At 63.8% G+C, this 55,194-nt stretch carries 60 protein-coding genes (2 of these 60 cut by a window edge); 37 read left to right on the forward strand and 23 right to left on the reverse strand.

Annotated features, from left to right (window positions below):
- Both V5735_RS17165 and V5735_RS17170 read left to right on the forward strand, forming a co-directional pair.
- Positions 1-562, forward strand: the 3' portion of a protein-coding gene (locus V5735_RS17165; RefSeq protein ID WP_423746325.1) for an alpha/beta fold hydrolase. The gene continues 1,226 nt to the left of window position 1, outside the view; only the last 562 of its 1,788 coding nucleotides appear in the window; its start codon lies off the left edge, out of view; the stop codon is at positions 560-562.
- A gap of 305 nt (positions 563-867) precedes the next feature.
- Positions 868-1,605 (forward strand): lysostaphin resistance A-like protein, encoded by a 738-nt coding sequence (locus tag V5735_RS17170; protein WP_423746326.1) that lies wholly within the window; start codon positions 868-870, stop codon positions 1,603-1,605.
- Positions 1,606-1,609: 4 nt separating this feature from the next.
- On the opposite strand, the gene V5735_RS17175 is transcribed toward V5735_RS17170, so the two are convergent.
- Positions 1,610-1,891, reverse strand: coding sequence for a hypothetical protein (locus V5735_RS17175; protein ID WP_423746327.1), 282 nt, complete (start codon positions 1,889-1,891; stop codon positions 1,610-1,612).
- Positions 1,892-1,921: 30 nt separating this feature from the next.
- Between V5735_RS17175 and V5735_RS17180 the strand changes: the two genes are divergently transcribed.
- Positions 1,922-2,200, forward strand: a complete 279-nt coding sequence (locus V5735_RS17180; RefSeq protein WP_007980596.1) for a hypothetical protein — start codon at positions 1,922-1,924, stop codon at positions 2,198-2,200.
- 4 nt (positions 2,201-2,204) lie between these two features.
- On the opposite strand, the gene V5735_RS17185 is transcribed toward V5735_RS17180, so the two are convergent.
- Entirely contained in the window at positions 2,205-2,876 is a 672-nt protein-coding gene (locus tag V5735_RS17185; protein ID WP_423746328.1) for a DUF7504 family protein, read from the reverse strand.
- A gap of 87 nt (positions 2,877-2,963) precedes the next feature.
- On the reverse strand, positions 2,964-4,334 hold the full coding sequence (locus V5735_RS17190; protein WP_423746329.1) for an AI-2E family transporter: 1,371 nt from the start codon (positions 4,332-4,334) through the stop codon (positions 2,964-2,966).
- Positions 4,335-4,445: 111 nt separating this feature from the next.
- Here V5735_RS17190 and V5735_RS17195 point away from each other — a divergent pair, with 111 nt between their 5' ends.
- Positions 4,446-5,060, forward strand: a complete 615-nt coding sequence (locus V5735_RS17195; RefSeq protein ID WP_423746330.1) for a universal stress protein — start codon at positions 4,446-4,448, stop codon at positions 5,058-5,060.
- Between the two features lie 10 nt (positions 5,061-5,070).
- Here V5735_RS17195 and V5735_RS17200 read toward each other — a convergent pair whose 3' ends face one another.
- Positions 5,071-5,901, reverse strand: a complete 831-nt coding sequence (locus tag V5735_RS17200; RefSeq protein WP_423746331.1) for an NAD+ synthase — start codon at positions 5,899-5,901, stop codon at positions 5,071-5,073.
- A 538-nt stretch (positions 5,902-6,439) separates the two neighbouring features.
- On the opposite strand from V5735_RS17200, the gene V5735_RS17205 reads away from it, so the two are divergent.
- The 3 genes from V5735_RS17205 (at position 6,440) to V5735_RS17215 (ending at position 9,438) form a co-directional block, all read left to right on the forward strand.
- Positions 6,440-7,819 carry an ammonium transporter gene (locus V5735_RS17205; protein WP_423746332.1) on the forward strand — a complete coding sequence of 460 codons (1,380 nt, stop codon included), beginning with the start codon at positions 6,440-6,442 and terminating at the stop codon, positions 7,817-7,819.
- Positions 7,816-8,172: a P-II family nitrogen regulator gene (locus V5735_RS17210; protein ID WP_007980604.1), complete on the forward strand. Its 357-nt coding sequence runs from the start codon at positions 7,816-7,818 to the stop codon at positions 8,170-8,172. The genes V5735_RS17205 and V5735_RS17210 overlap by 4 nt, the downstream gene beginning before the upstream one ends.
- Positions 8,173-8,325: 153 nt before the next feature.
- Positions 8,326-9,438 (forward strand): M24 family metallopeptidase, encoded by a 1,113-nt coding sequence (locus tag V5735_RS17215; protein WP_423746333.1) that lies wholly within the window; start codon positions 8,326-8,328, stop codon positions 9,436-9,438.
- A 24-nt stretch (positions 9,439-9,462) separates the two neighbouring features.
- Here V5735_RS17215 and V5735_RS17220 read toward each other — a convergent pair whose 3' ends face one another.
- The 4 genes from V5735_RS17220 to V5735_RS17235 all read right to left on the reverse strand — a co-directional run bounded on the left by V5735_RS17220 (position 9,463) and on the right by V5735_RS17235 (position 12,672).
- A complete protein-coding gene (locus tag V5735_RS17220) occupies positions 9,463-9,822 on the reverse strand; it encodes a hypothetical protein (protein WP_423746334.1) in 360 nt (119 codons plus the stop codon).
- A 131-nt stretch (positions 9,823-9,953) separates the two neighbouring features.
- On the reverse strand, positions 9,954-10,793 hold the full coding sequence (locus tag V5735_RS17225) for an ABC transporter ATP-binding protein (RefSeq protein WP_423746335.1): 840 nt from the start codon (positions 10,791-10,793) through the stop codon (positions 9,954-9,956).
- Positions 10,790-11,575, reverse strand: coding sequence for an NAD(P)/FAD-dependent oxidoreductase (locus tag V5735_RS17230; RefSeq protein WP_423746336.1), 786 nt, complete (start codon positions 11,573-11,575; stop codon positions 10,790-10,792). The genes V5735_RS17225 and V5735_RS17230 overlap by 4 nt, the downstream gene beginning before the upstream one ends.
- Positions 11,575-12,672: a FecCD family ABC transporter permease gene (locus V5735_RS17235; protein WP_423746337.1), complete on the reverse strand. Its 1,098-nt coding sequence runs from the start codon at positions 12,670-12,672 to the stop codon at positions 11,575-11,577. The genes V5735_RS17230 and V5735_RS17235 overlap by 1 nt, the downstream gene beginning before the upstream one ends.
- A gap of 530 nt (positions 12,673-13,202) precedes the next feature.
- Between V5735_RS17235 and V5735_RS17240 the strand changes: the two genes are divergently transcribed.
- Positions 13,203-14,348, forward strand: a complete 1,146-nt coding sequence (locus V5735_RS17240) for a hypothetical protein (RefSeq protein ID WP_423746338.1) — start codon at positions 13,203-13,205, stop codon at positions 14,346-14,348.
- Here V5735_RS17240 and V5735_RS17245 read toward each other — a convergent pair.
- Both V5735_RS17245 and V5735_RS17250 read right to left on the reverse strand, forming a co-directional pair.
- Positions 14,314-15,594 carry a TIGR00341 family protein gene (locus V5735_RS17245; protein WP_423746339.1) on the reverse strand — a complete coding sequence of 427 codons (1,281 nt, stop codon included), beginning with the start codon at positions 15,592-15,594 and terminating at the stop codon, positions 14,314-14,316. The genes V5735_RS17240 and V5735_RS17245 overlap by 35 nt on opposite strands.
- A 52-nt stretch (positions 15,595-15,646) precedes the next feature.
- On the reverse strand, positions 15,647-18,421 hold the full coding sequence (locus V5735_RS17250) for a PAS domain S-box protein (RefSeq protein ID WP_423746340.1): 2,775 nt from the start codon (positions 18,419-18,421) through the stop codon (positions 15,647-15,649).
- An 81-nt stretch (positions 18,422-18,502) separates the two neighbouring features.
- Here V5735_RS17250 and V5735_RS17255 point away from each other — a divergent pair, with 81 nt between their 5' ends.
- Complete coding sequence (locus V5735_RS17255) at positions 18,503-20,230, forward strand: MutS-related protein (RefSeq protein ID WP_423746341.1); 1,728 nt, start codon at positions 18,503-18,505, stop codon at positions 20,228-20,230.
- Between the two features lie 108 nt (positions 20,231-20,338).
- Here the strand turns inward: V5735_RS17255 and V5735_RS17260 are convergent, their stop codons facing one another.
- Entirely contained in the window at positions 20,339-20,755 is a 417-nt protein-coding gene (locus tag V5735_RS17260) for an SHOCT domain-containing protein (RefSeq protein WP_423746342.1), read from the reverse strand.
- 104 nt (positions 20,756-20,859) lie between these two features.
- Here V5735_RS17260 and V5735_RS17265 point away from each other — a divergent pair, with 104 nt between their 5' ends.
- The 11 genes from V5735_RS17265 (at position 20,860) to V5735_RS17315 (ending at position 31,190) form a co-directional block, all read left to right on the forward strand.
- The gene (locus V5735_RS17265; protein WP_423746343.1) at positions 20,860-21,750 is read left to right on the forward strand and encodes a winged helix-turn-helix domain-containing protein; all 891 of its coding nucleotides are present in this window, start codon (positions 20,860-20,862) and stop codon (positions 21,748-21,750) included.
- 110 nt (positions 21,751-21,860) lie between these two features.
- On the forward strand, positions 21,861-22,712 hold the full coding sequence (locus tag V5735_RS17270) for a DUF5694 domain-containing protein (protein ID WP_423746344.1): 852 nt from the start codon (positions 21,861-21,863) through the stop codon (positions 22,710-22,712).
- 52 nt (positions 22,713-22,764) lie between these two features.
- Positions 22,765-23,796 carry a lamin tail domain-containing protein gene (locus tag V5735_RS17275; RefSeq protein ID WP_423746345.1) on the forward strand — a complete coding sequence of 344 codons (1,032 nt, stop codon included), beginning with the start codon at positions 22,765-22,767 and terminating at the stop codon, positions 23,794-23,796.
- Positions 23,797-23,960: 164 nt separating this feature from the next.
- Positions 23,961-24,770 (forward strand): spondin domain-containing protein, encoded by an 810-nt coding sequence (locus tag V5735_RS17280; RefSeq protein ID WP_423746346.1) that lies wholly within the window; start codon positions 23,961-23,963, stop codon positions 24,768-24,770.
- 160 nt (positions 24,771-24,930) lie between these two features.
- Positions 24,931-25,905 carry an aldo/keto reductase gene (locus V5735_RS17285; RefSeq protein WP_007980634.1) on the forward strand — a complete coding sequence of 325 codons (975 nt, stop codon included), beginning with the start codon at positions 24,931-24,933 and terminating at the stop codon, positions 25,903-25,905.
- Between the two features lie 121 nt (positions 25,906-26,026).
- Positions 26,027-27,565 carry a glycerol kinase GlpK gene (gene glpK / locus V5735_RS17290; RefSeq protein WP_423746347.1) on the forward strand — a complete coding sequence of 513 codons (1,539 nt, stop codon included), beginning with the start codon at positions 26,027-26,029 and terminating at the stop codon, positions 27,563-27,565.
- 1 nt (position 27,566) lies between these two features.
- The gene (locus V5735_RS17295; RefSeq protein ID WP_423746348.1) at positions 27,567-28,574 is read left to right on the forward strand and encodes an MIP/aquaporin family protein; all 1,008 of its coding nucleotides are present in this window, start codon (positions 27,567-27,569) and stop codon (positions 28,572-28,574) included.
- Between the two features lie 9 nt (positions 28,575-28,583).
- Positions 28,584-28,823 carry a hypothetical protein gene (locus V5735_RS17300; protein WP_007980639.1) on the forward strand — a complete coding sequence of 80 codons (240 nt, stop codon included), beginning with the start codon at positions 28,584-28,586 and terminating at the stop codon, positions 28,821-28,823.
- A gap of 64 nt (positions 28,824-28,887) precedes the next feature.
- Complete coding sequence (locus V5735_RS17305; RefSeq protein WP_423746391.1) at positions 28,888-29,157, forward strand: HPr family phosphocarrier protein; 270 nt, start codon at positions 28,888-28,890, stop codon at positions 29,155-29,157.
- Positions 29,154-30,857: a phosphoenolpyruvate--protein phosphotransferase gene (gene ptsP / locus V5735_RS17310; RefSeq protein ID WP_423746349.1), complete on the forward strand. Its 1,704-nt coding sequence runs from the start codon at positions 29,154-29,156 to the stop codon at positions 30,855-30,857. Before V5735_RS17305 ends, ptsP begins: the two co-directional genes overlap by 4 nt.
- 84 nt (positions 30,858-30,941) lie before the next feature.
- Positions 30,942-31,190 carry a hypothetical protein gene (locus V5735_RS17315; protein WP_423746350.1) on the forward strand — a complete coding sequence of 83 codons (249 nt, stop codon included), beginning with the start codon at positions 30,942-30,944 and terminating at the stop codon, positions 31,188-31,190.
- A 38-nt stretch (positions 31,191-31,228) separates the two neighbouring features.
- On the opposite strand, the gene dhaM is transcribed toward V5735_RS17315, so the two are convergent.
- From dhaM to dhaK, 4 genes are all read right to left on the reverse strand, one after another.
- Positions 31,229-31,609, reverse strand: a complete 381-nt coding sequence (gene dhaM / locus V5735_RS17320) for a dihydroxyacetone kinase phosphoryl donor subunit DhaM (protein ID WP_423746351.1) — start codon at positions 31,607-31,609, stop codon at positions 31,229-31,231.
- Positions 31,610-32,341 (reverse strand): dihydroxyacetone kinase subunit DhaL, encoded by a 732-nt coding sequence (dhaL, locus tag V5735_RS17325; protein WP_423746352.1) that lies wholly within the window; start codon positions 32,339-32,341, stop codon positions 31,610-31,612.
- A 174-nt stretch (positions 32,342-32,515) separates the two neighbouring features.
- On the reverse strand, positions 32,516-32,713 hold the full coding sequence (locus V5735_RS17330) for a hypothetical protein (RefSeq protein ID WP_423746353.1): 198 nt from the start codon (positions 32,711-32,713) through the stop codon (positions 32,516-32,518).
- 116 nt (positions 32,714-32,829) lie between these two features.
- Positions 32,830-33,831, reverse strand: coding sequence for a dihydroxyacetone kinase subunit DhaK (gene dhaK, locus V5735_RS17335; RefSeq protein WP_423746354.1), 1,002 nt, complete (start codon positions 33,829-33,831; stop codon positions 32,830-32,832).
- Between the two features lie 176 nt (positions 33,832-34,007).
- On the opposite strand from dhaK, the gene V5735_RS17340 reads away from it, so the two are divergent.
- Positions 34,008-35,600, forward strand: coding sequence for a protein kinase domain-containing protein (locus V5735_RS17340; RefSeq protein ID WP_423746355.1), 1,593 nt, complete (start codon positions 34,008-34,010; stop codon positions 35,598-35,600).
- A 30-nt stretch (positions 35,601-35,630) separates the two neighbouring features.
- A complete protein-coding gene (locus V5735_RS17345; protein WP_423746356.1) occupies positions 35,631-36,368 on the forward strand; it encodes a hypothetical protein in 738 nt (245 codons plus the stop codon).
- Positions 36,369-36,377: 9 nt separating this feature from the next.
- Here V5735_RS17345 and V5735_RS17350 read toward each other — a convergent pair whose 3' ends face one another.
- A complete protein-coding gene (locus tag V5735_RS17350) occupies positions 36,378-37,226 on the reverse strand; it encodes an aldo/keto reductase (protein WP_423746357.1) in 849 nt (282 codons plus the stop codon).
- 149 nt (positions 37,227-37,375) lie between these two features.
- Here V5735_RS17350 and V5735_RS17355 point away from each other — a divergent pair, with 149 nt between their 5' ends.
- On the forward strand, positions 37,376-37,852 hold the full coding sequence (locus V5735_RS17355) for a DUF6789 family protein (RefSeq protein WP_423746358.1): 477 nt from the start codon (positions 37,376-37,378) through the stop codon (positions 37,850-37,852).
- An 18-nt stretch (positions 37,853-37,870) separates the two neighbouring features.
- On the opposite strand, the gene V5735_RS17360 is transcribed toward V5735_RS17355, so the two are convergent.
- Both V5735_RS17360 and V5735_RS17365 read right to left on the reverse strand, forming a co-directional pair.
- Entirely contained in the window at positions 37,871-39,610 is a 1,740-nt protein-coding gene (locus tag V5735_RS17360) for a cbb3-type cytochrome c oxidase subunit I (RefSeq protein WP_423746359.1), read from the reverse strand.
- 136 nt (positions 39,611-39,746) lie between these two features.
- Positions 39,747-40,148: a universal stress protein gene (locus V5735_RS17365; protein WP_423746360.1), complete on the reverse strand. Its 402-nt coding sequence runs from the start codon at positions 40,146-40,148 to the stop codon at positions 39,747-39,749.
- Positions 40,149-40,311: 163 nt separating this feature from the next.
- On the opposite strand from V5735_RS17365, the gene V5735_RS17370 reads away from it, so the two are divergent.
- The gene (locus V5735_RS17370) at positions 40,312-41,076 is read left to right on the forward strand and encodes an SIR2 family NAD-dependent protein deacylase (protein WP_423746361.1); all 765 of its coding nucleotides are present in this window, start codon (positions 40,312-40,314) and stop codon (positions 41,074-41,076) included.
- Positions 41,077-41,194: 118 nt separating this feature from the next.
- On the forward strand, positions 41,195-41,722 hold the full coding sequence (locus V5735_RS17375) for a DUF6789 family protein (RefSeq protein ID WP_423746362.1): 528 nt from the start codon (positions 41,195-41,197) through the stop codon (positions 41,720-41,722).
- Positions 41,723-41,733: 11 nt separating this feature from the next.
- Here V5735_RS17375 and V5735_RS17380 read toward each other — a convergent pair whose 3' ends face one another.
- Positions 41,734-41,907 (reverse strand): hypothetical protein, encoded by a 174-nt coding sequence (locus V5735_RS17380; protein ID WP_423746363.1) that lies wholly within the window; start codon positions 41,905-41,907, stop codon positions 41,734-41,736.
- 134 nt (positions 41,908-42,041) lie between these two features.
- Between V5735_RS17380 and V5735_RS17385 the strand changes: the two genes are divergently transcribed.
- The 4 genes from V5735_RS17385 to V5735_RS17400 all read left to right on the forward strand — a co-directional run bounded on the left by V5735_RS17385 (position 42,042) and on the right by V5735_RS17400 (position 46,597).
- The gene (locus V5735_RS17385) at positions 42,042-43,907 is read left to right on the forward strand and encodes a bacterio-opsin activator domain-containing protein (RefSeq protein WP_423746364.1); all 1,866 of its coding nucleotides are present in this window, start codon (positions 42,042-42,044) and stop codon (positions 43,905-43,907) included.
- Positions 43,908-44,012: 105 nt separating this feature from the next.
- A complete protein-coding gene (locus V5735_RS17390) occupies positions 44,013-45,803 on the forward strand; it encodes an asparagine synthase-related protein (RefSeq protein WP_423746365.1) in 1,791 nt (596 codons plus the stop codon).
- A 466-nt stretch (positions 45,804-46,269) separates the two neighbouring features.
- Positions 46,270-46,395, forward strand: a complete 126-nt coding sequence (locus tag V5735_RS17395) for a hypothetical protein (protein WP_423746366.1) — start codon at positions 46,270-46,272, stop codon at positions 46,393-46,395.
- Between the two features lie 40 nt (positions 46,396-46,435).
- Positions 46,436-46,597 (forward strand): hypothetical protein, encoded by a 162-nt coding sequence (locus V5735_RS17400; protein WP_007980666.1) that lies wholly within the window; start codon positions 46,436-46,438, stop codon positions 46,595-46,597.
- Here the strand turns inward: V5735_RS17400 and V5735_RS17405 are convergent.
- Positions 46,594-48,414, reverse strand: a complete 1,821-nt coding sequence (locus V5735_RS17405; protein ID WP_423746367.1) for a helicase HerA domain-containing protein — start codon at positions 48,412-48,414, stop codon at positions 46,594-46,596. The two genes, V5735_RS17400 and V5735_RS17405, sit on opposite strands and share 4 nt — an antisense overlap.
- Positions 48,415-48,857: 443 nt before the next feature.
- Here V5735_RS17405 and V5735_RS17410 point away from each other — a divergent pair, with 443 nt between their 5' ends.
- Positions 48,858-49,871 (forward strand): NAD(P)/FAD-dependent oxidoreductase, encoded by a 1,014-nt coding sequence (locus V5735_RS17410; RefSeq protein WP_423746368.1) that lies wholly within the window; start codon positions 48,858-48,860, stop codon positions 49,869-49,871.
- Between the two features lie 5 nt (positions 49,872-49,876).
- On the opposite strand, the gene V5735_RS17415 is transcribed toward V5735_RS17410, so the two are convergent.
- Complete coding sequence (locus V5735_RS17415; protein WP_423746369.1) at positions 49,877-50,656, reverse strand: helix-turn-helix transcriptional regulator; 780 nt, start codon at positions 50,654-50,656, stop codon at positions 49,877-49,879.
- A 130-nt stretch (positions 50,657-50,786) separates the two neighbouring features.
- Here V5735_RS17415 and V5735_RS17420 point away from each other — a divergent pair, with 130 nt between their 5' ends.
- From V5735_RS17420 to V5735_RS17435, 4 genes are all read left to right on the forward strand, one after another.
- On the forward strand, positions 50,787-51,197 hold the full coding sequence (locus V5735_RS17420; protein WP_423746370.1) for a DUF4870 domain-containing protein: 411 nt from the start codon (positions 50,787-50,789) through the stop codon (positions 51,195-51,197).
- A gap of 1 nt (position 51,198) precedes the next feature.
- Positions 51,199-51,852 (forward strand): hypothetical protein, encoded by a 654-nt coding sequence (locus tag V5735_RS17425; RefSeq protein WP_423746371.1) that lies wholly within the window; start codon positions 51,199-51,201, stop codon positions 51,850-51,852.
- 116 nt (positions 51,853-51,968) lie between these two features.
- Positions 51,969-52,709, forward strand: a complete 741-nt coding sequence (locus V5735_RS17430; protein ID WP_423746372.1) for a winged helix-turn-helix transcriptional regulator — start codon at positions 51,969-51,971, stop codon at positions 52,707-52,709.
- A gap of 382 nt (positions 52,710-53,091) precedes the next feature.
- Positions 53,092-53,235, forward strand: coding sequence for a hypothetical protein (locus V5735_RS17435; protein ID WP_423746373.1), 144 nt, complete (start codon positions 53,092-53,094; stop codon positions 53,233-53,235).
- On the opposite strand, the gene V5735_RS17440 is transcribed toward V5735_RS17435, so the two are convergent.
- Positions 53,205-53,573, reverse strand: a complete 369-nt coding sequence (locus tag V5735_RS17440; RefSeq protein ID WP_423746374.1) for a hypothetical protein — start codon at positions 53,571-53,573, stop codon at positions 53,205-53,207. The two genes, V5735_RS17435 and V5735_RS17440, sit on opposite strands and share 31 nt — an antisense overlap.
- A gap of 25 nt (positions 53,574-53,598) precedes the next feature.
- Positions 53,599-53,817, reverse strand: a complete 219-nt coding sequence (locus tag V5735_RS17445; RefSeq protein WP_423746375.1) for a hypothetical protein — start codon at positions 53,815-53,817, stop codon at positions 53,599-53,601.
- Between the two features lie 344 nt (positions 53,818-54,161).
- Here V5735_RS17445 and V5735_RS17450 point away from each other — a divergent pair, with 344 nt between their 5' ends.
- The 3 genes in view from V5735_RS17450 to V5735_RS17460 are tightly spaced (at most 56 nt apart) and all read left to right on the forward strand, a layout consistent with a single transcriptional unit that may run on beyond the window.
- Entirely contained in the window at positions 54,162-54,524 is a 363-nt protein-coding gene (locus V5735_RS17450; protein WP_423746376.1) for a HalOD1 output domain-containing protein, read from the forward strand.
- A 56-nt stretch (positions 54,525-54,580) separates the two neighbouring features.
- The gene (locus V5735_RS17455; protein WP_018129072.1) at positions 54,581-54,721 is read left to right on the forward strand and encodes a hypothetical protein; all 141 of its coding nucleotides are present in this window, start codon (positions 54,581-54,583) and stop codon (positions 54,719-54,721) included.
- A protein-coding gene (locus V5735_RS17460) for a tyrosine-type recombinase/integrase (RefSeq protein ID WP_423746377.1) crosses the window boundary here: on the forward strand, positions 54,718-55,194 show its 5' end (the start). It continues 621 nt past the right edge of the window; only the first 477 of its 1,098 coding nucleotides appear in the window; its start codon is at positions 54,718-54,720; its stop codon lies beyond the right edge, outside the window. Before V5735_RS17455 ends, V5735_RS17460 begins: the two co-directional genes overlap by 4 nt.

Raw genomic sequence — 55,194 nt, forward strand, 5'->3', positions numbered from 1 at the left:
TCGCGGTTCGTCGGGCTACGGCACGGCGTACACGCATCTGGACGACACGGACAAGCGGATGGATTCGGTCGCGGACATCGAGGCGGCGGTCGAATGGCTCCACGAACGGGACGCCGTGGACGCCGACCGAATCGTCGCCTACGGGCGCTCCTACGGCGGTTTCATGGTTCTCGCGGCCATCACGGAGTACCCCGACCTGTGGGCCGCCGCCGTGGATTTCGTCGGCATCGCCGACTTCGAGACGTTCCTCGAAAACACGGGCGAGTGGCGGCGGAGTCACCGCGAGCAGGAGTACGGGTCGCTCGAAAACCGCGACCTGCTTCGGAACATCAGCCCGATTCACGAGGCGGATCGGATCTCCTGCCCGCTGTTCATCCAACACGGCGCGAACGACCCGCGCGTCCCGGTCGGCGAAGCGAAGCAGATAGCCGAGAAAGTCCGCGAGCGCGGCGTCCCCGTCGAAACCTGTATCTTCGAGGACGAGGGCCATCACACCACCTCGCGCGAAAACCTCGTGGAGGAGTTCGAGCGTATCGCCGCCTTCCTCGACGAACACGTGTAGGACGCTCGTCGCCGCGAATCGCCCGAGTAGGCGGTGCCTACCGAGTACGATCGCTCCCATCGACGAAAATACGGGTTTCGATTCGCTTCAACTACCGTTCGCCCTCGTTTCTTTTTCGATCACCGGAATTCGTTTTTCGCTCGTCGGTCGAACACGTCGCCGTCGTGCCTTTCTTGCCACGCCGAACGAGACAGAATGTCTACACAATAGTCAGTACCCCTCGCGTCGAACCCCGATGCGGAGTGGATTGGGGTGGGACATATCAGTACGACAGTGACTGTCGCGTATCTTCGAGAGGTGAACGAATGACGGCGTTGTGGAACGAGCGGTCCCGTGCGGTGTTCGTCGCCGCCGGGTTGGGGTTCGGCGGGTACGCCTTCGCGGTCGTCGTGGTGCTCTTCACGGCGCTCGTGCTTTCGGTCGGCGGAATCGACCTCCTCTCCCGTCCGACCCTGTTGGTCGCCGTTTCGATAGTGATGGGCCAAGGCGTCTCTTTCGGCCTGTTCGCGCTGGCGTACCTCCGCTACACCGGACGCGGACGGTCGTACGTCGGGGTTCGCTTCCCGACGCTTTCGGACCTCGGGTGGACAGTCGGCGGGTTCGTCGTCTTCTACGGCGGCCTCATCGTCGTGTCGCTCGTGCTCACGACGTTCGGGATACAGTCGGCGCAGAACGAACTCGCCAGCATCGGCGAGCAGGACCCGCGGGTGTTTCTCCTGTTGATTCCGCTCTCGTTTCTGCTCATCGGTCCCGGCGAGGAACTGCTGTATCGCGGCGTCGTACAGGAACGACTCCGCGAATCGTTCGGGCGCTGGCCCGCCATCGCGTTGGCGAGCCTCATCTTCGCGTTCGTTCACTTCTTCTCGCTCCAGGGAGCGGGAAAAATCGTCTACCTCGCCATCCTGTTCGTCCTCTCGCCCGTCCTCGGGGCGGCCTACGAGTACACCGGCAACCTCGTCGTCTCGGCGCTGATTCACGGCGCGTTCAACGCGCTACAGTTCGCGCTGGCGTATCTGATGGTGACGGGACAGTTGCCGTCGTAAGCCGCTACTCCTGTCCTTGCCAGCGCACGATGAGGAACTCGGTGTAGCCGCCGTACGCGATTTCGAGCGACCCGACCCACCAGTTCCACCGCTCGGGAAGCGACATGTCGTCCGGCGCGTCGTCCAGGTGGCCGACGATGGCCCCCGCGGTGAGGTCCATGCCCGAGTGCTTTCGGTACCGCCCGGAATCGGATAGGTCTCGGGCTTCCCGAACGACGACTCTCCGCGCACCCTCGGGTGCGTCGAACCGTTCGCGCAATCGTCGGTCGAGTTCGGTCGGGTTCATTTTAATAGCGCCCTCCGCGTTTTTCCACCCATGCCGACAGTCTTCGCGGTGGACGAATACGAAGCACAGGAGTACGACGCGGTGCTCGTCCAAGAGAACGCAGTCGTCTGTCTTAACGCTGACCCGGGGCTCGTCCGCGTCATCCCCTTCCAGAAGGTGAACCACGTCGATGCCGACCCCGAGTTGCACCTCTCCAGTTCCGAAGTCCCGGACTCGTTCTTCGGCGGCGCGGAGTACGCGTTCGTGGACGTGTCGAAGTTCGACCGAATCGAGCGCCATCTGGAGGATATCGAGAGAGAGCAGTACTGACCGGTTACAGCTTTGTCCATCTCGTATCGGTGTTGCCCATCGGCAAGTGCCAGCGCTGTTCTGCGACCAACGGGTCGCGCCGCCGGAGTTCGATCCGTGCGTCGAACAGCGGCGACAATCGGGCGACCTCGCGCGAGTCGTCCGGGACGGGTAGATGGACGTGTCCGATACTCTTGACGCCGCGGATGAGCGCCATCACCGTGCGGAGAAATCGCGTCACTGCGGCGCGGTCGTTCGTTTCGAGCAGTCGTTTCAGCGAATCGATGCTGACCCGGAGTTCGGCGGGCGAAAGCCCCGACGCGCTGTGGTCGAAATAGCCGACCGCTCGAAGGAGTTCCGCGCGGATGTATTCGAGTTCGGTTCGGCCCTCGTCACGTTCGACCGAGGCGTCCGTCCCGACGTCGGTCGGAGTGATGACGCGGACGTTGGGGTCTTCACGTCCCACCCCCGGCGGGAGCCCGTCGTCGATGTCGACGGCTGTCGTCCGGGTCGCAACGAGGACGTGTTTCCGGTCGCAACACGGGTCGCCCGAAAGCCGACGTATCGCCTGTAGCGTGACGCTCCGCGTCACCGCACCGGTTATCAGGAGGACACAGCCCTGCTGTTTCAGTTCCCGCAACGTGGCCTCGAAATCGCGTTCTCCATCGTCTCGGTATCGGTTCCGAACGAACGACATTCTTCACTGAATGTTCATACTTCGTGACCATAATATTTGTTGTTTACATTTCATTTTATCAGTATTGTGTCGATGGATTCTTCCAGTTCACGTCGGGTACGTATCGTTTCCATCGTCGTGGCGACTTTCACTTTCGTCCGTGTCTTCTTCGCCCGTTTCTGTGCCTTCTTCGGCCGCTTCCGGTTCCGGCTTCGCGTCCGTTTCGTCCGGCGTCTCCGTCGCCGGTTCCGTCCCGTCGTTCGCCGGTTCGCTTGCCGTCTCCTTGTCCGTCTCCTGCGCCGCGTCCTCGCTTCCCGTCGCGTCTCCTGTCGCGTCTTTCGTCGCTTCGGTTTCGCCCGTTTCATCGCCCGTCGCGCTCGTCACTTCACTCGCCTGTATCGGGTTCCCCTGCATCAGGTCGGGAAGGACGACGCGGTTGAACTGGACGAGTAGCACGAGCAACAGCGGACCGAGAAAGAGTCCGTACCATCCGAACAGGAGGGGGCCGAAGATGTACGCGAACAGCATCAGCCCGACGTGCAGTTCGCGTCCCGTGATGTACGGGCGGATGATGACCTCGGCCACGAGGTCGATGACGATGACGAACAGCGCGACGAACGCCACGGGGAACCAGAGGGTCCGCGGCCCGATGTCGAACGACCGAACGACGAGGTACGCCGCGATGGGAACGTAGACCAGTTTCGTCCCGACGACGGGAACGAGGCTGGCGACGCCGGTCAACAACCCCAGTAGGGTCGGTAGCGGGATCGAAATCCCGGACGGCGCGAAGACGTTGGCGAGGTTGTACACCACCGCGGCGGCGAGTCCGACGACGAATGCGTTGAGGATGTTGCCGAAATACACCGTCTGCAGGCTCCGGTCAACCGCTTCGACGTAGGTGTACGCCGTGCTCCGCTCGCCGCCGATATCGCTGACGAACCAGCGAACCAGTTTGTCGTCGTCCCGAAGCAGGTAGAAGGCGAACGCGAGCGCGACGAACAACTGCAGGAGTCCGGTCCCGAACGCCGCCACCACGTTCGCGGCGGTTGTGAGCAGTTCCGGACCGCCAAAGCGCACGAACTCCCCCTGACTCTGCTGGGCCAGTTCGAGGATTCGCTGGGGATGGACCGTCAGCGACGACAGGTCGAAATACGGCCGGAGAACGCCCTCGTACCCCTGTAACGACTCACCGGCGATTTCGGCGACCTCGACCGCGCTCACGGCGACCGCGTAGGTGACGAGGAGCACGACGGGAAGCGCGACCGTCACCAGCGCCGCGGCCGCCGTCACCCCCGGATGGCCGAGTCGGTGCTCCAAGCGGTCGTATATCGGCCGCGTCGCGTAGTACATGAACAGGCCGAGCACGAACGTCCCTTCGAACGAGTAGAATACGAACAGGACGACGACGCCGAGAACGAGGCCGACCACCCACCACGCGAGACGCGACCGCCCTTGCAGTAGCGTTAGATTTTCATCCATCGTATCGTCGGGTCCCCACCCATTACCGTCCGTACGCGGGCCGACGCTATATCGGTCGGGGTCCCTGAAAGACCACCCCGACTTTTATTCGGGCAGGTCGTACTGCCACCGATGTACGAACGGATTCTGGTTCCGGTCGACGGGGGAAGCGAATCGCGGGAGGCGGTGAGCCACGCGCTCGACATCGCCGACAAATACGAGGCGACGATGTACGTCCTTCACGTCGTCAGCGAACAGTTGGTCGGCGACGCGGAGGAACTCGAGGCGGCGGGCGAACAGGTCACCGATGAAATCGTCGAGCGCGCGACCGAACACGGCGTCGATGTCGTCGCCGACGTCACCGACGGTCGTCCGTCCGACCGCATCCTCGGCTACGCCGACGAACGGAACGCCGACCTCATCGTGATGGGGACGCACGGCCGAACCGGCGTCGGCAGGGTGCTCCTCGGCAGCGTCGCCGAGCGCGTCGCGCGCCACTCGGACGTTCCCGTCCTGCTGGTCCGGTCCGCCGGTGTGAGAACGGTCGAGTCCGCCGAGCAGGCGACCACCGTCGCTGGCGACGCCCTCGCGGCCGAGGGGTACGACGACGTATCCGTCACGGAGCAACCCTACCGGGCGGCCAACACCTGGATAGTTCGAGCGTCGGCGGAGGGTGAGACGTTCAACGTCCACGTGGACCCGGTGACGGGCGAGACGAGCGTGGCGCGCATCCGTCAACGGGACTGACCCGTCTCCTTCACTCGGTCCGTTCCCGTCCGGGCGTCGCCGGGAGCCGCCGTTTGTGGTGGGTTTCGACGTGGCCGTTGACGATTTCCCAGACCGTTTCTATCGGGATGTCCAGTTCCTCGGCGACCGTCTCGGCGCGATATCGGCGGTCCACCACGTAGTGTAGCACCGCGTCGATGCGGTCGTAGGACGCTCCGAGTTCGCCCTCGTCGGTTTGCTCGGCCCACAGCCCCGCAGTCGAGGGTTTTTCGACGATACGGCAAGGAAGCCCGACGTGACGTGCGAGCGCCCGAACCTCCGTCTTGTAGAGGTTCGCCAACGGAAGCAGGTCACACCCGCCGTCACCGTGTTTCGTGAAGTAGCCGAGCAGTCGCTCCGACCGGTTGCCGGTTCCGAGGACGAGTTTCGACCGCGTGTTCGCCGCGTAGTAGAGACAGGTCATGCGCAGTCGCGCGGTGGCGTTGCCGAGCGCGCGAACCCGCTCGTTACGGTCCCCGTCGCCGACGAGGAGGTCCTCGAAACAGCGGACGAGCGGCTGGAGGTGGACCTCCCGATAGTCGATGCCGAGCGCTTCGGCCACGGTCAGCGCGTCGTGACTCCCCGCCTCGGCGGTCAGGTTGCAGGGAAGCAACAACCCGAACACGCGGTCGGGTCCGAGCGCGTCCACCGCGAGGGACGCCGCCAGCGTGGAATCGACGCCGCCGCTCATCCCGACGACGACGCCGTTCGCGTCCGACCGCTCGACGTACTCCTCGATGAACAGGGTGAGTTGCCGGTACGTCGCCGCCACGTTCTCCTCGTCGGTCAGCAGTTCGGTCGGTGGGAGGGTCGATGTCGTCACGTTTTCACCTCGTGGCAGCACGGACACCCCCCCGCCCGTCCACGCCGAACCGATACGATGAAGGAATATTGGTTTTCAGGGCGGATTTTGGAAACGTTTGTGTTCGTATTCACGACTAATCGAAACATTATGGCACTATAAAACGCTTCTCGTGTGTAAATTCATACTTTTGAATTGTGTTTTAGGTGTTTAATGACAGCCCCATCCACGACTCAAAATCACTGTGCACGTCGAGGCGCACCCTCTCAGACAGTGACAAATTTATTATGCTTGAGTTTATTGACGAACGTCCGGTTATTCGGTTTTCAAACGCTCACTTCTGGACGCTTTACGACCTTAAACAGAATATATATGATTGTAAACTGACCGAATGTCAACAACTATCAGTATAATCGAACATTCGTAAACGCTTAGGTTTATATTCTTCTGAATCACGATTCTATACCGTGACTTGGATTACAAATGCGGCGGAAATGGGTGAAAAGGTAAACAATTCGGTTGTGGTCCGTTCAGGGCTGACCGAGGAGCGTGGGCACTGATGGTCGATTTGAACGCCATCGCGTCGGGCGTCAACAGCGTGTGGGTGCTCACCGTCTCGTTCCTCATCTTCTTCATGCAACCGGGTTTCGCCATGCTGGAGGCCGGACAGGTTCGTGCGAAGAACGTCGCCAACGTGCTGATGAAGAACATGATGGACTGGTGTCTCGGCGTCCTCATCTACTTCCTCGTCGGCTCCGGAATCGCATTCATCGCCGGTGGACTCACCTCGTCCGGGGGCTTCTCGTCGGGGTTGTTGGCGTCGGCGTTCGCCTACGTCAACAACCCCGACGATTGGGTCAACTGGCTGTTCGGTGCCGTCTTCGCCATGACCGCCGCCACCATCGTCAGCGGCGCGGTCGCGGAACGGCTGAAATTCAAGGCGTACCTGTTCTACTCCATCGCGCTGACGGCGGTCATCTACCCCGTCGTTCAGGGCTTCGCGTGGGGCGGCGGCCTGCTCTCCGCGGGCGGCTACCTCGGGCAGGCGGTCGGCTCCGCCTTCGGCGTCGCGGGTGGCGTCGGGTACATGGACTTCGCGGGTGCGACCGTGGTTCACATGCTCGGCGGCATCGCCGGACTCGTGGGCGCGTACATGGTCGGTCCCCGTCGCGGTCGCTTCGACAAGGACGGCAACAGCGTGCCGATTCCGGGCCACTCGCTGACGCTCGTGATGCTCGGCACGTTCATCCTCGCCTTCGGCTGGTACGGCTTCAACGTCGGGACGCAGGCGAGCGTTCTCTCCGTCGAGAACGGTGCCCTCCAGTTCGCGGGCGCCACGCTCGGCCGCGTCGCGCTCAACACCACCCTCGGAATGGGTGCGGGCGCGGTCGCCGCCGCGCTGACGACGACGTACCTCGAAGGCAAGCCCGACCCGCTGTTCACGGCAAACGGCCTGCTCGCTGGCCTCGTCGCCGTTACCGGCGCGGTTCCGCACGTCACGTGGTTCGGCGGCATCGCCCTCGGTCTCATCGCGGGCGTGCAGGTGCCGCTCGTCTACCGTTGGGTCGTCGACACGCTCAAAGTCGACGACGTGTGCGGCGTCTTCTGTGTCCACGGGAGCGCGGGTGCCATCGGGACGTGGCTCATACCCGTCTTCGCCGTCTCGGGCTTCTCGCTCGCCCAGTTCACCATGCAGACCCTCGGTATCGCGGTCATCACCGTCTGGACGCTGGTCACGACCTACCTCATCTTCAAGCTCGCCGACGTGACCGTCGGCCTGCGCGTCGACGAGAAGGAAGAACACACCGGTCTCGACAGCTCCGAACACGGCATCGTCGCCTACCCCGAATTCGTCGAATCGTTCGACGAAACCGGCGGCGGTTCCCCGACTGGGACGGCGGACGGCCCCGCGCTGGCGGACGGGGGTGAGAACAAATGAGCGCCGACTCCGGAATCGAGATGGTCGTGGCCATCATTCGCCCCGCTCGACTGGAGAACGTCAAGCGGGCGCTGGTCGAAGCCGGTGCGCCGAGTCTGACCGTCACGAACGTCTCGGGACGGGGCAGTCAACCGGCGACGAAGAGCCAGTGGCGCGGCGAGGAGTACGTCGTGGACCTCCACCAGAAGGTCAAAATAGAGTGCGTCGTCGCCGACACCCCCGCCGAGGACGTCGTGGAAGCCATCCGCGAGGCCGCCTGCACCGGCGAACCCGGCGACGGGAAGATATTCGTCCTCCCCGTCAGCGACGCCTGTCAGGTCCGAACCGGAAAACGCGGCCCGGACGCGGTGTAGCCCGGTCTTCGTTCCGAGGAACCGTTTTTCGACCGTGCAACCGCGCCCGCTCTCCGCCGTTCGTCGTCCGTCTCGTTTTTCGGTCCGTCGTCCGATACCGACGAGGTTGCCGAGGGGGTGAACTTTTACCCCGTCTGCTACGTCTGTCCAACCATGCCGAACGCTTTCGCGGAACGAACTCGCCGGAGTCAACAGCGATTGGAGACGGCCGATGCGGACGCACTCGTCCTCTTTCCCAGCACGAACCTGTTCTACGTCTCCGGATTCGAGGAACACCCCGCCGAACGACACCTCTTCCTGTTCGTCCCGAAGGACGGCGACCCCGCCTTCGTCGTCCCCGATATGTATGGCGAGCAGATAGCCGAGGAGTCGTGGGTCTCCGACGTACGGACGTGGAGCGACGGCGACGACCCGCTCTCCATCGTGAAAGACATCGCCGATGACTTCGACCTCCGCGGCGGCCGCATCCTCGTGGACGACACGATGTGGGCGCTGTTCACCCAAGACCTCCGCCGCGCGCTCCCCGACGCGACCTTCGGACTGGCGAGCGAGGTGCTCGAACCGCTCCGCATGCGCAAGGACGACGCCGAAATCGAGGCGTTGCGGACGGCTGGCGAGGTCGCGGACCGCGCCAGCGTCGAAATCCGGGAACTCGGCGAGGAGGCCATCGGCATGACCGAAACCGAACTCGCGGCCGAAATCGAATCCAGACTCGCGGACACGGGCGGCGACGACCCCGCCTTCGGCACCATCGTCGGGTCCGGCCCGAACGGCGCGAAACCCCACCACGGTCACGGCGACCGGAAAATAGAGTACGGCGACCCCGTGGTCCTCGACTTCGGCGCGTTCGTCGGCGGCTACCCCGGCGACCAGACTCGAACCGTCGTGTTCGCCGGTGACCCGCCGGAGGAGTACGAACGGGTTCATCGGGCCGTCCTCGAAGCCGAGCAGGCGGGCGTCGAGGCCGTCGAACCCGGCGCCACTGCCGAGTCGGTGGACCGCGCGGCCCGCGAGGTCATCGAGTCGTACGGCTACGGCGAGGAGTTCATCCACCGGACCGGACACGGCGTCGGCTTGGACGTCCACGAAGGGCCGTACATCGTTGAGGGCAACGAGTTGGAACTCGAACCCGGCATGGTGTTCAGCGTCGAACCCGGCATCTACCTCCCCGGCGAGTTCGGCGTCCGAATCGAGGATTTGGTCGTCGTCACGGAGGACGGTTGTGAGCGCCTGAACGACTCGCCGCGGACGTGGCAGGCGCTCTGAGGAATCGAGTTTCGCCGCGGTTGTTCACTCGTTTTCGCGGTAGTGCTGTGCGTACATCATGGCGAACACTCCGAAGACCGGAACGAGGTTCGCCACCGTCCCGGCGAACTCGTCCATCGGGACGAGTTGGTACAGCGCGCGACTGATACCGCCGAGTACGAACAGGGAACCGGCCACTAACGAGAGGGTGCTGTCTGTCCCGTGGAAGTACAGTTCCTTGACGCCGAAGAGAACGAACATGGTCGGAAACGCCCACCAGACCACGGTCCCGAACGGTGGATAGAGCACCATCCCTCCGACGAGGACGGCGATTCCGACGACGAGTATCGCTAAACGGCCGAAGGGATGGTCCGCGAGTCGGTCCGCATATTTCACCGCGTTCATGATTTCGTGCCGTTCCGTTATCTACCGGTACTCCTCCTCCGGTTAAAAATGTGCGTCAACCGATCGGTCGCCCGCCGACGACTCCGCCTCTCCGCTTTTCGTCTCGTTGCCCGAACTCATCCACGTCGCATTCAGAGCGGTTGCTGTGGGTTCACTATCGGCCCGTCGGGGCCGAGTCCGACCGTCGCCTCGACGCCGAACACGTCGGCGAGCAGTTCCTCGGTGACGACTTCGCTCGGCGGTCCCCAGTCGTACGGTTCGCCGTCGCGCAAGGCGACGAGGTTGTCGGCGTAGCGCGCGGCTTGCGAGATGTCGTGGAGGACGATGCCGATGGTCAAATCCTCCTCGTGCGCGAGCGTTTGCACGACTTCGAGCACGCGCAACTGGTGGCGCAAATCGAGGTACGTCGTCGGTTCGTCCAGCAGGAGCACGTCGGTTTCCTGTGCCAGCACCATGGCGATCCACGCCAACTGTCGTTGTCCACCACTGAGGCTGTTCATCGCCTCGTCCCGGAGGTGGGTGACCCCGGCGCGTTCGAGGGCTGTTTCGACCGCCTCGTGGTCTTTCATCGTCTTCGACTCGAAGAACCCGCGGTGCGGATAGCGTCCGTGGTACGCGAGTTCCTCGACGGTCAACCCGCTGGGGGCTTCGTTCTGCTGTGAGAGGAGACCGAGTTTCCGCGCCAACGCCTTCGTTCCTAACGACTGGATGTCCTCACCGTCGAGTTGGACCGCGCCGCTCTCGGGTTCGAGTTCTCGCGAGAGCGCCTTGAGCAGCGTGCTCTTCCCGCTCCCGTTCGGTCCGACGAGCGCGGTAATTTCGCCCTCCGGGAGGACGATGGAGTCACACTCGACGATGATACTCGAGTTCGGGTAGCCGATTTCGAGTTCCTCGCCGAACAGCTCGCTGGCTTCGGGTTTCGGTTCGTCGTTCGCTTTTTCTTGCATTCCAGCGTCCGGTTGCCCGTTCATCGCGTTTCCTCCAGCAGGTGCGTTCGAAGCAGTTCGCGTCCCCGCTCGGCGCGCGCCGCCCGCTCCTCTTCGTCCAGTTCGAGCGCCCGATACTCCCGCTTGAGCCGCTCTTTCACGTCGGCCAACTCCGCGTCGGTCGCGTTCTCGGGTGCGCTCTCCGCCACGAGCGAGTCCATGCTCTCTTCCCACTTCGCGCCGCTGTAGCGGCCGGGTTCGACCGTCCAATCGTAGTAGTGGTCCGCGATTCCGTCCCACAGCCCCTCGTCCTCGCGGCGAACGTCGCGGATGAGTGACAGCGCGGTTCGCGCCCCGTCGCCCGCGTTGACGATGGCCTGATGTTCCGACTCGTCACCCAGACAGCCGGTTACGTACAGCCCTTCGACCGGCGTTCGTCCGTCCCGGTCCACGTCGGTCAGTTCGTCCTCGAAGTCGGACAGATAGTTGTCGTCGTACAGCGAGGCGGCGATAACCCGGGTCGCTTCCACCGGTTCCTCCTCGCCTTGCGCGTCGATTCGGAACCCGTCGTCGGTTCGCTCGACGTCGAGGACCATCGAGTCGCGCACCGTACACCCCTCCAACGCCGCCTGCTCGCGCCCCAGTTCGAGGAAGGTGTCGGGAGAAACTCCGCCGGGGAAGCCGAGGAAGTTCTCCAGATGCACGCACTGGCGAATCGCCGAGACGCCGCCGTCGAGGACGACCGTATCGAGACCGTAGCGGGCGACGAACACGGCCGCCGAGAGGCCGGACGCGCCGCCGCCGACGATGGCCACATCCCGCGGCATCAGAGTTCACCTACCTTCTGGCGCTTCCGCATGAGATAGAGGAAGTACGGCCCGCCGAGCAGGCCGGTGACGATGCCGACCGGTACCTGTATCGGGTTGAGCGCGAGTCGAGCGCCCACGTCCGCGGCGACGACCAGCGCCGGTCCGGCGAACAGGCTCCCGACGATGAGCTTTCGATAGTCGCTCCCGACGACGTTCCGGACGACGTGCGGGACGATGAGGCCGACGAAGCCGACGATTCCGGCGACGGAAATCGCGGCGCTGGCGGCGAGAATCGCCAGCGTCGAGAGCGCGAACCGGACGCGTTCGACGGACATCCCCAGCGAGCGGGCGGTTCGTTCGCCGAGCAGGAGGACGTTCAGTTGGCGGGAGGCCAGCAGCGAAAGGGGGAGTATCACCAGCGTCGGAACGAGGATGATTCGAACCTGCTCCCACCCGGTACCGGTGAGCGACCCCGTGGTCCACGAGAGGGCCGTCTGCACCACGCCGATGTCCTGCGCGAAGAAGAAGAGGCCGCGCTGGAGCGAGGAGCAGATGGTGCCGACGATGACCCCGGCGAGAACGAGGCGGACGGGACTCGTCCCGCCCTTCCACGCGATGGCGTAGACGACGACGAACGCCGCGATACCGCCGAGCGCGGCGAAGACGGGCAGGAAGACCGACAGGCCGCTGAAGACGACGAGGGTGAGGAGCACCGCCAACCCGGCCCCGTGGCTGACGCCGAGGATGTAGGGACTCGCCAGTTCGTTGCGCGTGACGGCCTGAAATATCGCGCCCGAGACGGCGAGATTCGCGCCGACGAAGATGCCGACGAAGACGCGCGGCAGTCGGAGGCTCCAGATAACCGTCGTGGTGTTGTCGAGCGTCACGTTCTTCGGAATCTCGGAGCCGAGCAGGAGAGCCCCGAGCACGTCCGGATTCGTGATGACTTTCGGGTCGAATACGGCGTTCCACGCCTGCGCGAGTGTCGTCGAGTACGCTCCGAAGCTGACCTGCACGAGCGCCGAAATCACGACGACGGCGATACAAGCGAGGACGAGCGCCGCCACCGACCCGTCGAATCGCTCTTCGACCGTCGTTTCACTGTTCTCCATCATCCGTGTTCCCTCGTTCTCGATTTTCCATTGATGTCACTGTCCGGCGAGCGTTACCGGGTTCGCCGTCTCCGTTCTATTTTTAGGTTAACCTAAAACAAGATAAGGACTTTGATTCTCGACACGGTTGCCGAGTCGTGGTGATATGGGACGACGCGGGCAGTTGATGCCTACCGTACCCGCGTCGCACTGACTTCCTACTTCGTCGGGCGGTTCGTATTTCGGTTCACGTTTCGGTTGTATCTCGTCCATCTATCGGTCGGGTCCGCGCTTCGAACCCGCCGCTTCGAGTCGCGGGAGCGGCCGCGAACCCGACGGAAATCCGCGTATCCGACCGAATATCGTCTCGGTTCGCTCGCTCCCGCGCCATTCTTTAGGCTGACCTAAACACACGTAAACCTTCCCCTTTTTCGGCCCGCCTAAAACACCGTCGGTCGTCCGCCGATAAATTTTCGCTCCGAACGCGGAACCTGACGGTTCAGTTTCAAGTACGCCCCCGGCGTACTCCGATTCGAGAATGGGGAAACGATACGATGGGGGAACAAGATGACATCGGACAGCGACCAGCACTGCGGTCTCTGTCCGACAGACGACTCGGAACGATGGGGAGACGGCGGTTCATCACGACGCTCGCGGGTGCCGGATTGGGTTCGATGGCCACCCTGCTCACGCCGGACGACGTGCGCGCGGCCGGACGGGACGAAGTACCACTCGTGTACGGCCACGGCCGCGATTTCGAACCGCTCACGACGACGGTTCCGGCGGACTGGTTCGCCGACCTCCGCGCCGCGTTCGACGCGCACGACCGTCTCGACCTGCTATCCCGGCCCGGCGTCGTCGGTAGCGCCGTCGTCCCCGGGGAGTTCGGCGGCCGAAACGCCGCCCTCGCGGTGGACGTGACCGACGACGAAGCGACCGGTTCAGTGCCCGAGCGCGTCGGCGACGTCGCCGTCGAAGTGAACCGCGTCGAATCCACCGCGAACGAACAGCGCGCCAAATCCGTCGATACGTCGTTCGACGGAAACCGAATTCCGGGGAGCGTCGAGTGCGGAAGCAGGAACGCGGCCGCGACGCTCTCTCCGGCGATGTACGACGGTGAGACGCCGTTTTTCACCACGTCGAATCACCTCTACGGCGACGACGGCGAGCAGCATCGCGGCGAACCGTTCTACGTCAAGCGCCGCGACGGCTGGCGAACGGTCGGTGAGGTGCGACGCGGCTACGCGTTGGACGATTTCGTCCGTATCGACCCCGTGAACGGTGCGGTTCCGGCGAGCGCTATTGACGGCAGTTCGCCGTCCGCCGTCGTGGGACAGTTCACGCGCGCTGGTCTCGCGCGGGTCAAAGCACGCGGGTCGAAACTGAAGAAGAGGGCGGTCGTCTCGGGCTTCACGTCCGGCGCGATTCAGGCCATCGACGGGATGACTTGCGCGTACGGCACCGTCTGCAAACACGGCCAACTGAAGTGGGGGTCCCAATCCTCGTTCACCGACGGCGACAGCGGGAGCGTCAGTTACCATCCCGACCTCGAGCGCCCGGACGACGGCCTCCTCGTCGCCGGGATGAACAACGCCCGCACGTGGTGGCCCGGCGAGGATTACATCTGGGGGACCGCCGCCTACCGAATTACGGCCAACCACGGGTTCACGTTCTCGCCGCCGACCGCTGGCGCTCCGTGAACTCCAGTTCGACGACGGTCCGGCCGCCGAGTTCGTCGGAAATCCGCGCCGCAATTTCCTTCGCCAATCCGGGATACCGTTTTCCGGACGGGCGTGTCACGAGCACCGTCACGTGCTGTCTGTCGTCCACGAGTCCCATATCGTCGAATTCGACGTTCACCTTCACGAGGTCCAGCGATTTGTACTGCCCTCCCTCCAAGAGCTTCTGCACCTGCCTATTCGCCGTGTTTTCGGTGTGGACCTGCTGGGCCATCAGCGCCCCCGCCCCGGCGAACGAGACGAGCAGGACGGCGACGGCGACGACCGTCGGTGCGGCCTTCCGGAGGGTCGTCCTGTCTTTCGGCCGGTAGCCGAGCCCCCAGAGGACGCCGCTTCCGGCGGCGTTGATGGAGACGACGTTCACCACGAGCAGGACGAACGCGCCGAACGCGAGCACCGGCGGTCCCCACGCCAAGCCGACGCCGACCGCGGCGGCCGCGGGGATGAGCGCCGCCGCGATCATGACGCCGACCAGCGACACCGGAAGGGCGGTCGCGAGTCCCAACGCCCCCGCCGCACCCGCACAGAGGCCGACCGCGAGCGAGAGGAACCCGGGCGAGGTGCGTTGGCTTATTTGGTTCACCGTCGCCACGTTGAGCGCGGGCGGAATGAACTGAGCAGACTTGAGCGCCCATCCGAAAATCGTCGCGCTGACGATGGCGACCGCGAGTCCGAGCACTTGCGACCACAACCCGTCGCGTATCATGTCGCGGTCGTTCAACACGAGTCCGACGCTCGTCGTCATCGCCGACCCCACTTGCGGGGCGATGACCATCGACCCCACGACGAGCGCGGGCGAATCGAGCAACAACCCGGCGGTTGCGACGATAGCGGACAGCACGGTCATGGCGTAGTACGTCACCGGACTCGGGTTCATCCCGAGCGCCTTCGTCCGAATCTCCTCCGTTGCGATGCTGTCGTCCTCGTCGCCTCCCTTGACGAACCTATCTTCTAACTCCGCGATGTTCGGCGTCCGGGCCGTCTCCAGACTCCCGACGACGGTGTAGCCGTCCTCGTCCAACCCCGCGTCTCGAAGGGCCGTGAGAACGGCGTCCACCGCTTGCGTCGGGACCGGAAACTGAACGACCGCCGCCTCGTCCCCGTCGCTGTCCTCGCGGGTGAGCACGTAATCGATGTGCTCGTCGTCGAGCACGGCAAGAACCTCGCTCCGGCAGTCGTCCGGAACGAGAACCTGAATGAGACGCATGCCCGGACCAACCGACTAGGGGATAAAAACCCCTCCGGCCGGAGCGGGTCGCTCACCGGTCGAAAAACGTCTTCAGCAGTTTCGCCTGCGCGTGTCGGAGATGCTGGTGGAACGTCGGTGCCGACACGTCGAGCAACTCGGCGACCTCCTCGCCCGTGCTGTCCCGCGGCCACTCGAAGAACCCGGCGAGATAGGCGGTTTCCAGCGCCGTCCGCTGCCGGTCGGTCAGCGACTCCGAGAGCTGCATGCGGAACTCCGTCGCCGTCGGCTCGGGTTTCTCCCGTTCGCGCTGGGCGACGACGCGAGCGCCCGGCGCGATGTTCTTCACCGCCTCGACCACCCCTCTGATGCTCGCGTCCATCGGAAGTTCGACCGTTCCACGGGTGCGGTTTTCGTCGGCTTCGACGTATCCGATTGCCGCCCCCCGGTCAACGAGCGCCTTGACGAACGACGGTCCCTCGTAGGTCACCTCGAAGACGCACTCGTCGTTGCGTTCGCGGATGAGTCGCGTGTCCGCTATCCCCGCCGCTCGCGCGGTTCGTTCGAGGACGACGTCCGATGACACGCCGGACGCGGTGATGAAACAGTGAATCTCTCCCGTCGGTGCCATCGTCGTCCCCAAGAGGGTGAACGTACAGTCGAGTTCCTGTGGGACGCGGATGAAGTAATGCTCGGCGCTCTCTATCTCCATCTCCACTTCGACCACGCAGTCGGACACCAGCGCCTTCCTGCTCTCTATGGCGGCAATCGCCATCCCCATCGTTTCCCCGAGTTCGACCAGCACTTCCCGCTCTCGGTCGTCGAACGCTCCTATCCGGTCCGTATGCACGGCGAGAATCCCGTAGCAGGTTTCGTCGTACCGAATCGGGATGGCGGCCATCGAGTGCGTCCCGCCATCGAGCGACTCCGCCGTCCACGACTCGAACTCCGGACGGGTCGTCACGTCATCAATGACGACGGCCCGTCCCGTCGCTCGCGCTTCGGCGACCGGACAGTCGCATTCGGTCTCGGTCGTTTCCGCCGACTCCAAATACGTGTCGTCGCCCCCGTTCGCTACCGCGCGGATGGTTTCGACGCCCATCTCGCACTCGCCGACCCACGCGAACTCGTACGGTCCCGCCGACGCCAATCTATCCACGACCGTCTCCTCTATCTCCTCCCGGTTCGTCGCTTGCACCAACGCGCGGTCCACGTCACGGATGACTTCGTTTATTCGGTTCAGTTCCACCAGCTCGGCGCGTTGCGCCGAGAGCGTCTCCTCGCGCTCCGCCCGGTTGAGCGCCGACTGGACGTTCGTCGCCAATATCTCCGCGAAATCCCGGACGTACTCGTCCAGCTTCGCCATCGAACGCGACCCCAGCAGAAAGACGCCGTGCTCGGCCAAGGGAATCACCATCTCCTGTTCGGCCGTCACCGCCCGGCCGTCCGCCCCGTACACATCTGTCCCGTCCTCACATACCGCAAGTTCACCCGACTCGAACGCTCTCCACGCGGGTCCGTTCCCGTCCTCGGAGCGCGGAATTTCGTCCGGTATCCCCTCGGTCGCTTCCGTCACGGCGACCGGTCGGAGGACGTCCCGCTCGTTGTTCACGAGATAGATACCCGACAGCGACAGTCCCAACTCTTCTCCCGCGGCTTCGACCGCTATTTCACAGATGTCGGTCTTCGTCTCGGCCGTCATGAGCTCCCGCGTCGCCGACCGCAAGGATTCGAGCGTCCGTTCGCGCGCTTCCCGTTCCGAGACGTCCTTGAAGATGCCGTGGATGACTTCCCGACCACCGAGTTGGGTTCTATTCGCGCTGATTTCGATGGGAACCCGCTCGCCGTCCGAACGAACGACCGAGAGGTGCTCCGAGCTTCTGGATATTCCTCCCTCGTTCGCGTGCTCGTCGAAGATTTTCCGATAGTGTTCCTGGTGCTCCGTGGGGTGTATCTCCCACTGATACATTCCGCAAATCTCGTTTCGAGGTCGGTCGAGGAGTTCCTCCGCCGCCGCGTTCGCGTCCACGATTTCCCCCGTTTCGGTGTCGGCGACGAGGATGGCTTCCGGACTCGCCGCGACCAGCTTTCGATAGCGTTCGCGCGACGCTTCCAGTTCCGTCTCCACCGTCCGCCGCTCCGAAATGTCGCGGATGGTTCCGGTTATCAACTCGTCGCCGTTGCAGGCTTCGCTCCGAAACGACAGCGCGACCGGAATCTCGTGTCCGTCTCGATGCCGCGCTATCGTTTCCACGGAATCCCAATCGAGTCGTCGTTCACCCGTTTCCACGTACCGCTGCAGCGATTCCTCGTGCACCGGCGCCAACCGGTCCGGGATGACCCGCGTCAACGACGTTCCGATTATCTCCTTCGGGTCGTAGCCGAGCACCCGCTCGAATCCCTCGTTGGCGTAGCGAATCTCGCCCGATTCGTCTATCGTCACGACGGCATCCGCGAGCCCTTCGAGAACCGCCTCCGCCTGTGATAGCATCCGTTCGTTCCGATAGGAGGTGACGGCACGTTCTATCTTGTGCGAGAGGACGGTCCGACTGTCGGGACCAACACAGTCGGTCACATCCATCGAAAACGCCGCTTCCACCGTCCGTTCGTCGTCGCTCACGATGAAAAACGGAAGGCTCGCGTCGCGTTCGCGTACCGCTGTCAGCACGGCGAGCGCGTCGCATTCGGGTGGACCGTGTTCACAGACGATGCAGTCCGCCGTTTCGAGTCGGTCGAGCGCCTCCTTGGCACTCGTTCTCTCCTCCCCAATCCCCTGGAGTTCACCGTCGCCACCGACGCCGATGTGGAGGATTTGTGGCGTCTCCGGGAATTCTTCATGGAAGGGCATGCTAACATAAAGTGGACGGGGGTTTCTCTATGTTTCGGTGGAACGCGAACGATTAATAGCTGTCCGTGTCAGCCGACAGGTATGAGGCTGGAGGATTACTGGGGCGTCGGGCCGAAGACGAGCGAACTGCTCGAAGCCGAACTGGGAGTCGAACGTGCGATTCGGGCCATCGAATCGAGCGATGTTCGCGCGCTGACGAACGCGGGACTGTCCCGCGGCCGAGCGACGCGAATCCTTCGACAGGCCAACGGCGGCGACGGGATGGCCGTGCTCGCCACCCGTGACGCCCGTTCGGTGTACAAATCGCTGCTCGACATCGCGAGCGACTACGCCGTCACGCCCGACGCTGGTGACCGAATTCGCGTACTGACGCCGGTTCGCTCCCGCGAGGCGGCGACCGACCGGCTCGATTCGGTCATGGCCGCCGTCGAATCGTGGGACGTACTGGACGAGGACACGCGCGAAACCGTGCTCGACGCCTTCGACGCGTACGACGGCAGCGAACGAACCGCGGTCGAGACGGCGATTTCACTCCAACGAACCGGCGTGACCGACGGCGCGTTCGCCACGGTCGCCGACATCGACGCCGACGACCTCGCCGTCGCGGTCGCCGCGCTCGGGAAACTCGACGACGGCACGGTCGTCGAGGGTGCGGACGAGGAACTCGACCGACTTCGGTCGGCGCTGCGCGCGGCCGAACGTCTCGAAAGCGGTGCGCTGGACGTGATCGAATCCGTCCAGTCCGGCGACGTGCGGACGCCCGACGAGTTCCGCGAGAGCTACGTCGAGTACGTCGCCCGCGAAACGGACATCGAACCGCAGCGAATCCGCGACGCGACGGTCGGCGAGGCTACCGACGCGACGGATTTCGTCGGCGGGTCGCTCCGCGAACTCGTCGCGGAGACCGAGAGCGCGGCCGAGGAACGCGAAGCGAGAGTGGTCGAAGACCTCGAAACCGACATCGAAACCGCCCGCGACGCCATCGACGCCGCCGTCTCCGCCGTGAGCGACCTCGCGGTTTCGCTGTCGCTGGCCCGTTTCGCCGACGCGTTCGACCTCACGCGTCCCGAGTTCGTCGATTCCGGCTTCGCGGTCGACAACGCGCGAAACCTCTTTCTCGCCACCGGGAACGGAGATGTCCAACCCGTCACCTACGGCATCGGTGACCATCGAATCGCGGGACCGCCGAAGGGCGACCGGGTGACGGTGTTGACCGGCGCGAACAGCGGGGGGAAGACGACCCTGCTCGAAACCCTGTGTCAGGTCGGCCTGCTGGCACAGATGGGACTCCCCGTCCCCGCTTCGCGCGCGCAAGTGTCGATGTCTGACGCCATCGTCTTCCACCGCCGCCACGCGAGCTTCAACGCTGGCGTGCTCGAATCCACGCTCCGGAGCATCGTCCCGCCGCTCACGAACGACGGGCGCACGCTCATGCTGGTGGACGAGTTCGAGGCCATCACGGAACCCGGAAGCGCGGCGAATCTCCTCCACGGACTCGTCAGTCTGACCGTCGATAGAGGCGCGCTCGGCGTCTTCGTCACCCACCTCGCGGACGACCTGAACCCGCTCCCCGGACAGGCGCGCAAGGACGGTATCTTCGCCGAAGGGCTGAACGACGAGTTGGACCTGCTCGTCGATTATCAGCCGCGGTTCCAGACGGTCGGCAAGTCCACGCCGGAGTTCATCGTCTCGCGTCTCATCGCCTCCTCGGACGACCGGGCGGAACGCGCCGGGTACGACGTTCTGGGGCGCGCCGTCGGCGAGGCGCTGATTCAGGAGACGCTGGATTCGTGGACGGACGCGGAGTAACTCACTTGGTGGGCCGTTCGAGCGATACCTCCATGCGGACGTTTGGTCCCGGTTTCACATATAAACCTTCGCACGTCGAAAATCGTGTGCGTCCCGCTCGTTTCGCGTTCAGTTCCGCTCTAGGTTCCGTTCGCCCCGTCCGAGACGGTCCTCCACGTCCTCGACCGTCTCGTTTTCCACGAGCCGTTCCAGTTTTCGTTCGAACTGCTCGTCCGTGAGTTCGCCGCGCGCGTACCTGTCCTTCAGCGTTTCGAGGGCCTCGCGGTTGTTCTCTTCCGCGCCGTGGCGTTCCGTCGGTTCGGCCTTCGTCTCCCGACCGTCCCCCCACGATTCTTCGCCCTCTTCCTCCTCCTCGTCGCCGAACAGCATCTCAACGATGGGAATGACGACGACGTAGCCGACCAACATCGCCGGTAGCCACCAACTTTGGTCGGTGAAGAGGGCGAGGAGCCAGAACCCCGTGACGAGAATCGACGTGATTTCCGTCGCGTTCTCGCGGAAACGCTCGCTCGGAGTGTCGCTCATATCAGTTCGTATCGTCGCCGGAACATAAAACGTCCTTTGTGTTCGTTCGGGTACCATTTCGACGGACCACACGACCTTTGTTTCCGTTCTCACAACGATGGTGCATGGAACGTGACGACGACCCAACCGTTACGCGACTCACTCCCGACGAGGCATTTGGGCTGCTCGGCGACGAGACCCGGTTCGCAATCCTGCGGGCGTTGAACGGGGCCGACGAGTCGTTGTCCTTCTCCGAACTTCGAACCCGCGTCGGTGCGGACGACCCCGGCGGGTTCAACTACCACCTCGGGAAGCTCACGGGACAGTTCGTGCGGAAGACCGAGGCGGGCTACGACGTTGCACCGCCGGGGGAACGGGTCGTCGGGGCCATCCTCTCCGGCGGGTACACCGCGGAGTTCAGCGCCGATTCCGTTCCGGTCGATGGGAACTGCCTCCACTGCGGGGGCCGATTGGAAGCGGTCTTCCGGGACCACGGAATCACCATCGACTGCTCGGATTGTGAGTGGATGTTCACTAACCCCGAAATTCCCGCGGGACTCATGGACGGAATGGACGCGGCGGCGGCACCGAGCGTCGTCGCTCGGTGGCTCCGAACCGTGGACGAGGCCACCGAAGTCGGTATGTGCACGAACTGCCACGGGCGGCTGGATTCGACGCTGTATCTCTCCGACGACGATGACGCTCCCGATTGGCTCGAAGGCAGCGGATTGGTCGGAATGGAGTTCTGCGAATGCACTCGTTGCGGTCACGTGTACAACAGGTCGGTTCAGTTGGCCGTTCTCTCGCACCCGCTGGTCGCCGCGTTCCACTACGAACACGGCATCGACCTCCGCGAAACGCCGAGGTGGGAGATTCCGTGGTTGGAGGCGGACAACGCGACCGTCGAATCCACCGACCCGCTTCGTATCGCGGTTCCCATGACCCTCGACGGGAAAACGCGTACGTTCGTTTTCGACCGGGGGTTGGACGTCGTGGACCGATACGACGGGGAGTGAATGACAATACAGGAGATGACAATCAGGGAGTAGAACCGTACTTCTGTACTCTCGTTCACAGAAATCTCATTCTACAAACACTTATTCCCGGCGCGTCGGTCGTTCCGTCCATGGTGAACACGAACGAGAAACGAATCCCGAAGGGATGGCCGGAACCGACGCCCGAACAAGTGCAGGTGATGGTGCTCGGCACCTATCACATGGATAACCCCGGACTGGACGAGGTGAACGTCGATGCCGACGACGTGCTCGCCGACCGCCGACAAGCCGAGTTGCGCGACTTGGTGACTCGAGTTTCGGAGTGGGAACCGGACGTGGTTGCCGTCGAGCGCCCCTACGACCGAAACGAGTCGATAAACGACCGCTATCGGGAGTATCGGTCGGGCGACCGCACCTACGACCGTGAAGAGACGTTTCCCGCGTCCCACTCGGAACGGAACGAACTGACGACCGAATGCCGGAGCGAAATCGTCCAGGTCGGCTTCCGACTCGCCGACCACCTCGACCACGACGGGGTCGCCGCGATAGACGAATATCCCGACGAACCCGATTCCGACCCGTTCGAAGACCGTGACATCGATTCGGGTCGGAAGACAGAAATAGAATTGCCCGAGCGCGACGCGGTACAGCGTGAGAGCGACGACCAACTTTCCTCCTCGACGATTCCCGAGTACCTCGACTGGATCAACCGGAAGGAGGAACGCCGGTTTAACCACGACTCGATGTTCGATGCGGGGATTCGTGCGGCGGACGAACCGTTCGGGAGTCCGGTCGCGCTCGCCTACTGGTACGAGCGGAACGTTCGCATGGTTCACCACCTTTGGCGGGCGATGGATTCCGAAGACGACAGAATCCTGTTGCTCGTCGGGGCTGGCCACGTTCGCGTTCTCCGCCACCTCCTCACCGAAGCGCCGATGTTCTGCCCGGTCAGTCCGCTCCCGTATCTGCCCGCCAGCGGCTGACGTCGCGCCGAAGTCGCCTAGCTTTAACCTCCCGAAGCGTCTCGGTTGTGGCGTGTCTTTCAGGGTTCCCTCCCGGTCGGTTTCCGTCGCCATCTTGCTCGTCGTCGTGACGAGCGCGCTGGTCGCCGGGTGCACGTCGGTACAAGAGACGACGACGCCGCAATCGGGCGAACCGACCTCGAATACGGGTTCCCAGAGCCAGACCAGCCAGTGGACGGTCACCATCACCCGCATCGTGGACGGCGACACCGTGGAGTTCCGCTACGCGAACGGAACGACGGACACCGGGCGACTCCTCGGCGTCGATACGCCAGAGGTACACACCGACAACGACCCGTCGGAGTTCGAAGGGGTACCGGACGACGCGAGCGGAGAGCGCTGTCTCCGCGACTGGGGGCACAAGGCGAGCGAGTTCGCAAGAGCGGAACTCGTGGACGAGCGAGTGACCATTACGCTCGACGCGAACGAGGGACCGCGGGGGTATTACGGTCGATTGCTGATTTACATCCGCGAGTCGGACGGGACGCGTTTTAACTACCAACTGGTGAAGCAGGGATACGCGCGGGTGTACGACAGCGAGTTCACCCGCGGCGACCGGTTTTACGCCGCCGAGACGAACGCACAGCAGCACGACGTCGGTCTCTGGGAGTGCACGAACGGAGGGGCGAGCACGGACGGACAGCGGAGTACGGACGGGGCGGTGACGACGGACGAATCGACGACCCGAGTGGCGACCGACGGCGGCACGAGCGGGCTTTCCGTCGCTCGAATCCACGCGGACGCCGCGGGCAACGACCACGAGAACCTGAACGACGAGTACGTCGTCCTGAAGAACGCGGGCGACGAAACGCTCGACCTCTCCGGGTGGACGGTTTCGGACGACGGCGGGCACACGTACCGCGTGCCGTCGGGCGTGACGCTCGCGGGCGGGGAGACGCTCACGCTCTACACGGGGAGCGGGTCGGACTCGGCGTCGGAACTCCACTGGAACGCCGACGCCGCGGTCTGGAACAACGGCGGGGATACGGTCGTCGTCCGGGACGCGAGCGGAACGGTCGTCCTCAAACGGGAGTACGAGGGCTGAATCGAGCCGTTGCCCCCCGACGCGGACGGAGTAACAACGATTATCGCCGTCCCGTTCCGCCCCGCGTTTCGATAATACGACCTTGTGCGTCGTAGCGAGGAATTATCGGCGTGAAGGATGCTCCGGGCTTATTTCGCCTCCCGTGCTTCTCTATCGGGGAGTCCATGACACGACCATTCGAACGCCACGGTTCACGGTCGGTGGAACGCGAACGCCGCCGACGGCACACCCGCCGCGACCTGCTCCGCACGACCGCGCTCGGCGGAACCGCCGCTCTCTCCGGATTCGCTGGAATCGGCGTGGCGAGCGCGCAAGACGGTGGAAATGGGGAGACGGAGTTCACGGTGGAAATCCGCAACGTCTCCAGCAACGACACGCTCCAACCGCCCGACGGGGAGCGTCAACCGGTCCCGCTCTCGCCCGGCGTCTACGCCGTCTACCGCGGTGGCGACCCCATCTTCACCGCCGGGAAGCAGGGCGGCGCACGGGGGCTCGAACAGCTCGCCGAGGACGGCGACCCGACTCGATTGGAGCGGTCTCTCGACGACCAACAGGGGGTCCAAAGCGACATTTTCGACCGACTGGAGGGGAGTGATCAACGGGGACCGCTCGAACCGGGGCGGACGTATCGGTTCGACTTCGACGCCCAACCGGGCGAGCGCCTGTCGTTCGCCACGATGTTCGTCCCGTCGAACGACCTCTTTTTCGCGCCGGGCGGCATCGGCATCCCGCTCTTCCGGGATGGTAGCCCGATCAGCGGCAACGTGACGTCGCAGGTGCTCCTCTGGGACGCGGGCACCGAACGGAACGAACAGCCCGGAACCGGGCCGAACCAAGCCCCGCGACAGTCCGCGCCGAACACGGGACCCGACGAGAACGCACCGGTACAGCCGATATCGAGGGTCGACGATGGATTTCGGTATCCGGCCGTCGCCGACGTGATTCGCGTCACGGTCGCGTCGAGGAACGCGTGACGGCGTGATGACTGTGTGACGGTGTGAGGACTGCGGGGACTGCGTGACGACACGCGTTCCTTGCGACGGCATGCGGGCGGTGTAAACGGTCGGCCCGAAGGACGACCGCAGAACTTCCTCTTTCCGGAGCTTTACTTGCACTGGAACGGTGCGTTCGAACATGGAGTACAGAACTCTCGGCTCCACCGGCACGAAAGTTTCAGAACTGTGTTTCGGAACGTGGCGATTCGCCATGGAGTCGGACGGGACGGTCGAAACGGACCGCGAGACGGCCCACGACCTGCTCGATACGGCGTGGGAGAACGGCATCAACTTCATCGACACCGCGAACGTCTACGGAAGCCCGAACGGCACCAGCGAGGAGTGGATCGGCGACTGGCTCGCGGACCACGACCGCGAGGATTTCGTCATCGCCTCGAAGGTGTACTTCCCGTTCGACGGGTGGGGCGAACCCGGTCCGAACGACTCCGGTCTCTCGCGCAAGCACATCCGAGCGCAAATCGAGGGCACGCTCGACCGCCTCGGGACGGACTACCTCGACGTCTACTACATCCACCGCTGGGACGAGGAGACGCCCATCGAGGAGACGCTCTCCACGTTGACCGAACTCGTCGAGGAGGGGAAGGTGAACTACCTCGGCGCGAGTTCGATGGCCGCGTGGCAGTTGACCAAGGCGCTCTGGCAGAGCGACGTGAACGGCCTCGAACGCTTCGACGTGACACAGCCGATGTACCACGCGGCGGCGGGCGACGAAGTGCAGGACTACCTCGACGTCTGCGCGGACCAGGACCTCGCGGTCTGCCCGTACTCGCCGCTCGCTGGCGGGTTCCTGACCGGCAAGTACGAACGCGACGGCGACACGCCGGTCGGGTCGCGCGCGGACCTCGTGGACTACTTCGAGGACTACTACATGTCCGAGGAGGGCTGGGAGGTACTGGACGAGATTCGGGCCATCGCGGACGAACTCGACGCGACTCCCGCACAGGTCGCGCTCCGCTGGCTCATCCAACAGCGCGACTTCTCGTGTACGCCTATCGTCGGCGCGCGAACGGTCGAGCAACTGGAGGAGAACGTCGGCGCGGCCGACATCGAACTCTCGGCGGGACAGTACGACCGCATCGCCGACGCGAGCTAAGGGTATCTTCCCGGCGGGTCGTCAGTGACAGCGTGGGAAAACATCATTATTCTTCGTCCCGTCTCTTTCCCGAGGTGTGTCCGAGTGGGGGAACGGACCGGCACACCGAATGGGGGATCCAATGTCAGATACGTATGTCGGCGCTATCGACCAAGGGACGACCGGAACGCGGTTCATGCTGTTCGACCACGACGGTCGCGTCGTCGAAAGCGCCTACGAGAAGCACGAACAGAAATACCCGGAACCGGGGTGGGTCGAACACGACCCCCTCGAAATCTGGGAGAACACGCAACACGTCGTCACCACCGCGCTGGACGAGGCTGACGTCGCTGCCGACCGGTTGGAGGCCATCGGCATCACGAACCAGCGCGAGACGACTCTACTGTGGGACGCGGATAGCGGCAGTCCGATACACGACGCCATCGTCTGGCAGGACCGTCGGACGACCGACCGGGTTGAGCAGTTGGAAGACGAGGGGAAGGTCGAGGACATCCGGGCGAAGACGGGGTTGGAACCGGACGCGTACTTCTCGGCGACGAAAGCCGAATGGCTGCTCGACAACGCCGACCCGATAAAACTCCAACGCGCCCGCCCGGCGGACATCCGGGAGCGCGCCGAGGAGGGCGAAATCCTGTTCGGAACCATCGACTCGTGGCTGATATACAACCTGACGGGCGAGCACATCACGGACGTGACGAACGCGTCCCGAACGATGTTGTTCGACATCCACGAGATGGACTGGGACGACGAACTCTGTGAGGTGTTCGGCGTCCCGCGCGAGATGCTGCCCGAAGTCCGCCCGTCGAGCGACGACGAGACCTACGGCTCGACCGACTCCGACGGGTTCCTCGGCGCGGAAGTCCCGGTCGCGGGCGCGTTCGGCGACCAGCAGGCGGCGCTGTTCGGTCAGACCTGCTTCGACGCCGGAGATGCGAAGAACACCTACGGAACGGGCAGTTTCTTCCTGCTCAACACCGGCGACGAGGCCGTCGAGAGCGAACACGGCCTCCTCACGACGGTCGGGTTCCAGCGCTCGGGCGAACCGGTGCAGTACGCGCTCGAAGGCTCCATCTTCGTCACCGGCGCGGCCATCGAATGGCTCGCGGACGTCGGCTTCATCGACGACGCGGCGGCCACGGAGTCGATGGCTCGAAGCGTCGATTCGACGGACGGCGTGTACATGGTCCCGGCGTTCACGGGCCTCGGTGCGCCACACTGGAACCAGCGCGCTCGCGGCACCCTCGTCGGGATGACCCGCGGAACGCGGAAGGAGCACGTCGTTCGGGCGACGCTCGAAGCCATCGCCTATCAGACCCGCGACGTGGCCGAAGCGATGGAAGCGGACAGCGGCATCGACATCGAGTCGTTGAAGGTCGACGGCGGCGCGGTGAAGAACAACTTCCTCTGTCAGTTGCAGGCCGATATTCTGGGGGCGGACATCGTTCGCCCCGTGGTGGACGAGACGACCGCGCTCGGGTCGGCCTACGCCGCCGGACTCGCCGTCGGCTACTGGGACTCGACGGACGACCTCCGAACGAACTGGCAGGTGGACCGCGAGTTCGAGCCGAAGATGTCGGAATCCGAGGCCGACGAGAGGTACGACCGCTGGGAGGATGCCGTCGAGCGCTCCCTCGGGTGGGCGCGCGAGGGGGGTGCCTGAGATGACGACCGACGCGGAAACCGAGGACGTCGAGGCAGTTCCCGACGATAGTGAAATCGTCACCGACGGGGGCGAAATCGCCACCGACGGCGGAGCAACGGAGGAGTACTGGGGTGCGAAGTACGTCAACGAACTCGTCGGCACGTTCATCCTCATCCTCCTCGGCGACGGCGCGGTCGTCGTCTCGGTGTTGACGGGGGGGTTCGACCTGTTCGGCGTGGCGGTCCTGTGGGGCTTCGCCGTGATGTTCGCCGTCTACTGGGTCGGTGGCGTCTCGGAGGGACACATCAACCCAGCGGTGACGATTGCCAACGCTATCTACCGCGACTTCCCGTGGAAGCACGTTCCGGGCTACATCGTCTCCCAAATCGTGGGGGCGTTTCTGGCGGCCGGAACCCTGCTCATCACGTGGTCGGGGTACTACCAGCAGTTCAGTCAGGCGAACAACGTCGTCCGCGGGCAGCCCGGCAGTTCGATAACGGGGATGACCCTCTGGACGTTCTTCCCGAATCCGGTGTTCGCGGGCGTGAAGGTCGGCGACTTCAACACGCTGAAGGAAGCCGCCTTCCTCGTCTCGTTCCCGCAAGCGTTCTTCAGCGAGATGGTCATCACGGCCATCCTCGTCGGCGTCATCTTCGCGCTGGTGGACGACGACAATCCGATGGGGACGCGGGCGTCGCCCGGCATCGCGGCGTTCCTCATCGGGCTGACCGTCGCGGCGCTCGTGCAGTACGAAGCGCCCATCAGCATGGCGGCGTTGAATCCGGCCCGCGACCTCGGTCCGCGGATTCTGGGCTATCTCGCCGGATGGGGGAGCGTCGCCTTCCCCGGACCGCGCGGCGGCTGGTGGCTCCCGTCCGTCTCGACCATCGTCGGCGGCATCATCGGCGGCGGACTGTACGACTTCCTGACGCGTCGGTACGTCATCAGGCTCGAAGCCGAAGAGATAGAACCGGAGGAACCGGCGGTCCACGACGAGGAACAGGAACGCCCGGCGGGAGGGAGCTAGACGGCCGCCGTGACGACTTCGGACGACCCGGAGCGTTCGACGGGTGCCTACCTCAGACTGGTGTTCCTCGACCCGGTGAGTCTCGTGGGACTGGCGGTCCTCGCGTCCGGGCTGGCGCTCGTCGCCATCTCCGCACCCGGAACGTCGGTTCACGAACCGCTGCTCGGCGGGTCGCTGATGCTGGTCGGCACCGTGTTGTTCGCACTCGGTTACACCCGTGCACAGTGGGGGTTGCGGAAATGGCGTTGATGGCAGAAATGACGGCGGCGATAGCATGAAGCGGGTTCCGCTCCAATTGTCAGCAATGAGCCGGATGGAACGCACCGTCACCATCGTCCCGGAGGCCGGACTGCACGCCCGACCAGCCGCGCGGTTCGTCACGACCGCGAACGAGTTCGACGCCGACTGTACCGTCTCCCTCGTGGACGGCGACCCGGTGGATGCCCGAAGCATGCTGTCGGTTACGACGCTCAACGCGCGGAAGGACGACGACGTTCACCTCGTCGCGGAGGGCGACGACGCCGAGGAGGCCCTCGAAGCGCTGGCGGACGTTCTCACGACCCCGGAGGACGAGGAATCGTGACGACCGAACTCTCGGGAACGGGGGTGACGCCGCGTGTCGGCGTCGGCCGGGTCGTCTGGTATCGCGGGACGACCGACCTGGGCGACCCGCCCGACCCGACGACCGTCGACCCCGAGGAGGAACTCGCGGCGTTCGAATCGGCACAGGAAGCCGCCCACGAGGAACTCGAACGGGAGCGGGAACGAACGCGCGACCGCCTCGGTGAGGACGAGGCCGAAATCTTCGACGCACACCGTGCGTTTCTGGACGACCCGGAGATAACCGGCGGCATCGAGGCGGCCATCGAGAACGGCCTCCCCGCGCCGCACGCGATTCGACGGGCGTTCGAGGACCCCATCGCCCGCTTCGAGAACTTGGAGGGGTCGATGGCGGAGCGCGCGGACGACCTCCGCGACGTGCGCGACCGACTGCTTCGACTCGTGACGGACGGCGACCGCGTGGACCTCGGCGACCTCCCGAACGGCTCGATTCTCGTCGCCGAACGACTCACGCCGAGCGACACGGCACAACTCGACCCAGACGCGCTCGCCGGATTCGCGACCATCTTCGGCGGCCGAACGTCCCACGCCGCGATTTTCGCCCGGTCGCTCGGCATTCCCGCCGTGGTCGGCGTCGGCGATGAACTCGCCCAAGTCGGCGACGGGCGGGAACTGCTGGTGGACGGCGAGGGCGGAACGGTCGTCATCGACCCCGACGACGACGCCCGGAGCCGGATTTCGGACGCGGAGGCGTCCGTCGTCGCGGAGCACGTCTCGACGGCGGACGGACGCGAAATCGAAGTCGCGGCGAACGTCGGGACGCTCGCGGAACTCGACGCGGCCGCGGAGCAGGGAGCCGACGGTATCGGTCTCTTTCGAACCGAGTTCCTGTTCCTCGACCGAGACGCTCCCCCGGACGAGGAAGAGCAGTACGAAACCTACACCGCGGCGCTGACCGCGTTTCCCGGCGAGCGCGTCGTCGTCCGAACGCTCGACGTCGGCGGCGACAAACCTATCCCGTACCTCGACGCGCCCGCCGAGATGAACCCCTTCCTCGGCGTGCGCGGGATTCGACGCTCGCTCGGTCCCGATTCGGACCTGTTCGACACTCAGTTGCGCGCCCTGCTTCGGGCCGCCGGTGACTACGAGGATGCGGACGGCTCCCTCGCCGTGATGTTCCCCCTCGTCGCCACCGTCGAGGAACTGGACGCCGCGCTTTCCCGCGTCGAATCCGTCGCCGAGGAACTGGCCGCCGAGGGCATCGACTACGCGATTCCCGAACTCGGCGTGATGATAGAGACGCCGGGGTCCGTGTTCGCGGCCGAAGCCCTCGCAAAACGGGTGTCGTTCCTCAGCATCGGCACGAACGACCTCACGCAGTACGTGATGGCCGCTTCCCGCGAGAACGACCGGACCGCGGACCTCCACGACCCGCTGTACCCCGCCGTCCTCAGCGCGATTCGCCGGACGGTGACGGCGGGCCACGACGGAGACGCGTGGGTCGGCATGTGCGGCGAGATGGCTGGCGACCCCGACCTGACGGAACTGCTCGTCGGCTTGGGACTGGACGAGTTGAGCATGAGCGCCATCACGGTTCCCGACGTGAAGGCGAACGTCCGCGAAGTTGACGACGACGACGCGCGAGACCGCGCCGAGCGAACCCTCGGCGCCGAAACGCGGGCGGAAGTCCGTCGGCTGCTCTCGGCTGGAAGTTCGGCGTAGATAGATGCGTATCGCCTGACTGCGCTGCCCTCGAAACTGGTCGATTTCTCAACCTTTATTGTTCGCCCCGAATCACGAAGGCGTATGCAGCCCCGCAAACATCGACGGAGGGTTCGGCAGTTGCTCACCCTCATCGTCGTCCTCCTCGCGCTCTCCACGCTGACAGTCAGGACGTACGTCTCCCTCGAATACGGCTGGGACTCCGGACTCGCGTTCGACCTTATCGGCTACCTCGGCTGGGCGGTCGTCGGGGTCGGACTGCTCTCGGTCGTCACGAGTTTCGGCCGGGACGCCATCGAACGGATGCAGGCTCGATACGCCGCCGAACCGTAATCGACCGAAGCACGGTTGAGGGCGTCCCCGTCGGCGACTTACAGCTTCGAAATCTCCGCCGCTTCTTCCGCCGCTTCGAGCACGGATTCGACGGTCGCCTTCGGACTCGTGGCCGCGACCGCCGCGTTGACCGCGCCTTCGAGAATCGGCGCGTCGGCGATTTCGGCCTCCACGTCGGCCATCTCGATGGCGAGTTCCGTGTTCATCACCGCGCTTCCCAAATCGACGAGGACCACGACCCCCTTCTCGTCGGCGAGCGCGTCCAACGCCTCCTGAATCACCGGCGTGCTCGTTCCGAGGCCGCCGTCCGGGTCGCCGCCGACCGCCTCGATGGACACGTCTCCCGCCATCTCGGCCGCGACCGCTCGAATCCCTTCCGCGGCGCGTTCGCTGTGGGAGACGACGACGAGGCCGACCATTCAGACCCCCTCCGGTCCGCCGTCGTCGGGCGTCGGTTCCTCGTCCGGCACCGTCGGCGACGTCGCGTCCGCTTCGAGACTTCCGTCGCCGAGGTACTCGACCGCCGTCTCCTGCAGTTCCTCGACGATGCACAGGGTGCTCGTCGCGCCGGGGTCCTGATGGCCGACCGACCGCCATCCCAAGTACGACGCTCGGCCCTTCTTCGCCCGGATGGGCGTCGTGAAGTCCACGCCGCGTTGGCACGCATCGACGGCCTTCGTGAGCGCCTCGACGGGTTCGAGGTCGTCTTCCTCGATGGACTTTTTGTAGGTGTGGACGGCGGGCGTCAGCGCGTCGACCATCGTCTTCGCGCCGACCGGCGCGTCCCCTCTGTCCTGCACTTTATCCAGGAACGCCTCGGCGAAGGCCACGGTCGATTCGGCCGTGATGCCGTCTCCTAACTCCGCGCTGGCGCTCATGAACGACCCGCCGTACAGCGGTCCGGCGGCCCCGCCGACCTCCGAGATGAGCGTCACGCCGACCGTTTTCACGAGTTCGGCGGCGTCGGCGTCGTCCATCCCGTCCGTCTTTTCGAGGACGGCCTGAAACCCGCGGTCCATGTTCGCGCCGTGGTCGGCGTCGCCGATGGCCGAGTCGAGGTCGGTCAGGTACTCCTTTTCTTCTTCCATCCGCGCCGCGACGCGCTCGATTGCGGAACGCACCGCTTCTCGCTCCGTTGCTGTGTCAGCCATTGCTTGCTGGTAGCACGCGGCGCGATGGGGTAAAGCTTCGCTCGTGGTCGAGTGATCGGTTCCCGATTCCTACAAAATCCAATGACGGTCCGGAGACAGGGTGTCACGTAAATATATGACCTGGTGCCATTCCTATAAAAATACCAATCCCCCTAGGGGTGTCTACTGGGCAGTTCAAATCGAGATGACGGTCACTATCGTAACTCCAATCACGAATCCAACTCCTCCTCCGAGGAGGTCCGTACTGATTCGCGCCGGTGTTGATTGCAAAACATTCAAATCAGTGAATATTTTGTCCGACAAAAGGGTGAGGAGGAACATACACCCGAGTACGATTACGATGCTCAGAACGTAACCGAGGACAGTTACCATATGTTCCAGAACGTTTTGTTAATACAAAAATAGCTCGACACGAGGGAAGTCCATTCGGTGTGATTGATGGTGACCCTCGTTTCGTCCCGTGAAATGTCTCCAAAATCCAATTCCAACTACGTCACCGTCAGCGCGGGCGTCTCCGCCGGATGCGCCAGCAACTCCTTCAACTCGTCGTCCAGCACCAGCACGGTCACGGAACAGCCCTGCATGTCGAGCGAGGTCATGTAGTCGCCGACCCACGCGTCCCACGTCTCCAGTCCCTCGTCTTCCAGCATCGACTGGAGCTTTCGGTTCACGATGTACAGTTCCGACAGCGGCGTCCCGCCCATCCCGTTGACGATGGTGGCGACTTCGGCACCCTCGTCGGGGTCGAGGTCGTCGAGGACGTTTTCGGTCAGTCGCTCCGTTATCTCGTCCGCCGACATCATCTCGACGCGTTCGACGCCCGGTTCGCCGTGAATCCCGATGCCGAGTTCGATTTCGTCCTCGCCGAGGTCGAACGTCGGTTCGCCCTTTTCGGGCGTGATACAGGAGGTCAGCGCGGTGCCCATCGTCGCCACGTTATCGGTGACCTTCTGGGCGACGCGCTGTACGTCGTCCAAATCGCCGCCCTCGTCGGCCATCGCGCCCGCGACCTTGTGGACGAAAATGGTACCACAGACGCCTCGCCGCCCGGAGGTGTACAGCGAATCCTCGACCGCCACGTCGTCGTTGACGACGACTTTGGCGACGTCCACGTCGGATTCCATCTCGGCCAGTTCCCCCGCCGTCTCGAAGTTCATCACGTCGCCCTCGTAGTTCTTGATGACCATGAGGACGCCCTCGCCACCGTCACAGGCCTGTACCATCTCGCTCACCTCGTCGGCGGTCGGCGAGGTGAACACCTCGCCCGCGGCCGCGCCGTCCAGCATCCCCGGCCCGAGATACCCCGCGTGCGTCGGTTCGTGGCCGCTCCCGCCGCCGCTCACGACCGCGACTTTCCCCTCGACCGGCGCGTCGCGTCGAACGAGCACGTTCGAGTCCTCGAGCCGCCGTACTTCGTCGGGATGTGCTGCGACCATCCCGTCCAGCATCTCGTCCACGACCGCCGACGGTTCGTTGATGAGTTTCTTCATGTGTCGTGTTACCATCTACTCCTGGGCGCATAAGGATTCCCTCGAATCGCGCGGCACGCGCGCCGGAACGGGTCTCGGTTCCTACTTCCGCTCCCACTATTCCTCCCGATAGAATCCGAGGCGCACCCGACGCTTATACTATGTCCGAACTTCGATAGGTAAACTAGAGCACACTCATGGCACGGTTCGACTCCGACGAGCGCGAAGTGCGGGTACGGCAGGAGCGTGAGCGTGCGTCCGTGCATTCGACACGGAACGTTTCCGACCTCATCGTTTCGCTCGGTGCCGACGATGCGAAACGACGCGCGAGCGCCGCGTGGACCCTCGCGGAGGTCGCGGTCAACGACCCCGAACGCGTTCCGGTTCCCGACCTCACGCAGGCTATCACCGACGACGACCAGTGGGTACGACGCGGTGCGACGTGGGCGCTCGCGGAGGTCGCACAAGCGGACCCGAGACGCGTCAAACCGACCATGGAACACGTCTCCGATTTGGTCCGAGACGGTGACCCGCTGGTGCGCGAAAACGCAGTCGTCGCCGTTGCGGGCGTCGCCGAGGAGTATCCGCGGACGGCGGAACCGGTGTTCGGTTCCCTGCTCGAATTCCGGGACGAGGGGAACGGGACCATCCGTCGGTACGCGACCGAGGCGTTGCAACACATCTCCAACGCGCTTTCGGGAGCGACGTTGGACGGCGACCCGGTCGTCATCAGCGTGGCCGACCCGGGCGTGGCGGCGCTGTTCCCGCCCGGTGCCAACATCGTCCAGTTCGGGACGGCCGACACCGAGTCCAGGGAACTTCGCATCGACCCTGCTTCGGCGATTGACGAAGACTCGACGCCCCATCAGACGGCCCAGCGAACCGTCGGTTCCGGGTCTGGGTCCGGGTCCGGGCCGCCGTCTCCCGACGACATCGAATCGCCGCGTTCGCTCCCCGTCGAGTACGAGGACTTCGAAAAACTGCGGTCGGGCGGTCGCTCACCGCTCGTCACCGCGCATCACGCGCGCGCCGCGACCCCCCGCGAGCAACACGCCATGACGACCCTGTTCACGCTGCGCTCGGACCGCAGGGAGGAACCGCTGGTCGAGTCGTTCTTCGACGCGATAGACCGCTGGGAGGCCATCCACGACCACGACCACGTGCTGACGGTTCGGGCACGCGGCGACGAACCGCCGTGGGTCGCGACGGAGTTCACGGGCGGCGGGACGCTTGCCGACCACTTCGACGCCGGACTGGACGCCTCGCTTTGGTTCGCCCACAGCATCGTCAGGACGGTTTCACACGCTCACGCGGTCGGCGTCGTCCACGGCGGCCTCTGCCCTCCCTCGATTCGATTCACGAGGACGTTCGGTTCGACGTGGCCCGTCCCGAAAGTCGGGGACTGGGGACTCGCCGACGTGATGACCGAGTTCGACCTGTCGCCCGTTCCGCCGACCTACGCGGCACCCGAACACCTCGACCCCGAGTCGTTCGGCGGCATCGACCACTCGACCGACGTGTACGGTCTCGGAGCGGTTTTGTACGCCCTTTTCACCGGCGATGCACCCTTCGCGGGCGACCCTCATCTCGCCGTGAAACGGGTCACGGCGGACGACCCGCCGACGCCGAGCGACGTGAATTCCGACCTTCCGACGGAACTGGACGGCTTCCTCGAACGCGCGCTGGCGAAACGGAAACCGAACCGCTACGAGACGGCCGACGACGTTCGAGTCGCGCTCGAACACGTCATCGGCGTTACTTCTACGGGGCTGATGGGTCGAATATATTAAATAACGGCGCGCTCATATCGAGGCAGGCAGATGGTCATCTCACTCGCACAGGTCGGCGCTGACGCCAGCGGAAGCGTCGTGCAGTTCATCGGCTCGGGACTTCTGGCCGCCTCGGCCGGTATCTTCGGGTTCTACGCGTTCCGCAATCTCCAGTTGAACCGCCTGGAATCCCAGCGACCGTTCTGGCGGTATCTCGTCGCCATCGGCGTCGCCGGGGTACTGTACGGCGCGCTCGGGATGGTCGGCGTGCTCTCCCCCGGTCGATGGCTTCTCGCGCTCGGTCACGCGGCGTTTCTGTTCTGCACCGTCTTCCTCGCGTTTGCGATGCGCGAACTGTACTACAACAGCACGTTGGCCCCGCCGTCGGACGAACGACGAATTTCGCTCTCGCAACTGCGTCGAATCGAGGTCGGTTTCGTCGGCATCATCCTTCTCGAACTGGTCGTCGTCTTGCTCCTCGGTCACGGTTCGGTCGTATCGCTCGTCAAAGGTCTCGGAAGCCTCTCGTTCGCGGTCTACGGCCTCGTCTTCGCCGAGCGGTTGGAGTCGCTCGCGCGCGGAACGTCCATCGACACGCTCCGTCGTCACCTGCTTCCGGTTCTCGTCTGCTCCGGCCTGCTCGGACTCGCCGACCTCGGCGTCGTCGTGGGCGTCGAATCGCTGCTCGTCAGCAGCGTCGAGAGCGTCTTCGTCGTAATGATCGGCGCGTTCCTGCTCACCGCGACGATTCGGCTCCAGCAAAACGTCCGTGGTCTTTCGACGCGGTAGTCCCCGTTTTCAATCGAGACGCGCCATCTCGTCGTCCGTGAGGTCGATGTGCGACGCCGCGACGTTCTCGTGGAGGTGGTCCACGCTCGACGTGCCCGGAATCGGCAGCGTGACCGGCGAGTGATGGAGGAGCCACGCGAGCGCTATCTGTCGGTCCGAGGCGTCGCGGTCCGCCGCGATGTCGTCGACCACGTCGGCTTTGTCGCCGAGGTCCCCCGCCCCCATCGGGAACCACGGGATGAAGCCGATGTCGTACTCCTCACAGGCTTCGAGCACGTCCTCGTGTTCGCGGTTGCCGACGTTGTACCGGTTCTGCACCGTGGCGATATCCACGATGTCGCGCGCTTCCTCCAACTGCTCGACGGAGACGTTACTCAGGCCGACGTGCCGGACCTTCCCCTCGTCTTTCAGTTCCGCGAACGTGTTCACGGCGTCCTCGAAGGGGACGTCGGGGTCGGGTCGATGGTACTGATAGAGGTCGATAGTGTCGACCTTGAGCCGGTCGAGGCTGCCGAGGATGGCGTTTCTGATGTATCCCGGTTCGCCGCACTTCGGCCACGAACCGTCGCGGTCGTCGCGCCAGAGGCCACCCTTCGTGGCGACCACGAGGTCGGACGGGTAAGGGTGGAGCGCCTCTCCGATGAGCCGCTCGCTCACCGCCGGGCCGTAGGAGTCCGCGGTGTCGATGAAATTGGTCCCGGTCGAGACGACCTCGTGCAGGACGCGGCGCGCTTCCTCCTCGTCGTCGGGGCGTCCGATGATGTCCTCGCCGGTGAGACGCATCGCGCCGTAGCCGAGTCGGTTGACCGTCAGTTCGCCGCCGATGTCGAACGTGTCGCTTTCGTTTTCGAGTGTCACGTCGCTAACTGTGGATTCGAAGGAGGTAACGTTTTTTGGCGACCGACGCGGGGCCGTTGTTCCAGCGACGTGACCCCTCAGCGAAAACGGTTCCATTCAGCGGTCGATGAGGGAATACCTATAAACCGCTTCCGCTCATGCCTGCTAGTATGTCACAGGAAGTCGCCGGATTCGACGACGATTCCGGTCTGCCGCCCGCCGTCGTAGAGGGGATTCAGACGTTCAAGGCGGGAATCGTGAGTACCGCTATCATGCTGTTTATCTTTCTCGTTTCGGAGGCGGAAACGGACTTCAATCTGGGCGTTCCGGCCGCGATAGCGAAGTTCGTCGGAATGGACGGTGAACCCTACCTCGGGTTCGCCGTCTTCGTCGTCGCCGGTGTCGTCGTTTGGCCCCTGCTGTTCGCGGCGATAGAGGACCGATTCAAAGCGATTCCGGGCGGAGACGATATCGGCGTTCGCGGCATCTTGTTCGCGCTCCTGCTGTGGGTGGCGTTCCTCGGCCTCGGGTCGGCGGGACTTCAACTTGAGGGTGCGTTCTTCTTCCTCTACATCGTCTTCAGCCTGCTCGCACACCTCGCCTACGGCTACTCGTTAGGGGTCTTCTACGGCCGATTCACGCGATAAGAAGAAGTCGTGGCTTGACTACTCCAACCGTTCCTCGAACCACTGCCACTCGCGGGAGAAGAAGCCGTACTCCTTCAGGTTCCATACGTCCGCGTCGGTGACGATTGGTCCGTTCCGGTAGGACTGGAGCATGTTCCACACCCAAACCAGCGTGCCGAGCGCGATGATAAACGCGCCGACGGTGGCGACTTGCTGGAGGAACGCGAACTGCGGCGGGTAACTCGCGTAGCGACGCGGTAGGCCCATCATGCCGAGGACGATGATGGTGTTGAACGTCAGCATGACGCCGACGAACGTGATCCAGAAATGGACCTTTGCGAGGGTTCTGTTGTACATTCGGCCGGTGAAGATGGGGAACCAGTAGTAGACCGCCGCGAACATGGCGAACGGAATCAGCCCCATAATGATGAGGTGGAAGTGGCCGACGACGTAGTAGGTGTCGTGGAGCATGAGGTCGACCGGAATCGAGGCGAGGAAGACGCCCGTCACGCCCCCGATGATGAACGTCGCTATCGACCCGATGCAGAACAGCATCGGTGCCGTCAGGCGGATGTTTCCGTTCCACATCGTGGAAATCCAGTTGAAGACCTTGACGGCGCTGGGCACCGCGATGGCCAGCGACACCGCCATAAAGCTCGCCCTGAGGCGGGGGTCCATCCCGGTCGTGAACATGTGGTGGGCCCAGACGCCGAAGGACAGGACGCCGATGGCGAGCGTCGAGTAGACGACGAACTTGAATCCGAACAGCTTTCGGCCCGCGAAGCGCGGTAGAATGAGGCTTATCAACCCCATCGGCGGCAGGACGAGGATGTACACCTCCGGGTGCCCGAAGAACCAGAAGAGGTTCTGCCAGAGGAGCGGCCCGCCACCGCTCAACGCGAAGAACGTCGTGCTGAACACGCGGTCGAACAGCAGCATGATGATGGCGCTGCCGAGGAGCGGGAACGCGAACAGGATGAGGCCGCTCATCGTGAGCAGCGTCCACGAGAAGATGTCGAGTTCGGCCCACTCCACGTCCTTCTGCGTGAACGTCGTCGCGATGATGTTGATGGCTCCCATCGTGGTGCTGAGGCCGGAGAGGTGGAGGCCGAGGAGCATCACGTTGATCATCGGATTCGTCTGTTGGCTCGAAAGCGGCGTGTACATCGTCCACCCCGTCGTCGGCGGTTCGAGCCTGAAGAACGGCTCTGCGGCCGCGCTTCCGAGTACGGGTTGAATGACGTTCCCGAAGATGTCGGAGACGAGGCCGAATCGGACCAGCAGAAACGCCGCCGGGAGGAGCCAGAAGGCGATGGCGTTGATGCGCGGGAACGCCATGTCGTCCGCCCCGATGAGGAGGGGAAGGAAGTAGTTCGCAAATCCGAATAGGATGGGCGTGGCGAAGAAGAACAGCATCGTCAGGCCGTGCATGGTGAACAGGCCGTTGTAGGTCGTGGCGTTCCATACGTCCACTTCCGGCGTGAACAGTTCCGTCCGAATCATCATCGCGTCCATGCCACCCCAGAAGAACGCGACGCTTCCGAACAGCAGATAGAGCAGGCCGATGTCCTTGTGGTCGACGGTCGTCAGCCACCGGACGAGACCGGTCGGTTTTCCGTATCCGGCCGGAAATCCGTTGACGTAGCCGCCGTCGGTCTTCGGCGTCTGCTTGGGTTTGATTGCTTCTTTGATGTTTATCGAACGAGCGAGCAAGAGCGCGGCGGCGACCAGTGTGAGTCCAAGCCCGACACCGGCCGCGGCTTCTCCGAGGAGATTCATTGTGGTCGTGTCTCTACCAAATATCGGTAACTGTCGGTCGTGATTTTACGGTGCAATGCGGCTCGTAATCCCACTTGGGACGGACGTGTCTTAACCGACTGGGCCGTTCCCAGTCGATGAAAACGGTCGTCGATATTTATCTGGACTTTCGAAGCGGAACGCCGACGACCGGATGCCGGGTCTGCATGAGAACGGATTGGGTGTTGCTACCGAACAACACCTTCTGAGCGGGGCTCCGTTTCTGGGTCAGGCCGAGTGCGATTTCGTCGGCGTCGGCCTCGTCCGCGGCGGTGAGCAGGTCGTGGGCGGGGTCGCTCGCGTTCGTGTTCTGTTCCGTCTCGACCTCGAACGTCTCGCCGAGACGGTCCTCGAACACCGAGAGCGCCTCCCGTCCCCGTTCGACCATCTCCTCGTCGTTTCCGCCGTGGAGGGAGTTCAGGACGAGAACCTCGTCGGCTTCGGTAAGCCGCGATTCGAGGTAGTCACAGAGCTTCTCGCTCGTCTCGGCGCTGTCGGTTCCAGCGACGATTCGGGTCATACGTTCACAGATACGCGGGGGAACCATAAACCGGTTGGCAGGCGAAATGACGTGATTCGGTCGGTACACGATTCCTTCACCATCGTTTCGGAACTACCGCGGTCGGTTGGCTCACCCGCGGATTTCCACAACTATACAATCCCGTCGCCACTGACACAGTGACATGAACGACATCGCTCGGCTCGCGGACCGAATCCGCGACGCCGAAACCGTCGTCGCGTTCACGGGTGCGGGGATGAGTACCGCGTCGGGAATCCCCGACTTTCGAAGCGATTCGGGTCTCTGGAATCGGTTCGACCCGGAGGATTTCTACTACCAACGGTTTCGCGCCGACCCCGCCGCGTTCTGGTCCGACCGTCTCGCGCTCCACGAGACGATGTTCGGCGACGACATCGAACCCAACGAGGCCCACGACGCGCTCGCCGAACTCGCCGACGATGGGCAGCTAGACGCCATCATCACGCAAAACACGGACGGCCTCCACGCGCGCGGCGGCCGCGGCGATTCGATAGCCGCGGAACTGCTCGAACTACACGGTAACGCCCACCGCGTCGTCTGTGAAGAGTGCGGGCGGCGAACGGACGCCGCCCCGGTTCGTCGTCGCATCGAATCCGGCGAACTGCCACCTCGATGTGGCGACTGTGGCGGCCTCTTCAAACCGGACGTGGTGTTGTTCGGTGAACGGTTGGACGAGGACACGCTCTATCGCGCTCGCCGCTACGCACAACGGGCGGACGTGTTCCTCGCCATCGGGTCGTCGCTCACGGTCGAACCGGCGGCGTCGCTCCCGCGAACCGCCGACCGCGACGGAGCGACGACGGCCGTCATCAACTTCGACGAAACCCCGTTCAGTCCCACCGCGGCGTTCGACATTCGCGGGGACGTGATCGACGTTCTCCCCGACCTCAGGGCGAGCGTCGCGGAGTGACGGATACGCTTCGCATCACCGACGTCGTTCCGCACCGTTCCAACGCGCCTCCGCGCCCCGAACTCTCGGATTCGTGATGGAAGAACGGTTTTTGATGGTGCGGGTCGTACACCCTACCATGGCTGACAATGACACACAAGCGACCGTGGAGGTCGAAGTCGGCGAGGACGTCGCGGAACCCGATTTCGACAGTCTCTCCGGCATCGTCACGGACGGGTTCATCGGTGCCATCGGCGGCCTCGTCGGCACCGCCGTCATGACGGCCGTGTTGCTGGTCGGGACGACCCTCGGCGCGTTCGACCTCAACTCGTTTTCCGTGCTGGCGCGGCTCACGGGTGCCGACGTGCTCCTTCCCTCGAATCCAGCGGCCGTCGGGTACGTCATCTTCCTCGGCGGCGGGATGATCACGTGGCCGCTCCTGTTCGTCTCCATCGGGTCCTACCTGCCGGGTGAGACGTACGCGACGAGGGGGATTCCCTACGGGTTCGTCCTCTGGACGGGGTTCGTTCTCGCGTTCTACGACGGCTACACCGGGGTCCTGCTCGCGTTGTACCTGCTGTTGACCCTGCTCGCGCACTTCGCGTACGGCTTTGCCCTCGGTTCCGTGTTCGATTATCTCTCCAAGCGGCCGACGACGCTCGTCTGATTTTTTGCGAGCTACTCGTCGGGAGAACCCATCGACGTCGAGTACTCGTGTTCGGGTCGCCGTTCGTGTTCCTCGAACGTTTCGATGAGGTCGGAGACGTCCTCCCCCGTCTGCATCCGGTACTCCCGCAGTATCGAGAGCAGTCGGTTGATGTCGTCGTCCGTGAGCGACACGGTGTTCGACATACGCATGGCCACGGTTCGACGCCTGAAAAACGTCGTGGCGAACGGGACAAAATATCCACGACCGCGAACGGGTCGGGTCGGAGACGTGTCGCCGATAACTGAACTACTATTTCCCGTCGGCCCCTAGGTGTCGTATGGACATCCCTGACGAGAGTCACGCGCGGGCGAGTCAAGCGCTCTCCCGACTCTCCACCCCCCTGCTCGCGCTCGATTCCGACCGGCGGGTCACGTATCTCAACGACCCGGCGCGCGAACTGCTCGGCGTCGGAATCGACGAGCGGCTTCCGGCGGCGCTTCCGACCGCGGTCGGGGAGACGATTCTCGACCACGCCGAGACTGCGATTCGCAACGACCGAACCGAATCGTTTTCCGTCGCCACGGACCCTCGACGCGAGGCGACCGCCCATCCCGACGCGGACGGCGTAACCGTACTGTTCCGTGAGCCGACCCCGGCCGCGACCGAGGACGTCATCGCGGAACTCGACTTGAAGGAGCGAGCCATCAACGAGGCACCGGTCGGCATCACCATCGCGGACGCGGAATCTGGCGACCAACCGCTGTTGTACGTCAACGAAGCGTTCGAGGAACTGACCGGATACGACTTCGACGAAGTGCAGGGACACAACTGCCGGTTCCTCCAAGGCGAGCAATCGGACGCGGATGCCGTCGCCGCGATGCGCGACGCCATCGACGCCGAGGAACCCGTTTCGGTCGAACTGCTGAACTACCGCAAGGACGGCTCCGAGTTCTGGAACCGAGTGGACATCGCGCCGATTCGCGACGAGACGGGGACCGTCACCCACTTCGTGGGGTTCCAGACGGACATCTCGGAGCGAAAGCGCGCCGAGGAGGCCGCGCACCACCGCGCCACCGAACTCGAGCACCTGCTCGAACGAATCGAGGGACTGCTCGGGGACGTCACCAGCGAGGTCGTGGAAGCACCGACCCGCGAAGCCATCGAGGCGGCCGTCTGTACGCAAGTCACGCAGGTCGAACCCTACAACTTCGCGTGGATCGGCGAGCGCGACGTTCGAACCGACGCCGTGGAGGTGCGGACCGTCGCCGGGGAGTGTGACCCCGACCCCGACCATCCCATCGTCACCGAGGCGCTGGAGACCGGCGAGTTACAGGTCGATACCCTCGGAATCGAGGGCTGTGCCGCTGTCGCCGCCGTTCCGATTTCCTATCACGACACCGAATACGGGGTTTTGTCCGTGTGTGCGACGAAAGCCGACGCGTTCGACGAACGCGAACAGGTCGTGCTCCGCTCGCTCGCTCGCTCCATCGGCAGCGCCATCAACGCCCGCGAAACGCGCCGCATCCTCATCGCCGACAGCGTGGTCGAAGCCGAGTTCTCGTTCCGCGGTTCCGACCTCTTTTTCGTCGATATCGCGGACCGCGCCGAAGCCGACATCAGTTACCTCCAATCGACCAATCGGGAGGACGGGTCGGTCGTCTCGTTCTTCTCGGTCCGCGGGGCCGCCCCGGACGACGTGGTCGATATCGTGGACGACCGGGACGACGTGCTCGAGGCGCGACCGGTCGCTGAACAGGACAACGAAACCGTGTTCGAGTTCGTCCTTCCGGCAGGGACGCTCGTTTCCACGATGTCGGACTACGGCGGCAAGACGCAGACTATCACGGCGACGCCCGACGAGTCCCGCGTCCTCGCGGAGTTTCCACAGGACGCCGACGTTCGCGGCCTCATCGAGCGATTGAAGGAGTCGTACTCCGGCACGGAACTGCTCGCCTATCGACACCACGAACGTCCGGCGAAGACCAAACAGGACTTCATCGAGAGCCTGACCGACACCCTCACCGAGCGGCAGTTGACGTCGCTTCAGAAGGCCTACGTCAGCGGCTTTTTCGACTGGCCGCGACCGGTGACGGGTGAGGAACTCGCCGAGTCGATGAACATCTCCCGCTCGACGTTCCACGAACACCTCCGCGCCGCCGAGCGGAAACTGTGCGCCGAGTTCTTCGGCGACGGCTCGCAGTAGGGGGTGACCGATTCCGTTTTTCTCATCCTACGAACTGGCGTATGCACCGCTTACTTCCGCGACAGGCGTCTCATAACAATATAGGCAGTCGTGAACGTCTCTGCTATGCCCGGCGTAATCGGTGGTACTGTCAGCAGTCGAGCGCTCGGTGAGATGTTCGACGTAATGGACGACGAGGAGTGGTACGAGACCGCGGAACGCTCCGTCGGTGACTGTCGAATCGGACTCGTTCATCACGGCGACCGCGACCCGAACGGATGGACGACGTGGCAGGACGGCGCGCGCGTCGGCATGCTTCACGGTGTGGTGTCGAACCGCGCCGAACTGGGCTGTTCGACCGCCGATATCTTCGAACGGGTGCTCGAGGACCCCGACCGAACGCTTCCGAAACTCAGCGGTCCGTTTCTGCTCGTCGCCGCCGACCGCACGACTACCGTCGTCGCGAGCGATAAACTCGGGACGCGGCCGTGTTACTACTCGTCCGTCGATGGGTTCCTGTTCGGCAGTCAACTCTCCTCGCTCGTCACACAGCTCCACGACCCCCGGGTCGATGAGCGGGCGGTGAGCGACATGCTGTTCATGGGCTACGTGTTCGGCCGCAAGACGCTCGTGAGCGACGTTCGGTCGCTCCGCCCCGCGTCGTACCTCCGGTACGAGGACGGTAACGTCGAATCACATCGATACTGGGAACCGGACTTCGGCATCGCTCCGCAGGAGGGGTACGTGGACGAGGCCGTCCGGCGCTACCGCCGAGTGGTCGGCAACGTCGCCGATACTATCGACGGGCGAACGGGTGTGTGGCTCTCCGGCGGACTCGACAGCAGGACGCTCGCCGCCACCTTGAAACGCGAAATCGGTCCCGTCCGAACGTTCACCTACGACAACTCCGCGACGCAGGAGGACCGCGCGGGTGCCGAGCGCGTCGCCGAATCGCTCTCCCTTCCCAACCAGTTCTGTGAGTACTCCGCCGGGGAGTTCGTCGATACCATCGAACGCGGTGTCGACATCATGGACGGGATGTTACAGTGGTCGTTCTTCGTCAATCTCCCGCCCGTCCTGAACGACGTATCGGGCCAGGTGGACGTGCTGTTCGAAGGTAGCAGTCAAGGTGAGTTTTTCGGCGACGTGCTCTATCGGTCGTATCTGACCGGCAAGTCGTCGGTCGATGCGCTGGTCGTCCAGAAAGGACAACTCTCTCCCGCTGACGTTCGAACCCTCCTCTCGTCGGACATCTCCCCCACGCAATCGCTCGGTCGCGTGGTCGAGGAGAGCACGCAACCCCGGCGAGAACATCGTACGCTCGATGCGCTCTGGGAACTGTTCGCTGATTCCCACTTCCGGTCGAATCGACTCTACCGCAGTCAGGCCGGAACTCGCGTCCCCTTCGCCGACGGCGAGTTCATGAATCACGTCGCCCGGATGCCCTACCAACGGTACCGAATCGGGGCGATTCCCGGTACGCGCGGCCGAATCCCGTCGGCCGTCGCGCCGCTCAAACTCGAAGTGGCGCGGCGAATCGGTGGACCGTCCGCCACGGTCCCGTACAATCGGACGAACCGACCGCCGACGTCGCCGTTGGCGCTTCACGCCGCCGGTTTCGTCGCCGATAACGTCAAGAAACGACTCACCGGGCCGGACACCTGTTTGATGGGTCGGTGGTACCGGACCAATGCGACGATGCGGTCGTTCGTCGATGGCCTGTTGGACGACGCCTGTAGCCGCGAGGTCTTCGATTCGAACGCGATTCGGAATCTCCAACACGAACACCTTGACGGACACGCGGACCACTTGAAGCCGATTTCGGCGATCACGACGCTCGAACTTTGGCTCCAAAAACACCTCGACGCCGCCCGTCCCAGTGCGGGTCAGCGCGTCCAGGTGCACGAAGCCAAATAGTATATAAACAATTCAATACACATTGAATCAGAATAGCAACGTTCAATAGTCGCCGATTGAACGATTCGAACGCATGGTACGCGGTGAGACGGTACGTGGCGTCCGGTCGCAGAACTGTCTCAGTGCACCTTTCGTCCCGTCTCTCGTTAGTCGTCTCGCTGCTGTCTCTCGTTTGGTCGTCTCGCGGATTTCGATGGAGACGCGACGACCGCCGTTTTCTGAACTTAATCATCTATACTATTACACTCTATTCTTTTTGATAATTTTTAGGAACTGGGCGCATACCCGAGTAATCTAATAAGCACTGGCCGTTCTAACAGTAACGTATAAGCATTCAGGCTGTGATGCCGACACAGGTTGGTCACGAGTGGCTCAACAAACGGACGACAAATCGACAACCGAAACTCCAAAATCCAAACTTGCAGCTCTGATCCTCCCCGTTCTGGGTGTCTGCTGGTTGGTGTTTATGGCGTTCCCCGGATTTCTCGGCGAGGAGACGACCATCGATTACGCCGCGATGGCGCTCGGTGCCGGATTGATGGTCGCCGGCGCGTTCCGATTCCTCTACTCTCCCTCGGAGACGGACGAATAGCGCCGAAAGAGGGAGGACGCTGTGGCGCGTATTGACGGCGATGACACTCGGCGTATTCCTGCTCGTCGAACTGGGTATCGCCATCGTGTTCCTCTCGGTCGGCATCGCTCTCATCTCCCGCTGCCGGGCGGACGACGAGTGGCAACCCCGCGGCCTCGTGGACATGGAACGCGACGCCGGAATCGACGAAGAGTGGCGTTAATCCCGCCACTGCGAGTGAAGCTCGCTGTGATGTGCCCGCTCGTCGGGGTCGGTGATGACGGAAATCATCCCCCTCCTGTCGAGGGCGTACTGACGGCCGTCGTCGCGCGTGACGAGTGACCGATTTCGTAGCTCCGTCAGAAGGCTTTGAATCTGTTCGACGGACGCCGTTACCGCGGCTGCGATTTCGTGGACGGTCATCGGTCCGTCCGTTGCGAGCGTCTCGACGATATCCCACGTGTGGTCCTCGTTGCACAACGATTCCCGTCGTGCGGCGTCGATTCGTACCGCAACGGGGTCCGCGTTCGCCAACTCCACGAGCGAGGCGGTTTCGGAAACCGAGTCGTTCGAGACGGCGCTCCCGAGTCGCCGTCCTCGCTCCCGAAGCGCCCGTTGGTAGGCCGCTATCGAGCCTTTGTCGTCCGGGCTCTCCCGTCCCTCCGAATCCGTCCCGTTCGCTCCCCACGTCTTCCCCGCCGTCGCGGTTCCGTCGGCGGTTTCGCGACGTTCGTCGGTGGATTCGGCGGATTCGGTGGATTCGACGGTAGATTCGGCTGGTTCGGCGGTGTCCGTTCCGTCGGCGGCGGTCGGCGCATCCGATTCGACCGATTCGAAGTCGTCGTGGTCGTCCCGCTCCTCCGGTCCCCCGATGTCCGCGATATCGCGGTTCCACTCGCCGAACGAGCGGAGTTCCGTTTGCTCGTTCTCCAGTTCTTCGACGCGCTCTCTGAGCTCCCGGATTCGCTCGTTTTTCTCCCGGAGTCGTTCCTCGAACTCCTCGGGGCCGCCGAGGTCGCCGTGAGCGAGGGCGTTCGCCATCTTGCGCGCCGCGTTCGACACGTCCCGCGCCGTCTGCAGTTCGTTTTCCAACTCGGCGATTCGTTCCTGTTTGCGCTCCAGTCGGCTTTCGAGTTCGGCAACGCGGTCGTGTTCTTGTTCCTGTAGTTCCGTTATTCCCTCCAAATCCTCCATCAGCGCGTCGCTGACGGATTTGAGCTCCGGTCGCTCGAAGTCGTCCAACCCCGGCGTCGCGCCCGCGTCGAACGTCCGCTTGCGGTTGAACTGCACGCGCCGAATTCCGCTGTCGGTCCAGTCCGTCTGCACGAAGGCCTCCCCGGCGTTCAGGTTGGGAACCTCCTTGCCGTACTCGCTGCCGACGATTCGGCTGACGACTTTCGTGTCGTTTTCCCACGTCAGGCGATGCCAGACCAGCCAGTTCGCCTGCGTGATGAAGTCCTTTTTCACGTCGGCCGGGCGCTGGCTGATGCCCATGATGCCGAGTCCGTGTTTCCGCCCGCGTTTGCCGACCTTGATGAGCATCTTGCCCGTCTCGCCCATCCCGCCGCCCTCCGGGATGTACTCGTGGCACTCCTCGACCACCAGCAGGAACGGCTTTTTCAGCTTCTTCTCCTTGGCGAACAAGTGGCGCGCCGTCTCGCGGATGAGCGCGTCGGCCTCGTCCTCGTCCAGGTACCCCGACACGTCGATGATGATGGGGACGTTCTGTTCGAGCGCCAGCGACGCGACCTTTTCTGCGTGTTCCGCGCCGACTTGGATGTCACACTCCTCGTCGGCGCCGACGTGGAGGAGTTCGTACTCCTCTTTCAGGCCGTAGTACTCGCCGTCAGCGTCGATGATGGCCACCGGATAACCCGCGTCCAGCAGCTGCTCGACGACGACGGACGCCGTGTTCGACTTCCCGCTCCCCGACTTTCCGGTGACGAACCCGCGTCCTGTCAGGATTTCGACGACCGGAATCGCCACTTCGGTGTCGTCGGCGACGAGATGACCGACCGGCAGTTGTTGTTCGTTGTCCATTCTCTTACATCCCGATTCGACAGAGATTCCTTCAATTTTTGCATCAGGGGTATTTTGCGTCGATGCGGGTCGAAACACCGACGGATGGTCGTGTCTGGTCGCGGCTTTCGATATAAACGTTCGGACGGTTCGAGTTTCGAGTACCGACGGCTCGATGCCGTACCGTCTCTCACTCGTGTCCTATCGTAAACTGTGAAATACTGAATCGTATCCGATTTTACTGAACGACTGCTATTACTACTGAATGCTCTCGTATAGAACTAAAATACACTGAAATACACTAATTTCTACTGAAGCATACTGATAGTCGAACTGGGAGACGAATAGACGGGCGAGGCGGAGCGGCCTACACGCCGCGCCGTAATCGCTTTCCCGCGCGCGGCCGAACGGTCGGCTAGCATGGCGATTCTGGGCAACGCGACGTTCATCGAGGGGTTCCTGACGTGAAACGCATCGCCGTCGTCGGCGGCGGTGTCGCCGGATTTGGCGTCGCGCTCGCCGCCGGTGACGACGCGGACGTGACGGTTTTCGAGCGCACCGAGCGCGTCGGTGGCCGCGCCGCGACGCACGAGCGGGCGGGCTGCGTCTACGACGTCGGCGCGAACTACGTCAAAAGCGACGACGAGCGCGTCTCCCGGGTCGTTCGGGAACTCGGGGACGGCTTGGTCGAAACCGACGGTCCCGTCTGGACGTTCGACGCTGACGGCGAGATTTCCGAAGGGCGCGACGAGGAGACGCCGAAGTGGACGTATCGGGACGGCCTCGGGACGCTCGGAAAGCGGTTGTGCGAGGCGAGCGGCGCGGCGGTTCGGACCGACACCCGAATCGCCGGTCTTCGCCGTGACGACGCGTGGTACGTCGAGGAGGACGACGGCGACGAGTACGGGCCTTGGGACGCGCTCGTGCTCACGCCGCCAGCGCCGATAACGGCGTCCCTCCTCGACCTCGCGGAGTGGGACGACGACCTCCGTCGGGAACTCCGCGAGCACGTCGGTCACATACCCTACCGCCCGATACTCTCCGTCGCGTTGCACTACTCGTTCGACATCGAGCGGCCGTACTACGCGCTGGTGAACGGGGACAAGGAGCACGAAGTCGGATGGGTGGCGCGCGAATCCTGCAAACCGGGACACGTCCCGGACGGCGAGAGTCTGCTCGTCGCGCAGATGGCCCCCGACTGGTCGGCGAACCACTACGATGACGACGATTTCGAAGTCGCCACCGCGGTCGCGGACCAAGTGGCCGACCTCCTCTCCGAACACTCGCTCGCGGCACCGGACTGGTACGACGTGATTCGCTGGCGGGATGCGCTCCCGGACGACGGGGCCGACACGGATGTGCTTCGGCAGGGAGCGGCGGCGGACCTCTTTTTTGCTGGCGATTGGGTGGCTGGGGAGGGACGGGTTCACCGCGCGCTGGCGAGCGGACTCGAAACGGGCGACGAGGTTCGTGATTGACGGGCTTACCCCGCCCAGTTGTCGTGCTCCCGAATCGACGTGGCTTTGTCGTGGTACTCCTCGTAGAGCGATTCCGCCCACGACCGGACTTGGGGGGAATCGGTGTCGGCGAAGACACGGAGGACGCCGGTTTCGTCGTAGCCGCCGACGCCCACGCGGTCGTCGAAGATGGCCAATCCGAATGGCAACTCGTCGTAGATGAACAGGTCGAGTTGCCCGCTCTCGATGGCTGCCTCGGTCGCATCGTGGTGGTCGTCGAGGATTTGGTCGATAACCGGGGGGAGATAGATGATTTCGGTTCGCATGCCGTCGAGGATGCTGTCGCGGATTTCGTCCACGTACATCGGCGCGATAGTGGTCGTATCGAACCCGCGGAGCGTCCCGGAGTCGCGTAACAGAGAGATGAAACGGCGGACCGGCCGGTACGGGTCGCCCGCCTCCTGGACCGTGATGGTCGCGTCGGCGAGCAGTTCGACGTCGATGTCGGTTCGGTCGAGGGACGGCAACAGCGCCCCTAACTTCTCCGCGGCGGTAACCGTGTCCTGTAAGTGTTCGACTTCCCGAGCCACGATTCGCCCCAAGGGGGTGAGTTCGTACGTGCCACCGACGCGACGGATGAGCGTTTTATCTGCCAGCTCCCGGACGATTCGATGTGTCGTGGTCCGTGACACGTCGATCTCGTCCTGTAGCTCCGAACGCGTCAGCGACCGGCCAGCCAACGCGTGCAACGTATCCGCCCGCTTGACAGCGGTGACGACGATTTCCGAGTTCCCACTGTCACTCATCGACTGTCACATGGCCCTTCTCCGGTATAGTGTTTCACTCTGCGAACCGCGTTTCGCGTTCCGGGACGGTTCCGTAACGCGGCAGTATTCCGCTCAGTAATTATATCATTCCTGGATTCCATTTTCGTTCATGGCTGTCGAACCAAAAACGACGACCGACGTTACCGAATCGGCCGGTTCGAGTTCCGGAACGGGACTCGACGAAAACATCGCCGGAGCGCTGGCGTATCTGTTTAGTCCGCTGACTGGAATCCTGTTTTTCCTCCTCGAAGGGGAAAACGAGTTCGTCAGGTTCCACGCGGCACAGAGCATCGTCTTCGGCGTCGGCCTGTTCGCGGTGTACGTCGGGATGACCGTCTTCCAGATGATGTTGCTCCTCGTTCCGCGTCTCGGCGGGTTGCTCTCCCTGTTGTTCTCGTTGGCGTATTTCGTCGTCGGCTTCGCCGCCTTCCTGACGTGGCTCTTCCTGCTGTACAAGGCGTACTCGAACGAGCGCTTTGCCCTCCCCGTGTTCGGCAAACTCGCGGCCCGACTCGTGTAACATGCGACGGATAGCACTTCTCGTCGTCGTCGCGGTCGTCGTCTCCGCTGGATGTTCCGGCGTTTCGAACCAACTCGACGACTCCGCCCCGGACGGGTCGTCGGGTGGCGACGGCACGGCGGGAACGACCGCGGACGACGCGTTCCTCCCGTTCGCGTTCGAGCGCCCCGGGACATACACCTACGAAACCTACGAGAAGGACGCCGGGACCGGGACGATAGTCTGGGACGTCCAGTCGGTCGATGGCGAGAACATCACCATGCGCAGTTCGTTCACGCACGACGGGAAGACCGAAGAACGGACTGCCACGTTCACGCGAGAGGAGGCGCTGGTGCAGGTCGCGTTCCTGCCGGGCGGTGAATACGCCAGCATGACCATGTTCTCGCCGTCGATGAACGGCGTGTACGGCAACGACTTCCGCGTCGGCAACACCTGGACGGTCCCGTCCTCGAAAGGGACGATGACGTACGAGATAACGGGGACGAAGACGTTCGCCGGTATCGAGTGCTACAACTCGGAGATCAGGGTCAACGGCTCGGTTTTCACCGACGCCTGCTATTCGCCCGACCACGGCACCGCGATGTACGGCGTCATCTACGACGAGGACGGAACGAAGGTCCGAGAGATGGAACTGGTGGACTACGAGCGAAACTAACCCCTCTTTACGGTCTCTCCACCTTCGCTTCACGTTCGTATCGCTGAACGCCACCAGAAGAGCGATAATCCCCCGGTGCACACACCGTTTCTCGAAGGACTCGAAGAAGGTAAACCATGAATTCCTCCCGTCATCGAACAGTCGTGGTGTTGACTGCCTTGCTTCTCGTCGCGACCGTCCCCCTCGGGTTCGTCGTCTCGGCGAGTGCGGGCGAGCCGATGCACCACACGATACCAGCACAGTCGGAGTCGAACGCACCGACGCTCGATTCGCCGGTTCCCGTCGGTCCCCACGGCCGACCCACGCTGCAAAGCGTCTTCGCGGCGACGGAGTACGCCGATATCGACGAGGCACCCGGTTCGACCACCGTTCGGAGCTACAGCCGATACGACGCGTCGAATCCCCTCGAAAACGCGACCCGAGCGAAAATATACGACGCCATCGCAGAGGAACCCGGACTCTCCCTCTCGGCGCTGAGCGAACGGACCGAAATCCCCCGCTCGACGGTTCGATACCACGTTCGAATCCTCCAAGAGGAGGGCTTGGTCGAGACGACCACGGTCCGCGGGAAACGTCGCGTGCATCCCGCCGGGGACGAGAACCCCGAGCTAGCCGCCTCGCTCTCGGATGATTCGACGGCGACCCTGCTCGAAACGGTGGCCCGCGACGGTCCCGCGAGCGTCTCCGACCTCGCGGACGCGCTCGACCGAACGCCGGGGACCGTCTCGTATCACTTGGAGCGCCTCGCCGACGACGGCCTCGTCGAGCGGGAACGTGCTGGGAACGCGGTCGTCACGACGCTCGCCGACGGCGTTGCGGCCGCCATGGATACCGGGAACGCCATCGACGCCGACTGAATCGGTTTTGACGGACTGGTCAAAACCTCCTTTTAACTGCCGTGACTGGTCGTAGGTGCGGACGGATGCGGGGCACCCGAGAAACGAGACAACCTGACACGCGGACCGTGCCGTCTCCGAGTGACGTGCGTCACTCCCAACCCAGAGACGTTCCCTGCACCGCGCCGCGACAGCAGTACCCTGACAACCGACTGTCATTCCCGTGGTGAAACGACGGGTGTGCGGGCGACGCGCCCGACGCTCGTCCCCGTGCTTCGGCCTTCCCAACCCCTACCCAGACTGCCGTCTCCGTGTCCACGCACCGAGCGCGTCGTTTCCCACGGTATTTCACTTTCACTCTACTCCGGTGAGCTTTTTGTCCCTCTCGTTCGAAACGCGATGCATGAGGCTGATGCGACGGTTCGGCGTGGCCGAAAAACCGGACCGTCCGTACGAGTGCAAGCGGTGTGAAACGGCGTTCTCGGTACAGTATCAAGTGTGTCCCGAGTGCGGCAGTTACTCCGTCGAGCGAGACGAGTGGGGCTGACGAACGACCAGTTCGTCGCCCGCTTCTACGTCGTCGGCCACGCCCCTCGAAAACTCGAACACGGCATCCCCCGTTCCGCGGGCCGTCCCCGTCCATTTGGGCAACCGGGCGACGCGCGTCACCCGTCCGCCCGTCGTCCAGACCACATCGAGCGCGAGCGGTGTCAGTACCGTCGACGCCCGATGGTCGCCGACCAAATCGAACTCGAACACCAGCGCGTGGTCGCCGGACGCGGCGAGTCGAACCAGTCCGCGGACCCGCGAACCGAGGCCGGTGACGTATTCGCCCCGTGAAACGAGTCGCCGCTCCGACCCGTTCCGTCGATGAACGACGTGCACGGATGCCGTTCTCGCCGAGTCGATGTCACGTTTTCTGTCCACCATAGCCGTGGCCGAGAAACAGCGTACAGACGTGCAAGGCGAGCAACCCGACGAATATCGGGAGGACGTTTCCACGTACCCCGTTGAAAAGGAGGGGGAGGTAGACCAGCGGAAGCGATACCGACAACCAGAAGCTGACGAGTTGAACGGGTGCGGTGACGAACTGATGACTGAACGAGGTGAGTGTTTCGACCAACGACATGAAGGATTTTACACCCCTCAGTGTGAATACTATTGATCGGATAATCGCGTCTAACCGGTGGTTAAGTGCTCGGTGGGTGCGGGTGCGAATCCATCAACCCCGGCGAAACCGAACCCCACCCGTCCCGTCCCGCCCCGATTCTGTCCGTCTCCGGCATCACTCAATTCGTTTCGAAACCGGTGGTTGTGGACCGTAAGACAACCGATTTTTGCGAACCGCGGTCGCGTCTTGCCTTTCTTCCGCTGCGGCGTATGACTGAGATTCGGAATCGTCTGACAATGATTTATGATTTCGCGGGGTGTACGTGAGACACAGAGTCCCGTGCCCCACGGGAGGATGTTCCAATGCCCAACTCAGGACAACACATGCACCCCGCGGAAACGGCCCCCGCAACGTATCGCACGTGCCACGACTGGACCGACTCGAAACAGCTCAGTACGACCGTCATGACGGCCATCGCCGAGGCGATGGACGCCGACCCGACCGAAATCGGTCCGCTGTACGACCGGTTCGACCCCGACGCGCTGGACGGGTTGTTCTCCCCGCGCAGCGACGGGGTTCCGCGAACCGGCGGCCGCGTCGGGTTCACCTTCGAGGAGTATCACGTTTTCATCCGGAGCGACGGACACATTTCGGTCCATCCGCTGCCCGACGGCGGCGACGTCTTCGGCGCCCCCGATGTCATCAACGCCTCCGACGCCCCCTGACGCCAGCGAAGGGACGTAGATTTTTGTCGCTCCCGCTCCCACGGGACGGTAATGCGATGATTCAGTTACCGATACGGCGGTGTCCGTCCTGTGGCTATCTCGGCCCGGTCGGACGCTTCGTCGACGACGAATCGAACGTGACGTGTCCCCGATGCGGCAACGAACTCGGGGGAATCTACGACCCTCGACTGGCATGAGCGACACGAAACTCGACGACGCGATAGCGGAATATCTCATCAGCATCGAGGCGGGCAACTACCGCGCCAACGCCGGGTCCGCGCTGAAGGGATGGGAGAACTGGCTGGCCCGCGAGCGCGACGTCACCCGCCTCGACTCCGTGGACGTCATCGACTGCCGCCGCTACGCGCGCCATCTCAAGCGACAGGTGCGCGACGGCGAGGTAAAATCGTCCACGGCACACACCTACTACGCCTACGTCCGGGCGTTTCTCGGCTTCTGTGAGGCGGACGAACTCATCTCCCGAAACCCGGCCGCCGTCTCGCGCGCGACGGCCGAACTGCCGGAGGACACCGCCGACGCCGACCGACAGTTCTGGTCGGCCCGCGACCGCAACGCGATACTCTCGTTCATGGACCGCCGCGTCGAGGAGGCGCTGGACGGCGAGGCCGACGTCTCGCGCGAACGCGCCTACCGCGACCGCGCGCTCGTC

The sequence above is a fragment of the Haladaptatus sp. SPP-AMP-3 genome (assembly GCF_049568665.1).
GTDB classification, from domain to species: Archaea; Halobacteriota; Halobacteria; order Halobacteriales; family Haladaptataceae; genus Haladaptatus; species Haladaptatus paucihalophilus.

Coding starts and splice junctions, on each gene's coding strand:
- V5735_RS17170 (WP_423746326.1), top strand. CDS start 868: ATGACGGCGTTGTGGAACGAGCGGTCCCGTGCGGTGTTCGTCGCCGCC.
- V5735_RS17175 (WP_423746327.1), bottom strand. CDS start 1,891: ATGAACCCGACCGAACTCGACCGACGATTGCGCGAACGGTTCGACGCA.
- V5735_RS17180 (WP_007980596.1), top strand. CDS start 1,922: ATGCCGACAGTCTTCGCGGTGGACGAATACGAAGCACAGGAGTACGAC.
- V5735_RS17185 (WP_423746328.1), bottom strand. CDS start 2,876: ATGTCGTTCGTTCGGAACCGATACCGAGACGATGGAGAACGCGATTTC.
- V5735_RS17190 (WP_423746329.1), bottom strand. CDS start 4,334: ATGGATGAAAATCTAACGCTACTGCAAGGGCGGTCGCGTCTCGCGTGG.
- V5735_RS17195 (WP_423746330.1), top strand. CDS start 4,446: ATGTACGAACGGATTCTGGTTCCGGTCGACGGGGGAAGCGAATCGCGG.
- V5735_RS17205 (WP_423746332.1), top strand. CDS start 6,440: ATGGTCGATTTGAACGCCATCGCGTCGGGCGTCAACAGCGTGTGGGTG.
- V5735_RS17210 (WP_007980604.1), top strand. CDS start 7,816: ATGAGCGCCGACTCCGGAATCGAGATGGTCGTGGCCATCATTCGCCCC.
- V5735_RS17215 (WP_423746333.1), top strand. CDS start 8,326: ATGCCGAACGCTTTCGCGGAACGAACTCGCCGGAGTCAACAGCGATTG.
- V5735_RS17220 (WP_423746334.1), bottom strand. CDS start 9,822: ATGAACGCGGTGAAATATGCGGACCGACTCGCGGACCATCCCTTCGGC.
- V5735_RS17225 (WP_423746335.1), bottom strand. CDS start 10,793: ATGAACGGGCAACCGGACGCTGGAATGCAAGAAAAAGCGAACGACGAA.
- V5735_RS17230 (WP_423746336.1), bottom strand. CDS start 11,575: ATGCCGCGGGATGTGGCCATCGTCGGCGGCGGCGCGTCCGGCCTCTCG.
- V5735_RS17235 (WP_423746337.1), bottom strand. CDS start 12,672: ATGATGGAGAACAGTGAAACGACGGTCGAAGAGCGATTCGACGGGTCG.
- V5735_RS17240 (WP_423746338.1), top strand. CDS start 13,203: ATGGGGGAACAAGATGACATCGGACAGCGACCAGCACTGCGGTCTCTG.
- V5735_RS17245 (WP_423746339.1), bottom strand. CDS start 15,594: ATGCGTCTCATTCAGGTTCTCGTTCCGGACGACTGCCGGAGCGAGGTT.
- V5735_RS17250 (WP_423746340.1), bottom strand. CDS start 18,421: ATGCCCTTCCATGAAGAATTCCCGGAGACGCCACAAATCCTCCACATC.
- V5735_RS17255 (WP_423746341.1), top strand. CDS start 18,503: ATGAGGCTGGAGGATTACTGGGGCGTCGGGCCGAAGACGAGCGAACTG.
- V5735_RS17260 (WP_423746342.1), bottom strand. CDS start 20,755: ATGAGCGACACTCCGAGCGAGCGTTTCCGCGAGAACGCGACGGAAATC.
- V5735_RS17265 (WP_423746343.1), top strand. CDS start 20,860: ATGGAACGTGACGACGACCCAACCGTTACGCGACTCACTCCCGACGAG.
- V5735_RS17270 (WP_423746344.1), top strand. CDS start 21,861: ATGGTGAACACGAACGAGAAACGAATCCCGAAGGGATGGCCGGAACCG.
- V5735_RS17280 (WP_423746346.1), top strand. CDS start 23,961: ATGACACGACCATTCGAACGCCACGGTTCACGGTCGGTGGAACGCGAA.
- V5735_RS17285 (WP_007980634.1), top strand. CDS start 24,931: ATGGAGTACAGAACTCTCGGCTCCACCGGCACGAAAGTTTCAGAACTG.
- glpK (WP_423746347.1), top strand. CDS start 26,027: ATGTCAGATACGTATGTCGGCGCTATCGACCAAGGGACGACCGGAACG.
- V5735_RS17295 (WP_423746348.1), top strand. CDS start 27,567: ATGACGACCGACGCGGAAACCGAGGACGTCGAGGCAGTTCCCGACGAT.
- V5735_RS17305 (WP_423746391.1), top strand. CDS start 28,888: ATGGAACGCACCGTCACCATCGTCCCGGAGGCCGGACTGCACGCCCGA.
- V5735_RS17315 (WP_423746350.1), top strand. CDS start 30,942: ATGCAGCCCCGCAAACATCGACGGAGGGTTCGGCAGTTGCTCACCCTC.
- dhaM (WP_423746351.1), bottom strand. CDS start 31,609: ATGGTCGGCCTCGTCGTCGTCTCCCACAGCGAACGCGCCGCGGAAGGG.
- dhaL (WP_423746352.1), bottom strand. CDS start 32,341: ATGGCTGACACAGCAACGGAGCGAGAAGCGGTGCGTTCCGCAATCGAG.
- V5735_RS17330 (WP_423746353.1), bottom strand. CDS start 32,713: ATGGTAACTGTCCTCGGTTACGTTCTGAGCATCGTAATCGTACTCGGG.
- dhaK (WP_423746354.1), bottom strand. CDS start 33,831: ATGAAGAAACTCATCAACGAACCGTCGGCGGTCGTGGACGAGATGCTG.
- V5735_RS17340 (WP_423746355.1), top strand. CDS start 34,008: ATGGCACGGTTCGACTCCGACGAGCGCGAAGTGCGGGTACGGCAGGAG.
- V5735_RS17345 (WP_423746356.1), top strand. CDS start 35,631: ATGGTCATCTCACTCGCACAGGTCGGCGCTGACGCCAGCGGAAGCGTC.
- V5735_RS17355 (WP_423746358.1), top strand. CDS start 37,376: ATGTCACAGGAAGTCGCCGGATTCGACGACGATTCCGGTCTGCCGCCC.
- V5735_RS17360 (WP_423746359.1), bottom strand. CDS start 39,610: ATGAATCTCCTCGGAGAAGCCGCGGCCGGTGTCGGGCTTGGACTCACA.
- V5735_RS17365 (WP_423746360.1), bottom strand. CDS start 40,148: ATGACCCGAATCGTCGCTGGAACCGACAGCGCCGAGACGAGCGAGAAG.
- V5735_RS17370 (WP_423746361.1), top strand. CDS start 40,312: ATGAACGACATCGCTCGGCTCGCGGACCGAATCCGCGACGCCGAAACC.
- V5735_RS17375 (WP_423746362.1), top strand. CDS start 41,195: ATGGCTGACAATGACACACAAGCGACCGTGGAGGTCGAAGTCGGCGAG.
- V5735_RS17380 (WP_423746363.1), bottom strand. CDS start 41,907: ATGTCGAACACCGTGTCGCTCACGGACGACGACATCAACCGACTGCTC.
- V5735_RS17385 (WP_423746364.1), top strand. CDS start 42,042: ATGGACATCCCTGACGAGAGTCACGCGCGGGCGAGTCAAGCGCTCTCC.
- V5735_RS17390 (WP_423746365.1), top strand. CDS start 44,013: ATGCCCGGCGTAATCGGTGGTACTGTCAGCAGTCGAGCGCTCGGTGAG.
- V5735_RS17395 (WP_423746366.1), top strand. CDS start 46,270: ATGGCGTTCCCCGGATTTCTCGGCGAGGAGACGACCATCGATTACGCC.
- V5735_RS17400 (WP_007980666.1), top strand. CDS start 46,436: ATGACACTCGGCGTATTCCTGCTCGTCGAACTGGGTATCGCCATCGTG.
- V5735_RS17405 (WP_423746367.1), bottom strand. CDS start 48,414: ATGGACAACGAACAACAACTGCCGGTCGGTCATCTCGTCGCCGACGAC.
- V5735_RS17415 (WP_423746369.1), bottom strand. CDS start 50,656: ATGAGTGACAGTGGGAACTCGGAAATCGTCGTCACCGCTGTCAAGCGG.
- V5735_RS17420 (WP_423746370.1), top strand. CDS start 50,787: ATGGCTGTCGAACCAAAAACGACGACCGACGTTACCGAATCGGCCGGT.
- V5735_RS17425 (WP_423746371.1), top strand. CDS start 51,199: ATGCGACGGATAGCACTTCTCGTCGTCGTCGCGGTCGTCGTCTCCGCT.
- V5735_RS17430 (WP_423746372.1), top strand. CDS start 51,969: ATGAATTCCTCCCGTCATCGAACAGTCGTGGTGTTGACTGCCTTGCTT.
- V5735_RS17435 (WP_423746373.1), top strand. CDS start 53,092: ATGAGGCTGATGCGACGGTTCGGCGTGGCCGAAAAACCGGACCGTCCG.
- V5735_RS17445 (WP_423746375.1), bottom strand. CDS start 53,817: ATGTCGTTGGTCGAAACACTCACCTCGTTCAGTCATCAGTTCGTCACC.
- V5735_RS17450 (WP_423746376.1), top strand. CDS start 54,162: ATGCCCAACTCAGGACAACACATGCACCCCGCGGAAACGGCCCCCGCA.
- V5735_RS17455 (WP_018129072.1), top strand. CDS start 54,581: ATGATTCAGTTACCGATACGGCGGTGTCCGTCCTGTGGCTATCTCGGC.